Source organism: Clostridium sp. UBA5988 (assembly GCF_002435615.1).
In the GTDB taxonomy this organism is placed as follows: domain Bacteria; phylum Bacillota; class Clostridia; order Clostridiales; family Clostridiaceae; genus Clostridium_J; species Clostridium_J sulfidigenes.
The window spans coordinates 1-57,671 of sequence record NZ_DJBA01000032.1; the positions used below are offsets into that span (position 1 = coordinate 1).

A 57,671-nucleotide genomic window follows, 5' to 3' on the forward strand; every position below is an offset into this window, starting at 1 on the left:
CATTATCATAAATCGATCAGATAATAATATAAGTTTTTTTGAAAATTCTTGACATTGTATATTGAGTATATTAAAATATACTCAATAAAACTATGAAGAGAAGAGTAATCAAACTCAATTTTTTTACAGAGAGCTTTAGATGGTGAGAGAAAGCAAAAAACAGTTTGGTGAAAAAAGCCTCGGAGTTGTACACAGGATCTTTACTTCACTAGAGTTTATCTTAAAGTGAGGTTGCTTCTTAAAAAAGAAAGAAGTTTCCTTTAGGAAGAGAGATGGTGTAACGGGTGCTCCCGTTATAGAGCTAGGGTATAAGCTTAATATATTTTATTGTAAAGCCGTACTTGAAAAGGTTAATATGGTGACATATTAATAAACTGGGGTGGTACCACGAAGTTGAACTTACCAAACTCTCGTCCCCAAGACTAATGTCTTGGAGGTGAGAGTTTTTATTTTGCAAAAAATTTATTAATGGACGAAAGTAAAGTAATTTAATAATGAAATTAAGGTAAATAAGTCTAATTAAATACTATAATGAGGTGTTATTTAGCTTCATAAAAATTACGAGAAATTAAAGTTAAAAAGCAAAATTGAAAGGTGGTACTATTATATATGTACAATGATTATGTAGAATTAAATAACTTACAAGAAATAATGCAAGATGCCAATGAATTTAACGTTGAGAGAATAAAAAAATTAAATGAACTTTTAAGCAGAGGAATCAATCCTTATCCCTATACTTTTGAACCAAACACTACTTCAACCTATATAACAAAAAACTTTGATAATATAGATAGTGAAGAGAGATTTATTTTATCAGGAAGAATAATGCTTTTAAGAAGAATGGGTAAAGTAACATTTTTAAATTTAAGGGATCAAAATGGAAATATTCAAGTGTATATAAGTAAAAATGATCTTGGTGAAGATGCCTATGGAGTTATTAAACTTCTTGATGTAGGAGACATAATTGGTGTAGAAGGATTGGCTTTTAAAACAAAAACAGAGGAAATAACTATTAAAGCTCTAAATGTTACCGTGCTTTCAAAATCTATAAGACCTCTTCCAGAAAAATATCATGGAATTCAAGATATGGATTTAAGACAAAGACATAGATCCCTAGATATGATAATGAATGAAGATGTAAGAGATAGATTTGTAAATAGGGCTAAAGCTATGTATGCCATAAGAGAGTTTATGAATTCTAAAGGATTTATGGAAATGGAAACCCCTATTTTAGATACAAAATATGGTGGAGGAGAAGCTAAACCATTTATAACTAATGTAAATGCATTAGACTGTGAAGTATTTATGAATGTATCTCCAGAGTTATACTTAAAAAGATTGATGGTTGGAGGCATTGATAGAGTCTTTAGTATGGGACGTTCCTTTAGAAATGAAGGAATAGATAGAACTCACTATCCAGAATTTACATTGTTTGAATGTTACATGGCTTATGCTGACTATAATGATATGATGAGAATTATGGAAGATTTATATGACCACGTATTTACTAAAATCAAAGGAACAACTAAAGCTGTATATGACGGTGTTGAAATTGACTTTAAAGCCCCTTGGAAGAGAGAAACTATGTGTAATCTAGTTCTTAAAGATACAGGGATAGATGTGGAAAGATTAACTAAGGAAGAAATAATACCTCTAATTATAGAAAAAGGATTATTAGAAGCGGAGCAAAGGGATGGATTTAATATTGAAGAAGCAAATAAAGGAGACTTAATACTTACATTATTTGAGGCTTATTGCGAGGATAAATTAATAGAGCCAACCTTTGTAATAGATTTTCCATTAGATTCGTCTCCACTATGTAAAGTTCATAGAGAAAATCCAGAGTTAATAGAAAGATTTGAACCTTATGCCTTTGGAGTAGAACTTGGAAATGCATATTCAGAACTTAATAATCCATTAAGACAAAGAATTTTACTTCATGAGCAAGCAGCGAAATTAAGAGCAGGACTTGAAACTGCTAGCCCAATGGATGAAGAATTTGCAGTAGCTATAGATGTAGCTATGCCACCAGCAGGAGGTCTTGGAATAGGAATAGATAGAATGATGATGTTTCTAACAAACTCATCGTCTATAAGAGATGTAATTGCTTTTCCATTAGTAAAAAGATAATTAAAAGATAATATAAGAAGAGTTAGTTCAAATTTTACTTAGATTTAACCTTAATTTGCATGAAGATATGAAAAAAATTTATTAATATTAGATTGTAAATTGAATTGTTGGTAAAACTTAGTTTAATTATAGAGGTAGCTCTTCTTAATTTTGCATGTAAATTTTAATGAAATTTATTAATTATAAAGGGTAAAATGGGGAAGAATAAATTATAAGAGACTTTATTAAAAGCTGACAACATTTACAATAGCAAATTTATAGATATTTACTCAAATGCATCCAATAATAGGTTGCAAGGAGTAACTCTAAACATTAAAATTGACTTAAGTAAGTAGTGATTTAAGAAAATAATAACCACAATAAAGCTAGGGGGTAATATAGTGAAAAGAATTGCAGTATTGACTAGCGGTGGAGATTCACCAGCAATGAATGCAGCAATAAGAGCTGTAGTTAGGATTGGAATTGAAAATGAAGTCCAAGTATTTGGAGTACATAGAGGATTTAATGGGCTTATTAATGGGGAAATATTTGAGATGGATAGACACTCTGTTTCTGATATAATTCAAAGAGGTGGTACTATCCTAAGGACTGCTAGAAGTGAAGAGTTTAGAACACCTGAAGGGAGACAGAAGGCGCTTAATGTTATTAAAGTCCTTAAAATAGATGGAATTATAGTCATTGGTGGAGATGGATCCTTTAGAGGAGCTAAGGAATTAAGTGATTTAGGTATACCAACAGTTGGAATACCAGGTACTATAGATAATGATTTACCTTATACAGATTATACCGTTGGTTTTGATACAGCTTTAAATACAGCTATTGATGCCATAAATAAAATTAGAGATACATCTAGCTCCCATGAAAGAGTGAGTGTAATTGAAGTTATGGGAAGAAACTGTGGAGATTTAGCTTTATTTTCAGGTATTGCTGGTGGGGCAGAACAGGTAATAGTTCCAGAAAAAAAATTCACAATTGAAGATATATGTGAGAATATTTTCAAAGGAAAACGTAATGGTAAGCTTCATAATATTATAATCTTAGCTGAAGGTGTAGGTGGAGCACAGAAATTAGCTAAAAGCATAGAGGAAATAACGGGTATAGAGACTAGGGCAACGGTGCTTGGATATATACAAAGAGGCGGAAGTCCAAGTGCTTTTGATAGAATTTTAGCTTCAAGAATGGGTAGTAAAGCGGTAAAAGTGTTGTTAGAAGGAAAGACAGCAAGGCTTATTGGTATAAAGACAAATAAAATTATAGATATAGATATAAAAGAAGCTTTAGATTTAAAATCATGTTTTAATGAAGAGTTATATAAATTAAGTGTAGATTTGTCGAATTAATGGGTTATAGATATTGTAGAATTACAAATTTTTTAATATAATTTTATATAATGGTAAAGTTATCTAGGCAAAAGAATTTAAATCTATGAAATATAAAGGAGGATAACTATGAAGAAAACTAAAATTGTTTGTACAATGGGACCTACTACTGATGAAAAGGAAATTATAAAAAAGTTAATTGAAAATGGTATGAATGCTGCCAGATTAAATTTCTCTCATGGAAGTCATGAAGAACATAAGAGAAGAATAGATATGGTTAAGGAAGCAAGAGCTGAATTAGAAAAGCATATTGCTATATTACTTGATACAAAGGGACCAGAGATTAGAACTGGAAACTTTGAAAATGGAACTGTAGAACTTAAAGAAGGAACAACTTTTATCGTTCATTGTGGAGAGGATATTATAGGAGATGAGAGTAAATGTTCTATTACTTATAAAAACCTCTATAAAGATATAAAACCAGGAAACATACTTTTAATAAATGATGGATTAGTGGCATTAAAAGTATTATCTATAGAAGGTAAAGAAATAAAAACTCATGTTGAAAATACAGGAGTTATAGGAAATCACAAGGGAATGAATGTGCCAGGAGTTAAATTAAATCTTCCAGCATTAACAGAGAAAGATATAGCAGATTTAATGTTTGGTATAGAAAGTGAAGTAGATATAGTAGCTGCATCTTTTATAAGAAAAGGTACAGATGTTCTAGATATAAGACATCTTCTTGATAAGAATGGTGGAGATTATATTCAAGTATTTTCAAAGATTGAAAATAGAGAAGGCGTAGATAATATTGATGAAATTATAAGGTATTCTGATGGAATTATGGTAGCAAGAGGGGATTTAGGAGTGGAAATTCCTACTGAAGAGGTACCAGTAGTTCAGAAGATGATTATACAAAAATGTAATGAAGCTGGAAAGCCCGTAATTACTGCAACTCAAATGTTAGATTCTATGATTAGAAATCCAAGACCTACTAGAGCAGAAGCTTCAGATGTAGCTAATGCCATCTTTGATGGAACTGATGCTATAATGCTAAGTGGAGAGACTGCCAGTGGTAAATATCCAGTAGAAGTTGTAAAAACTATGTCTCAAATAGCTATGAAGGCAGAGGAATATATAAACTACGAGGAAAGTTTTAAGAAAAGAAGAAAGTTACATGTTGCTAATGTGCCTAATGCTATAAGTGTAGCTACATGTACAACAGCAATGGAGTTAAATGCATCAGCAATAATTACAGCGACTCAAAGTGGTCAAACTGCAAGACAAATCTCTAAATATAGACCGGAATGTGAAGTAATAGCTTGTACTCCTTACGAAAGGGTTGCAAGAAGTTTAGCACTAAATTGGGGTGTGTTCCCTGTAATAACTCCAAAATTAAAGGATACAGATGAATTAATAGATAAGACTTCAGAAATTGCATTAGCAGCTAATTATGTAGAGAAGGGTGATCTTGTAGTAATTGTTGCCGGAATACCAATGAACTACATAGGTAGTACAAATATGATGAAGGTTCATATTATAGGAGATGTACTTTTACAAGGTAAAGGAAGTAATTCTGGTACAGCTTTTGGAACAGTAATGCATGTAAATAATTCTAAGAAGTTTTTTAATTCTCTAGATGAAAAGCAAATTATTATAGTAGATAAATTAAGTAGAGATTTTTCAGATGTGCTTAATGAAGTTGGTGGAATAATAGTAGAAAGCGATGAGATGAGTTCTAGTGTATTACTAGAATGTGCATCAAGAAACATTCCTATTATATATAATGCACAAAACGCATCTTCAATTATAAAATCTGGATGTTTTATAACTATGGACTCAAAAGTAGGAATGGTATATAGCGGCAAAGCTAATATTAAGTAGTTTCATCCAAGGAATTATTTAAAAATTAAGATAATTATGGTATTTATGTAAAATTTATAAAAAATATTGAAATTATCTGAAATTTAATGTATAATTAATAATCCAATGGATAAGACTTAAAATATAACATTTTTGGCAACTGATTCATTATTGACACCCGCTAAGGGTGTCTTTAATTTTTTCGAGAGTTTTCATTTAGATATATTAGCATTAAGAAGTAGCTATAATTTTAGGCCTACCCCGTGCATAAAAAAAATATTTTTCCACATAATAGTATTATCTAATAACTTAAGATAATAATTAAGAATAGGAGTGCTATGAATGAGTGGAAATTTAGCATGTAATGCAACTAATTGTACACACAATAATTCTGGAATGTGCACCGCTAACAGTATTCATGTACAAGGAGCAAATGCTCACTCTAGTGAGTATACTCAGTGTGGAAGCTTCACAGAAATGGGAATAAAAAATTCTCTTTCCAATGTATATAATATGAATATTGGAGGAGAAGTTAAACAAAGCTTTAATAATTTCTCTGGAGGTACAGGACCAAGAATAGTATGTGATGCAATAAACTGTAGGTATAATATCAATAAGGATTGTGTTGCAAACTTTGTACACATTAATGGGGTAGGTGCAATAAGTAGTAATAGAACAGACTGTGAAACTTTTAAGATTTAATTCACTATAGTAAGGGTAACTTTAGCTAATTTTATTAATAATCTAAAGTTGCCCTTACTTTAATTTTATATTATGACTACTTATTATGGTTAATTGACTAGTTTTCTGATAAAATTAAAATTAATTAGAAGCTAATAAAGGGTGGTTTTATGAAAATACGTAAAGAGATAAGTAAGGTTAAAGTTATAGAAGAAGCTGAAAAAGAAGAGAGAGAAAGAGTGGAAGCTTCATTAGAAAAAGAAAGATTTCTAAAAGAGGATAGGGAAAGTGAAGAAAGAGAAGCAGAGATAGAAAATCTTATTTTAGAATTAAACAATAATCATGCAGATATAGAAATTGCAAAGAATAAGGATTATATAATTAAAATAGAAGGATATGGACATGAAGGAGAAGGGGTAGGTAAAATAAATAACTTTACTGTGTTTGTTAAAGGAGCCATAAAGGGTGAAACAGTAAAGATAAAGCTTATAAAAATAAGTAAAACCTATGGTATAGGTAAACTATTAGATGTAATTCTCTCATCTAAATATAGGACAGAACCCATATGCCCAATTTATAAGAGATGTGGAGGCTGTAATCTTCAACATATATCCTATGAAGAACAACTTAACTTTAAAACTCAAAGAGTAAAGGATGTTATGGAAAGAGTAGGAAAGATAGAAGGATTAAAGGTACATAATACTATGGGCATGGATTTCCCATATAACTATAGAAATAAGGTTCAGTTACCAGTTGGAAATAATGATGGAAATATAGTAGTAGGATTTTATGCACCAAGATCCCATGAAATAATAAATATGGATCACTGTTATATACAAAGTAAAATAGGTGATAAAGTTGTTAAGATCCTTAAGGAATGGATGAAAGAGAATAAAGTAACTCCTTATGACGAAAAAAATCATAGTGGTGTAGTTAGACATATAATGATTAGAGAGGGTTTTCAGACTAAGGAGGTAATGGTTGTAATAGTTACTAATGGAGAAAAGTTACCTAATATAAAACCACTTATAAAATCTCTTAGAGAAGAAATTTTAAATCTTAAATCTATAATTCAAAATGTAAATAAGGATAAAACAAATGTGATTTTAGGTAACAAATCTATTACTCTATGGGGAACAGATACAATATCGGATTATATAGGTGAATTTAGATTTAATATATCACCATTATCTTTCTTTCAAGTAAATCCTGTACAAACAGAAATGCTATATAAAAAAGCATTAGAATATGCAAGTCTTACAGGAGACGAGGTTGTATTTGACGCATATTGTGGTACAGGGACTATATCACTGTTCTTATCTAAAAAAGCTAAAATGGTATATGGAATTGAAATAATACCAGAAGCTATAGAAAATGCTAATGAAAACAAAGTAATTAATAATGTAAAAAATGTGGAATTTATAGTAGGAAAATCAGAAGAAGAAATTCCGAAACTAATTGAAGGCGGAATATACCCAGATGTAATTATGCTAGACCCTCCAAGAAAGGGTTGTGAGGAATCACTTCTACATGCCATAGCAGAAGTAAAACCTAAAAGGATTGTTTATGTATCCTGTGACCCTGCAACCTTAGCAAGGGATTTAAAGATTCTTGAAGAATTAAATTATAAAGCAGTGGAGCTACAGCCAGTAGACATGTTCCCTCAAGGACATCATACTGAGGCCGTTGTTAAGCTAGAGAGATAACTAATGAACACTAAAATCCTTGAAACCCGCATGAACAGAACAAATAGTTATATAGTTATATAGTTATATTGTTTAATAGCTAAATAGTTAACTAGTTATATAGTCATATATTTAAATAGTTAATTAGCTATAGTAAAATATCACAATAACAATTAAAGAAAGTTATACAAGAATCCATGTACAAACCAGTAAAGATTAAAAATAATAATCTTTACTGGTTTTTTATGTTGAAAAAATATTTAGGTTTTATGATTAATGTTGAAATGTGACAAATGAAATTCATTGATGAATCTTTGACAATTAGATAAAATTGTAGATAAGTATATTACTATTGATTTACATATAGTATAAAAATATACTTATAAGTAAAATATTATTTGAGGGGGAGTAACTATACAATGAAAAAAATAAATTTTCCATTACTTATTGGAAGTATAATTGTAATATTTTTATCAATTGTAGCTTTATACCCAGGATTTTTCGCGTCAAAGGATCCTCTTTTTGAAGAAACACCTAAGTATATAGAATACAAAGAGGATGGTAAATTGGTAGAAAAGTTTGCGTACAATCCAATGCCACCTAATAAAGATAATATTCTTGGAACAGATGATGCTGGAAGAGATGTATACTCAAGACTTGTATATGGAACTAGAAACACATTAAAATTGGCACTTCTTATAACTATATTTAGAATGATCTTAGCCCTTCCACTTGGATTAGCTGCAGGAATGGGTGTAAAGTTTGTTTCAAATATAATAAAAATATTTAATACATTTTTTACTGCAATACCTATGCTTTTATTTAGTTTTGTTATTTTGAATATAGGATACTTCAGAAATTTACAAATGGATAAGTCAATTTTTGCTTTTGCAATAGTACTTACCATTGTGGGATGGGCTAAATTAGCTGGAATAATTGAAGATTCCACTAGGATGGTTATGGAAGAAGATTTTATTGAAGGTGAGATAGCTATAGGGAAGACAAAACTACAGATAGCACGGCAAAATGTGTTACCTCACATATTACCAACTAGTATAAGCTTGTTTTTTAAAGAAATGGGTATGGCGTTGTTTTTAATTGCTCAGTTAGCAGTTCTTTATATTTTTGTTGGAGTAGCAAGACAAGTTAAGGCACTAGCCTTTAGAGCAAATTATCAAATGATTTTAGAGCCTGAATGGGGAGGTACTCTCTCAAGAATTGCAATAAACGTTAAAAAATATGAAACAACATATTGGATGACTCTTTATCCTATATTGGTTTTTAGTGTTGCAATAATTGGAATAAATCTTACAGGAGAGGGACTTAGAATAGAATTTCAAAAGAGGGAGTCTAGAGTTATTAGTTCTATTAGAAAGATTTCTTACCTAATATCACCAAAAATATTTATCTCACAGCTTAAAGATATTAAGAAGTACTATAAACCTGTAATTATCAAGAGTTTAATTATAATAGGTGTTATTGCATATATAGTAATACCTTGGCATCCAAGCCTTTATAAATTTGACATAAACCAAGCTAAACTACATGTTGAAGAACTTACCAGTGATAAATATAGAGGCAGGGTAGCTGGAACAGAAGGAGGCCATTTAGCAGGAGAATATATAATTAACACTTTAAAATCATATGGCTATGAAGTTAATACTTTAGAAATACCACTAACAACTACCATAAAAAGTTCAGAAACTAACACTGAAGAAACTATTCCTGAAATTCTGGCTCCTGTGGTAATTGAATCAGGATGGATAAAGGTTACAGATGACAATGGAGAAGAAAAGACCTACCAGTTGCATAAAGATTTTACAATTGCAACTGTAAGTAAAAACATATTTATGACTAAGAAAAAAGAAAAATTGCATTACAAGGGAGTTGCAGCAGACCTTGAAAATGCAAATAATATACCAGAAGGGACAGAGTTCTTTTCTATTAAGAGGGAATATAGTGGTTTAGAATTTGATTCTTTTGGTATCCAAAATCAAATAACAAATGAATTAGGAGAAAGTTTTAATTATGATATACAGTTTATATTAGGTGAAGGCTATAATACTAGCAATAATACCTACTTTTTTAATTCTACAGATATTATTCCTTTTGATGAATTAAGGGAAGTGTTAGAGAAGGGTTATAGAGAAGTTGAGATAAGCTTTGACTATCCCAAGATACCAAATTACAAGGGACGTAATATTACTGCATTTTTACCTGGTAAAGGCAAAACCTATGAAGAACCAGGTGAGTTAATAATTATAGGGGCAAGCTATGATGGTGTCTATAAAAATGGAACTGACAGTACCTATGCTATGACAGCAACTCCTACTGCAACAGCATTGGAGGTGGCAAGAATGTTATCTCTTACAGAAGAACCATTGAAAAAGTCAATCCAGTTTATATTTTGGGATAATGAGTATGACAAATTTAAATATTCAAAGGTTGATGGCTCATATCATTACAGTGTAATAGAAGGTATGCCTGTAAATATGGCAATGTCACATGGATATTATTATTTTGATATAAGCTATCCAGGATATAAAGAAGATAAAGATTTAAATCTTATAACCTTTCCAGCTCAAATAGCAGAGAATAGTAATTATCTAATGGGATTAGAGATAGAAAAACGATTTAAGCAATTAGATGTAAGATATCAAAGATTTCACGAAAATTATGCAACTACAAATGCTTTAATTAACATGAGATTAAATGCACTTTCAAGTGTTGGAATAGGGAATTCGTCAACAGATGGAGTTAATAGTGGTATTGATAGTATAAAAAATATAAATTATAGAAGAATGGAGAGTATTGGACAAATATTAGTAGATACCATGACAATGAATTCTTATATGATGGATTAGTAAGAAACCTTTGAAAGGAGAAAAACCATGATAGAAGTAATAAATCTAACTAAACAATTTTTAATAAAAGACAAAATTTTTGGTGTGAATAAAGGGGTTGTACATGCAGTAAATGGTGTTAACTTTAAAATAGAAAAGGGGGAGACTCTGGGTCTTGTTGGAGAGTCAGGAAGTGGTAAATCAACCATAGGGAGATTGATATTAAGGCTCTTAGAACCAAGCGAAGGAAAGATATTTTTAGAAGGAAGAGATATTAGTACCATTAGCAACAAAGAGTTCCGAAAGCTAAGAAAGAATTTACAAATAGTTTTTCAAAATCCCTATTCTGCATTAGATTATAAAATGACTATTGAAGATATTTTGATTCAACCACTTCAAATACACAAAATAGTTGAACCATTACAATACAAGAAAGAAGTAGGCAAATTACTTGAAATGGTAGGATTGTCAGCACAGGATGCTAAGAAATTACCTCATGAATTTAGTGGAGGTCAGAGACAAAGAATTGCAATAGCTAAAGCTTTAGCAACAAGACCTAAGTTTGTAGTATGTGATGAATCTGTATCAGCTTTAGATGTATCTGTTCAATCACAGATACTCAATCTTATTATGGATCTTCAAGAAGAGTTTGGTTTATCCTATTTATTTATATCCCATGATCTAAGTGTAATAAGGCATGTAAGCAACAAAGTAGCAGTAATGTATCTGGGGAAAATAGTAGAGAAAGGTAGTGTTGATGATATTTTTGATTCTCCAAAGCACCCATATACTGAGGCTTTAATGTCAGCTTCACCAGTACCTGAGCCTAGTAGAAATATTAATAGAATAAAGCTTCAAGGTGAAATACCTAGTGCAATGGATATACCATCAGGATGTGCATTTCACAATAGATGTCCTAAAAAAATGGCTAAATGTGAAACTATTGAGCCAGAACTTATAGAACTTGACAATGGAAGGTTAGTTTCTTGCCATTTGTTTAAAGATGGGAGGAGTAAAAATGAAAGCTGAAATATTAAAGGTGGTAACTAAAAAAGTTCTTATGAATATATTAATACTCCTTGTAATTGTATTCCTTGTTATAGCTGTAACAGGAATACCATTAGATTTTGATATAGTTTCATACAATGGAAAACACACACCTAATATGAAAATGGATGGAGTTATCCAAAACATAAGAAATAACTTTAAAATATTTTTGAGTGGTGAAGAATTTAATATTAAGGTTCAGGGAGAAACTATAGGACAACTATTAGCTAAAACAGCAACTAAAAGCTTATTTATATTATTTTTTGGAACTCTTTTAGCAGTTGTTATTGGAATTCCTAAAGGAATTATAGATAGTAGAAAGAAGGAGAGGAGTGGAACAATAAAATTACTGCAATCTCTAATACCTCTTTCAATCCCAGATATTTTAACAATAGTACTTGTACAGATGGGTGCTATATACTTATATAATAAGGGAATTTCATTATTGGGTTTAGGATCACTGCCAGCATTTGGAGATGAAGGATTTGTAAATGCAATTTACCCTATAATATCAATATCAATACTTCCAGCAGCATATATTGCAAGGATAACAGCTACTACAATAGAAGAAAATTTTGAAAAGCCATATATACTAGCAGCTAGGGGAAAGGGATGCTCTAGGGTTCAAATTATAAAAAACCACATGATGAAAAGCATAATTTATGGAGTATTATCTGGATTTCCAACAGTTATGGGGATAATGTTTTCAAGTCTTATTATAGTCGAAAGATTATTTTACTTTAGAGGAATGGGATTTTATATGATACTTTTTTATACAACAGATTTGATTCCACCATATGAAGGTGGAATAGCCTTTACTACATTTATTTTATTTCTGGCGATTTTTTATTATTTAATTTTTATGATTTTTAATGTGTTAAAAGATATTATATTGCCTAGGACAAAATTTCATTGAGGAGGGATAAGATGACATTACTTCAGGTTAAAAATTTAAAAACATATTTTTATTTGAATGGAAGGGAATATCCTGCAGTAGATGATATAAACTTTACCCTAGATGAAGGCAAAACAATGGCAATTATAGGTGAGTCTGGAAGTGGTAAAAGTGTGACTGCTTTATCTATCATGGGGTTAATTGATGCTCCAGGAAAAATAATTGGTGGAGAGATATATTATAAAGGAGAAAATTTGCTTAAAAAGAGTGAAAAGGCAATGAGACAAATAAGGGGAAATGAAATATCTATGATATATCAGGATCCAATGACTACATTAAATCCTATGAATAAGGTAGGAGAACAGATTGCAGAAGCTCTCATAATTCATAAAAAAGTTAGTAAGAAGGAAGCTCAAAAGGTTGTTATAGAGTTAATGAAAGCCGTTGGTATTACGGATGGAGAAGAAAGATATCATCAGCTTCCTAATCAGTTTAGTGGGGGAATGAGACAAAGACTTATGATAGCTATGGCAATAGCTTGTAAGCCTAAAATATTAATAGCAGATGAACCTACAACGGCTTTGGATGTTACAATTCAAGCAGAAATTTTAGATCTATTACGTAAACTTAATAGGGAATACAATATGTCCATAATATTAAATACCCATGACTTAGGGGTAGTAGCAGAGATGGCAGATGAAGTGGTAGTTATGTATTGTGGAAAAATCATGGAAATGGCACCTAATAAAGAATTATTTGAAAATCCTATAAATCCATATACTAAAAAGCTTATGGAGTGTATTCCCAGAATAGATGATAAAAAGAGGAGATTAGAAACAATTGAAGGATATGTGCCACATCTATCACAATTATCAAAGGGATGTAGATTTTCAGATCGTTGTCATGAAGCCTGTGATAAATGCAGAAATGAATTGCCAGATTTAAAAGAGGTTTTTAAAGGACATTGGTCTAGATGCTGGCTTCATGAAGATTAGTTTAGGGTGTTTTTAAATAAATCATCTAAAAAAATAACATTTTATATATAAGAAAATTCATGTAAATATAAATATGATTTGCTACCATAATTTTAGTGATGGTAGCAAATTGTTTTTTTATTTTAATATTGACCATTATATATTATTGGTTTATTATATGGGCATAATATATAATTTTGAGGCACGAAATATTAATTTTATTTAAAGGGATGATAATATGTTGTCAAAAGAAATGGATGAATTGATTAAGCAACGGCAAGGTCAAGTAAAGAAGGAAAATTCTCAGATTCCTTACGGTGTTGCATTGCTTTTAATTACATTAATAATGTGTGCTATACTTTGGAAAAGCAAGTATAATTATGCTGTATGTTTAGGTGTAGGTGTTATAATTGGTATTATTTTAAGATATTCGAGATTTTGTTTTACAGCAGCATTTAGAGATCCTTTTGTTAGTGGAAATACAAGAGGGTTAAGAGGGATGATACTAGCTATGATTGTAAGTACTGTAGGTTTTGCTGTAATTCAATCAGGATATATTCATAATAAAGGTATTGATTACAATTTGATTCCAGGAGCAGTTAGTTCAGTAGGTATTCATGTAATGATTGGTGCTTTTATATTTGGTATTGGAATGGTTTTAGCTGGAGGCTGTGCTTCAGGTGTATTGATGAGAATAGGAGAAGGACATGCTTTACACTGGGTTGTCCTTATAGGATTCATAATTGGAACCTTACTAGGAGCTAAGGACTATTCTTTTTGGTATGAGCATTTTATTAAGGATGCTAAGACCATTTACTTTTTAGAGCATTTTGATTTGAAAATTGTTGTTTTAGCGCAGATAGTTGTATTAATAATTTTATATAAATTAGCATTAAGGTATGAAAATAGACATTTGAAATAATTGTAATGGAGGAGCTTATATGACAGTAAGAAAGGTAGATTGTTTAAGTGAATTATGCCCTATTCCGTTGTTAAGGGCAATGCAGGAGCTTAAAACAATGGAGCCAGGAGATATTTTAATTCTTAATTGCGATCATAGTTGTGTGGCCATTGATATAGAGAAATGGGCATTAGAAAAGGAATATCCTATACAGCTTGTGGAATTAGGTAGAGGAGAGTGGGAAGTGTATATTCAAAAACCAAAAGGAAAATAGGGGAGAGATAAAATGAAGTCTGTAATAAAATGTCTTAAGAAACCTTGGCCTTATTGGGTAGGTGGAATTTTATTAGGAATAATGAATGTAATTTTACTAGGTCTAATTGGTATAAGCTGGCAAATAACTAGTGGGTTTTTATTATGGGGTATTGGCATACTACAATGGTTTGGATTAGATCCCTTTAAATGGGAGTATTTTAGTCATTTTCAATCTTACTACGGTCCTATAATTTCCAATGGAAACATATTTATTAATCAATATACAATTTTAAATATAGGTGTTATTTTAGGAGCTTTAGTTGCAACTTTATTAGCTTCCCAATTTAAATGGAAGAAAATAAAGAATAAAAAGCAGTTTATAATTGCTCTTTTAGGAGGAATTATGATGGGATATGGAACTAGACTTGCAGTTGGTTGTAACATTGGTGCTTTTTTCAGCGGAATACCATCATTTTCTTTACACGCTTGGGTTTTTGGTATTTTTGTAATGTTAGGTACATGGGTAGGAGTTAAGATTTTAGTTAAATTCTTTATATAAAAATGGAAAAGAGGACATGTGTCCTCTTTTATTAACAAAAACCTCTTTTATTAGAAATTATAAAATCTACAAACATTTGCTCGTGCTTTGTAAGTGTATATTTTTTTCTTGAAGCTATATAATAACTGAAAGAAATTTTCAAATCCTCTACTTCAACGATTTGAATAGACTGTTTTTTTAGTTCTTGAGCAACTGTTAATTTTGGTAAAAAAGAAAAACCTTTTCCCGAAAGAATAGAAGACTTAATAGATTCGGGAGAATTTAAATCGTAAATCACATTTAAATCTTCTACAGTTACATTTTTTTCTTTTAATGATTTTTCAATTACATATCTAGTTCCAGAATTTTGTTCTCGTAAAATTAGTGGAATATGTTTTAATTCTTCCATAGAAATTCTTTTAGGTGAATTATCACTATTTCCTACTAGCAAAAGCTCATCCGAAATAATAGGTTGAGTAGAAATATCATTTAACATTGGATCATGCTGAATGATTCCAATATTAATATCATGTTCTTGTAGTTTTTGAATAACTTCCCTTGAATTTATTACCTCCATACGAATGTCAACTTCTTCATGGAGATGTTTAAAGGTAAAAATACTACAAGGAAGAGCATATTCACCCACACTTTTGCAAGCACCAATCATTAACTTTGGTTGTTCTTGATGCAAGTTAATCAAATCTCTTTTAATATTTCCTTGAATAGAAAGTAAAGTATCTGCATAGTTAAATACTACTTTTCCTTCTTCTGTTAATTCTACACCTTTATTACTTCGATTTAAAAGATTTACACCTAATTCATTTTCTAAGCTCTTAAGCTGACCACTGAGACCAGGTTGGGTAAGGTGAAGAATTTGTGCTGCTTTTGAGATACTATTATATTTCACTGTTATATAAAATGATTCAAGATATTCAAGATTCATATAGTCACATCCTAAAAATAATTATACATATATTCTATTTTACTAGTATATTACACAGAAATAAATATATTTATTTTTATTAGGCATATTTTACAATTGGTTAAAGGGAAGTGTTATGGTATATAACATTTAGTTTCTATGGAAAAAGAATAATATGTAATAGAATTTTATTATAAAGATAATACGTCATGATGTAAACGAAAACACAACCACTTTGCACCAAATATTGTTAAAAAAATCACACTAAATTTTAAATTAAAAGTATAAGGAGGAAAAAAATGAAAAAGACTGAACAAATTTTAGGATTTATAGGAATTTTACTAGTATTACTTTTAGGAAAGACATTATTAAAAACTGACATGCTATTTTTTAGACTATTAGTGGGTGTGGGATTAGGTTATGCTTTAACTAGGGCCTACACAGGATTTGCAGGTAGTGTTAATCGTGCATTTAACACAGGATCAACAAAATTAATGAGGACACTAATGGTCTTGTTCTTTATCTCATCTTTATTGACTACTGCTTTTTTATTCAAGGCAGATCCAGCTAGTTACGATCTGTGGATAAACCCAATTAACCTTGGTCTTATATTAGGGGCAATACTATTTGGGTTTGGTATGTCATTTTCATCATGTTGTGCATCAGGAGTACTTACGGACTTAATAACAGGTCTTCCTAGAGCGTTTATTACATTAATCTTCTTTGGGTTAGGAGTATTTTTAGGATTCCCTATACAAAATACTGTAGGATGGGTTAAGAACTCTTGGTTTTCAACTCCAGTAGGTGAAAAGTTGGCAGGAGGTGTATTCCTACCAGATCTATTTAAATGGGATGGTCTTGAAGGATATCTTGGTGCCTTAGTATTAATGGCATTATTTTGCGGAGTAGTTGTGTTTATATCATACCGTTACGAGAGACGTCGTAAGCAAAATAATACTTATACTGGTCACTCAATGGAAAAGGTACAGGATGAAAGTGAAGTGTTAGACACTAAGAATTACAAGCTTTTAAGTGAAACAACATACAACAGATTATTTGTAAAACCTTGGACACTAGTGCAAGGGGCTGTAGTTATAGGTATATTATTTGCTTTGTTAATGGGAATTACTAAGGCTGGATGGGGTGCATCTACTCCTTATGGAATATGGTTTGGGAAATTCTTGATGATATTTGGAGTTTCACCAGAATCTTTGGCAGCCTTTACTCAAATGCCAGCAAAGGCGTATCTTATTCCATTCTTTGAACATGCTGTTTCAGTGCAAAACTTTGGAATACTCATTGGAACTAGCATATACTTGTTAACTGCTGGTAAGTTTAAGAAAACATTTATGTCAGAGATGCACATTACAGTAAGAGAAGTATTACTATATGCACTAGGCGGAATTACTATGGGATTAGGTACTAGACTTGCTAATGGATGTAATGTAGGGGCATTATATACTCCAATTGCAAATTTCTCACTTTCCGGTTGGATTTTCTTAATTTTCATGGTAGTTGGTGGTATTGTAGGAAATACACTAGCAAAAAGACTATTTAAACAACATTAAAAGGAGGAATCATTGTTATGGGTAAAAGGATTTTAATTATTGGAGGAGTTGCTGGAGGAGCTTCAGTTGCAGCAAGAGCACGTAGAATTGATGAAGAAGCAGAAATAATTATGTTTGAGAAGGGACCTCATGTATCTTTTTCTAACTGCGCTTTACCATTTCATTTAAGTGGCATGGTGGAAAATGGTGATGATTTAGTTTTAATGTGTCCAACACAGTTCAAAAATCAATATAATATTGAAGCTAGAGTTAATAGTGAAGTTATAAAAATTATAAGAGAAGATAAAAAAGTAGTAGTTAAGAACCTTCTTACAGGAGAAGAATATGAAGAGTCCTATGACAAATTAGTTTTATCTCCAGGAGCTAATCCAATATTGCCAAGAAGTATTGAAGGAGTAACAGGTTCCAATGTATTTACAGTAAGAAATGTAGTTGATATAAAGAAATTAAAGAATTATATTGATAGTAACAATATTAAGGATATTGCTGTTGTTGGCGGTGGTTTTATAGGAGTTGAAGTAGCAGAAAACCTATGTTTAGCAGATAAGAATGTAAGTCTTATAGAAGCACTTGATCAAATAATGAGTCCTTTTGATTATGATATGGCTCAAATACTTCACAAAGAAATGATGGATAAGGGAGTAAACCTTATATTAAGTGATGGAGTTAAGAAGATAGATGAAGACTTTGTAGAATTACAATCAGGTAAAAAGGTGGCTGCAAAAGTTGTAGTAATGGCAATTGGTGTTAGTCCGGAAACAGGATTAGCTAAGGATGCAGGACTTGAAATTGGAGTAACTGGAGGCATTAAAGTTGATCATAACTATTTGACCAATGATAAAGATATATATGCTGTAGGTGATGCTATAGAAGTATATAATCGCTTAACACATAAAACTTCAAGGCTGGCTTTAGCAGGACCAGCTCAAAGACAGGCTAGAGCAGCAGCTGATAATATGTATAATATTCATCACAATAATTATGGAGTTATAGGATCATCTGTAGTTCAAGTATTTGATCTAGGAGCAGCTTCTACAGGATTAAATGAAAAAGCTGCTAAAGCAGCAGGGATTTCTTATGATTTTGTATATATTATTCCAGGAGATAAAGTTGGATTAATGCCAGATAGTAATCCAATGCATTTCAAATTAATATATGAATATCCAACAGGAAGAATTCTTGGAGCACAGGCTATAGGAAAAGGAAATGTAGATAAGAGAATAGATGTAATTGCAACAATGATAACAATGGGTGGAACCTTAGAGAATTTAAAGGAATTAGAGTTATGTTATGCTCCTTTATTTGGAACAGCAAAAGATGTAGTTAATTTTGCAGCTTTAGTAGGACTAAATTTATTATATGGTAAGTTTAGACAAGTACCAGTAACAATAGTTAGGGAGTTAGTAGAAAAGGATGAATTTATTGTAGATGTAAGAGAGAAGCATGAATATGAACAAGGACATCTTAAGAATTCAGTAAATATTCCATTAAGTGAAATTAGAGAAAGAATGTCTGAAATTCCAAAGGATAAACCGGTATATTTACATTGTCGTTCAAGTCAAAGAAGTTATAATGCAGTAATGGCACTACAAAATAGTGGATATGATAATGTAATCAATATATCTGGTTCTTATCTAGGTATTTGTTGCTACGAATATTATCAAGATCAAGTAACAGGAAGAGCAAAGATAGTTACAGAATATAATTTTAATTAAGGATTGAATTTTATGAAGAAAAAGTTGAACAGAATAGACATATTAGCCTTAGCATTAGGATCTATTATTGGATGGGGTTCATTTACCTTGCCAGGTTCAAAGTTTCTCCATGAAAGTGGTATTATTAGCACGGCCATCGGTTTCATACTTGGTGGTCTTGCTATTGTTTTTATACAAAAGGGTTATCACATAATGATGGAGAAGCATAATGAAGATGGGGGAGAATTCTCTTATACTTACAATAACTTAGGAAAGGGAAATGGATTTATAGTAGGCTGGTCCTTGACATTGTGTTATATAAGTATGGTTCCACTTAATGCCACAGCCTTTGTATTGGTGCTTAAAAGATTATTTGGTTCAGCAGTGGATTTTATATATCTATATCAAGTAGCAGGTTATCCAGTATACTTGTCAGAGGTTATCATTGCCAGCTTGATAATTCTTGTATTTGCTTATATTAATATCAAAGGATTGAAATTGAGTTCCATGGTACAGAACATCTTAATTTTATTAATGGTGGTAAATGTAATTATAGTGTTTGCTTTCATGTTTATGAAGGTAGACCACAGCTTGATTAGGGATACCTATATTAATAACTATAAGTTTAATATTACTGAAGTAGTAAAAGTTTTTGCTATAGTACCCTTCTTGTTTGTTGGCTTTGATGTAATACCGCAAGTATCCACAGATTTGAATTTTGAAGCACCAAAAGCTACAAGAATGGCATTACTAGCAATATTTGCTGGAGTACTTTTTTATAACCTATTAAATATTACAACAGGTCTAGTTTATACTCCAGAGAAAGCTTTATTGGAGCAGTGGGCTTTAGGGTCTGCAGTACTTGATAATATGGGATATATAGGCTTTATTCTACTAATAATATCCCTAGCTGGTGCAGTAGCAGGGGGGATAAATGGGTTTATGTTAGGGAGTAGCAAGTTAATTGGAGCTTTGTCGAGATATAAACTTATCCCAGCAAAGTACAAAGAGAAAAATAAAAATGGTGTTTTCGAAAATGGAGTTAAATTTATAGCCGTAGTCAGTTTAATAGCGCCATGGTTTGGTAGAGAAGTTATTATTTATATTGTAGATATGTCATCCTTACTAGCTGCAGTAGCATATTTTTATGTATGTTATATTGGGTTTAAAAACTCAATAGGAGTTGACAAATATTTTTCAGCATTGGGGGCTTTTATAGGGCTAGTATTCATAGGATTATTGATAATACCAGGTTCTCCTGCAAGATTAAGTAGACCTTCTATGGTATTGGTGATTTTATGGGCAGTGTTAGGATATTTTTACTATAAGAAGTATTCAAAGACAATGAAATCAACGAGTAAGAATTTATAAATAGGAGATTGTTACTGTATAAATAAATTAATCTCTGAAACTTTGACGGATAAAATAACTATTTATATAGATAAACACTATAGTTTTTATACATTTGTAACACATAGTATTTAAATTCATAATATATAACAACATAATATGTTATTATATGGAGGAATAATAGTGAAGGAATTTTTAAGTGTTGAAGGAGTAGTTAAAAGTATAGAAGTGATGAAAACATCAGTAAATGACACATCGGCATGTACAATGATAATGTCAGTAAGAGGAAGAAGAGATGATGATTTTAACTTAGTAGTTAGCCGAGATACTTACTTTGTAGACCATGTTAATATAAGACCTGGCGATTATATAATTGGATTTTATGATGCATTAGCACCTGTTCCATTAATATTTCCACCACAGTATAGAGCTATTGTTATAGCCAGAAGATCAAGAAAAGAAAATGTCGTAGTGTCTCATTTCAATAGAAGATTAGTCAGTAGAGATGATTCACTTAGACTTAATATTAGTAATAGAACACAAATATTACTTGAAAATGGCCAGAGATTTTTGGGAAATATAGAAAATAGAAATCTTGTGGTTGTATATGGAATGAGTACCAAGAGTATACCTGCAATTACAACACCATCACAAATTATAGTTTTATGTGATAATTAGATATTTTATAAATAAGTTTGCCTAGTATGAATAATTATCATACTAGGCAAACTTATTCTTAAATTCAGCTATTTTATATAGGATAGCATAGTAGTGATTTTTAAATTAATTATGATATAATAATTATACTATTAAAGGAAAATAGATAAATTTATCCTATGATAGTAATTAGGTTTAATTAGGGTGGAAATTAGTAAAGTTGCATTAATTGATATTGTAATAATTAAACAAGTTTGTGTAAATTATTAATAAGTATATGAATAAAATATAGGATTTAGGGGGAAAAGATATGGAACAGGTTTTTATTGCCTTTGCATTAACGTTATTTGCAGGGCTATGTACAGGAATTGGAAGTGCTCTTGCGTTTTTTGCTAAAAAGACCAATACAAAGTTTTTATCAATTAGTTTAGGATTTTCTGCAGGAGTTATGATATATGTTTCTATGATAGAAATTTTTGTTGAAGCTAGGAATTTATTATCTGTTGAACTGGGATTTAAATTGGGTTCCTGGGTTACAGTAGGAGCTTTCTTTTTTGGTATGTTAATTATAGCTATTATTGACAAACTTATACCAAGTGGTGAAAATCCTCATGATATTTATAAAATTGAAGAATTAGAGGGAACGGAAAATGAAAATTTAAAAGATACATCAAAAGATAATAAGAAATTGCTTAGAATGGGATTACTTACAGCACTAGCAGTGGCTATTCATAACTTTCCAGAAGGATTGGCTACTTTTATTTCTGCATTACAAGAACCATCAATAGCCATACCTATAACAATTGCTATTGCTATTCATAATATTCCTGAGGGTATCGCAGTGTCAGTTCCAGTATTTTATGCTACAGGTAGTAGAAAGAAAGCCTTTCTATATTCTTTTCTATCTGGACTGTCAGAGCCTCTAGGTGCTATTATTGGTTATTTAGTGCTAATGCCATTTATTAACAATGTTACTCTTGGAATTATTTTTGCTATAGTTGCTGGTATTATGATATTCATTTCTCTTGATGAATTACTTCCATCGGCAAGAGAATATGGTGAACATCATTTATCTATCTATGGACTAGTAGCGGGAATGGCTGTAATGGCAATTAGCTTATTACTTTTCATTTAAGTAAAAGGATGGTGTTGTAAGTTGCTTGAAAAAAATAGAATTGGATATGCATGTACACCTGCATCTATTCCATATAAAACTTCAAGAAGCTTTTTATTAAAAAATTTTAGTGATGATATTTTTAATCAGTGTGTTAGAAGTAACATTGATGATTTGATGAATATATTAAAGTGGAATGTAGAAAATGCAATATATTTATTTAGGATAAGTTCAGATATAATTCCCTTTGGTAGTCACCCCATTAATAACCTAAAGTGGTGGGAGACCTATAATAAAGAACTTACAGAGTGTGGAGAATTTATAAAAAGTAATAATATTAGAGTTTCTATGCATCCTGGTCAATATACAGTTCTAAATTCTCCTAATGAGGAAGTAGTTGAGAAAAGTATTATGGATCTAGAGTATCATTGCAAATTTTTAGATAGTTTAGGTGTGGACTATTCTAACAAAATCATACTTCATGTTGGAGGGGTATATGGAGATAAACTTTCTGCCATGGAACGATTTAAGCATAATTTTAATAGACTATCAAACTCTTTGAAAAAAAGATTGGTAATTGAGAATGATGATAAGAGTTATACCATAGAAGATGTATTAAATATTTGTAATGATATTAAAATACCAGCAGTGTTTGATAATCTTCATCAACAGCTCAATCCTTGTTCTTTAGAGTGGAAGGATATTTTATACTCTGTTAAAAATACATGGAAGGTTGAAGATGGGCCAGTAAAATTCCATTATTCTGATAGAGATATAAGTAAAAAAGGAGGAGCTCATTCTAAGTTTGTTGTTACTAGTAATTTTTTAGATTATATGAAAAGTATTTCAGAAATTAATTCAGATGTTATGCTTGAAGTTAAGGATAAGGAAATATCAACAATCAAGTGTATTTGCACTCTTAATGAGGACTTACCAATTTCAATAAGGACAGAGCAATGGGCAAAGTATAAGTATTCTTTAATGGAAAAGGATTATTCTTATTATAAAAAATGTAGTAGCTTAGTAAATTCTCCTATACCAATGAGAGAAGTGTATATGTATATAGATCAGTGTCTAGAAAAGCCTTTTAGTAGAGGGAATTTCATTAACACAGCACAACATGTTTATGGATATATAAAAGATAAAGCAACATTAAAAGAAAAGAATAGGTTTAATGAACTTTTAAAAAGTCCAGACGAAAATAATATTAAGGTAAAAACTTTGTTAAAGAAACTAAGCGAAAAATATGGAGTGGATTACATTAATAATTCTTATTATTTTATATATTAGATTTAGTTCTAGGTATACATTTTATCCATGGTGATATAAAACAAATACTAAAATAATAAATTTATTGTTTTGAGTATATATTTCTTAAGGGGTGGGAGTGTAAGAATGGATAATTATACGGAATTAATTACAAAAGCATGGAATGAATTTGTGAAATACGGTATAGATAATAAAAAAGTTAAAAAAGATATAAGAGATTCATGGATAAGATGTAAAGAGTATAATGTAGACTATATGGATGGAAGAGGTGTTGAGGAATACAAAGCTCCTGTAGGAATTAAAGTTAAAGAGAATATAGAATTAGTTTCAGTAGCACATTCTATAATGGAGAATTTGTATAACACCATATCAGGTTCAGGCTTTGCTTTATTCCTTGCAGATAAAGATGGATATATACTAGATGTTATTGGTGATGATAGTATTTTAGAAAAAGCTAGGGACTTAAGATTTACAAAGGGAGCCTTATGGTCAGAAAAAGCAGTAGGAACTAATGCTATAGGAACTTGCTTATATCTAAATAAACCTATACAAACTATTGGCGCTGAGCATTATGGTATACAACAACATTCTTGGACGTGTTCATCAGCACCTATACATGATAGTGATGGGAAAATAATAGGGTGTATAAATATGTCTGGCATATGCAAGGATGCACATCTGCATACTTTAGGAATAGTTATTGCAGCAGCTGAATCCATAAAGAAACAGTTAGAACTTATATTATCCTATAATTTATTAAATATAACTTTTGATTCCATTGTAGAGGGAATGATAGTAATAGATGAAAAATTTAATATTAAGAGAGTGAATCATAGGGCAGAAAATATTTTAGCTATGAATCAAGATGAAATATTTGAAATAAATATAAAAGAAGCTTTAGGTAATTTAAATTTTGATTACATTATAGAAAATTATGAGGAAGCTTATAATAACATAGAATGTGACTTTAATATTAAGAATAAAAGAATAAAGTGTATATTAAATGTTGTACCTATGAATGTTAATAATAGGTCTATGGGAGTAGTTATAACTTTTAGAGAAAGTAAATCTGTACATAGGTTTGTAAATAAAGTGGTAGGATATAAGGCTAACTATAAGTTTGAAGACATTGTAACTAGTAACGATAAAATGATAAATATGATAAATTTTGCAAAAAGGGCTTCAAGGAGTGATTGCAATATATTAATAGAAGGACCTAGCGGCACGGGAAAAGAACTAGTAGCTCAATCTATACATAATTATAGTGAAAGAAGTAATGGCCCTTTTGTAGCTGTAAACTGTGCTTCAATTCCTAGAGATCTAATGGAAAGTGAATTTTTTGGTTATGATAAGGGCGCTTTTACTGGAGCTGCTAAAGAGGGACATCCAGGGAAATTTGAATTAGCAGATGGTGGAACAATTTTCTTAGATGAATTAGGAGAACTTCCTTTAGATATGCAATCGAAATTATTAAGAGTTTTAGATAACAATACCATAGTTAGAGTAGGCGGAAATTACGAAAAGAAATTAGATGTAAGAATAATAGGAGCAACTAATAAAGAGTTAAAAGAAGAGGTAAGTAAAAAAACTTTTAGAGAAGATTTGTATTACAGGTTAAATGTAATGAATATAAAAACCATCCCTTTGAAGGAAAGAAAGGAAGATATAGAGACACTAGCAAGACACTTTGTTAATAGTCTTAATTTTAAAAATAAAGCTAAATATAAACTAATAACAACAGATTATATAAATGAACTAAAAAAACATGATTGGCCTGGAAATGTAAGAGAACTTAGAAATGCTATAGAAAGAGATTATTATTCTAGTGAAAAGGATATAATTTGTGTACAATCTTTGGAAAAGTCACAAATGATAGAAGCTAATTTTAATAATGAGAAAGCAAGTGATGTAGATGAAATAGTACCTATAGATATTTTAGAAAGAGAAAGTATAGTAAAAGCTATTAACTCTTGCGGAGGTAACATATTAAAGTCTGCGGAAATGCTAGGAATAAGTAGAGCTACTATTTATAGAAAGATAAAAAAATATAACATAAAAAACCTATAAATTACTTTGTTTTTTTATTATCAATGATTAGAATCATATATGTATCAAAATGAGAATTAAATATAATAAATCTTAAAATGAGACACTGAGGTGTGTATCATTTTGAGATTTTTTTATTTACCATATAAATTAAATTTTTATATAGGATTTATAATAAATTTAATTAGAAATATAGAATGGTACTTAGTGTAGTCATTTACATAGCTATAAGTAAAATAGGAAAAATAATGTCTGAAAAAGTATTTTAAGTAATGATTTTGGCATAAGACTTGCATGATAAATATGTGAGAATATTAACAATATACTAGATTATTATTTTTTAGGAGGTATTTTTATTATGAAAGCAGCATTATGGTATGCTAAGAAAGATATTAGGGTTGAAGAGGTAGATGAACCAAAGGTTACTAAAGGAAATATAAAAATTAAAGTTAAATGGTGTGGAATATGTGGTTCAGATTTGCATGAATATTTAGGAGGACCTATTTTCATACCTGTTGGACAACCTCATCCTTTAAGTGGGAATATAGCACCAGTAGTTCTAGGGCATGAATTTTCAGGGGAAGTTGTAGAAGTAGGAGAAGGAGTAACAAAATTTGAAATAGGTGATAGAGTTATTGTAGAACCTATAGTAGCTTGTGGAGAATGTCCAGCATGTAGAGAAGGTAAATACAATCTGTGCTCTTCCTTAGGATTTCACGGACTTTGTGGTAGTGGTGGAGGACTTGCAGAATATACTGTATTTCCAGAAGAATATGTGCATAAAATGCCAGAGGGGATGACTTATGAACAAGGAGCTTTAGTAGAACCAATGGCGGTAGCACTTCATTCTATTAGAATTGCTAATTTTAAAACAGGAGATACTGCTATTGTACTTGGTTCAGGACCAATAGGACTTGCAACTATTGAATGCTTAAAAGCAGCAGGAGCAAAACTAGTAGTAGTGTTGCAAAGAAAATCAATAAGACAGGAATATGCAAAGAGGGCAGGAGCAGATGTTGTTCTTGATCCAAATGAAGTTGATATAGCTATGGAGGTTAAAAAACTTACTGGTGGAACAGGTGTAGATGTGGCCTTTGAAACTACAGGAGCAAAGATAGGCTTTGATATAGGCATAGATAGTCTAAAATATGAAGGAACTATGGTAATAACAAGTATTTGGGAAGATGAAATAAACTTTAACCCTAATGTATTAGTATTTTCTGAAAAGAAAATAGTAGGAACTTTAGCCTATAGACATGAGTTTCCAGCAACAATTGCGCAAATGAGCGATGGAAGAATTAAGGCAGAAGGATATATAACTAAGAAAATAGCACTTGAAGATATAGTTGAAGAAGGATTTGGAGCTTTGACAGGTCCTGAAAAGAAAAAACATGTGAAAATTCTTGTAACTCCAGATAAAGCTCTTTTAAATAAATAAGAAATCAGAGAAAATGTACAGATACAAAATGAGTATGGAATAAAATGGTGAAAGCCTAAGGAATTAAATTATCCTTAGGCCTTTAAATTTTTTTGTTTTAAGAAAGTTACTTATTGATGTTTGTTAATATCCAAGTTCATTCTCTTAAATAAAATATTGTTTTCAAGGTGAATATGTTGGAATAAATCACTCTCTAGTTCTTCAATAATTTTATAAGTTATAACATAGGTATTACAACCGTCATTAGGAACTTTGAAATCATTGGTAATTTTTCTAAGTTCCTTTAAAATATCTCCAGCACCTTCATGCTCCTCCTCGGTTTCATTAATTACTTCATTAATTTTTTGAAGTTGATTAACACTTGGATTTTTATCATATTCTTTAATTAATGGGAAAAGAATTTGTTCTTCTTTAAGCAAATGTTGCTCTAATTCAGTTTTAAGCATTGAAAAGAGCTTATGGACTCTGAATAGTACATTATGGTTTATACCATGAACTCTCATTATTTTTGTTGTTAACTCTCCTAATTCAGGAAGTACTCTCTTAGTATAGGCATGATGAGTATTTTCAATATGGTCAATTAATTCACTTGATGTCAATGCCCTAAAATCTATGAATACTTCTTTTGTATTATTACTTTCTTCAAAAATCTCATTTATTTTATTTAATATTAGATTTTCATCAAGATGTAATTCATAGAGTACCTCTTCAAGGGGTCTATTACCTCCACAGCAAAAATCGATTTTATATTGTTTGAAAATTTCACTAGCCTTAGGCATAATTGAAACAATTTCTCCTACGGTTTGAGAACTATTAAATTTATTCATATATATTCCTCCAATACAGTGTTATTTAAAGATTTCTTGTTTATAACTCTATAATATATTAGTTATATAAAATATTCTGTGACTGGAGTCATAGTTTTAAAACAAACTATCTAACTATTTTTATTTTTTAGTTCATTAAAGCATCTATATCTCGTATCAAAATCTGTTTATTTCCTATCATATCAATGATACCTTCATCTTGTAGTACGCTTAATTTCCTACTAACCGTTTCTCTAGCAGTACCTATATAATTAGCTATTCCTTCACGGCTTAATGGGAGCTCTACAATAACACCATTAGGATGTTTTTTACCATACCTTTCTGCAAAATCAAGAAGTAGTGAATTTATACGCCACTCTATGTTTTTAGTACCCATATTTTGCACTGAGCTCTCTATTTTATCCATTCGACTACATAATTCTTCTATGATTTTAATCCCTATTTTAGGATAATTAATTAAAAGTTTTTGAAAGTCATTTTTATTTATCATGCAAATATAGGTAGTTTCTAATGCTTCAACATTATAGGTAGATTGTTGATTATTTAAGAGATTTTTTTCACCAAAGAAGTCACCGTGATCAAATATATATAGAATCTGCTCTTTGCCTTCAATAGTATAACGAAATACTTTTACCTTACCTTTATCTATAATGATTAAATTTTCTAAATAGCTTTCTTCCATTATAATTAGCTCACCTTTTTCATATTGCTTTTTTACAATTAAGGTAGCTACTTTACCTAGTTCTTCAGAATTTAAACCAGAGAAAATTGGAACTCTTTCTACACATAATTTATGAAGACAATTATCGCAGTTACATTTTTTATATTCACTCATGAATAATCACATCCTTATTTTTAGTATTTAACAATACCTCCATAATATCTTCTATCATCTGGATTGTGATCTTTGTAAATTGAAAGATAATAGAAAAACCACTCAAGAGGGACAAAAAGTACAAAAGGTGATAGCATAGGATGAAGGTCTTCAGCTAATTCTTTATAATCAAAGACAATATAATCCTGATTTAATTTCTTAACAAAATTTATAGTTCTTTCAGTAGTATGTCTAGATTCATCTGTACCTAATAGAAAAATAAAAGGTACTCCTTCTTCAACAATTTCTAAAGGTCCATGGCGGAATTCACTACTATTTATACTTGCTCCATGAGTCCAAGCAAATTCCATCATTGTAATAACTCCTTCTTTATAGGCTAAAGGGGTTAGTGGACCTGCAGCCACAGTATATATTATATCCCAATTAGAAGCTTTTTCACCGAGGGTTCGTCCTTTAGATTCCCAACTTGTTACTAATTTTCCTAAAATGTTAGGAAGTTTTAATATGTCTTCTTGAATTTTAGTTATTTCAAGGCTTGGTGTAACTTTATTGATAAGTTCTAATGCAAAGGTATAAGTAATTAATAAGTGAATTTCCCAGATGCATTCAGCTTCATAGGCTACTAAATAGTCACCTACAGGAGCTAATAAGTTTCCTGAAGGATCACGAGTAACGCTGACAGTAAGGGCACCAGTAGCTTTAGCCTTTTTTAAAGCTTCTACTACTTCCTCAGTGTTTCCAGATTGAGATAGAGCAATCACTGCTGTTTTTTCATCTAAATTATAAGGTGTAGAATCTAAAAAGTCATAGCCACTATAAGCTTTAGAATTAATATTTGAGTATTTTTCAAATAGTATAGTAGCAGTTTCACAAGCACAAAGAGGTGAACCACAAGCTACAAAATAAACTTTGTTAATTCCCCTTTTATCCATTTCATTAACTATGTTTTTAATTTTAGGAACGTCCTTTTCTAATACTTTTTCAACTTCTGTAACCATATTTTCTGTAACAAGAAAATCTACAGTGGACTTATCAATATTTAACATATAAATACCTTCTTTCTATATTATTTATTAAAATGTACATTATAGTTACATTTATCTCCTCTTGTATAGGTTTTAGTAAATTCTATAACCCTTCCAGTATCATCATAGCTAGTACACTCAAATAACATTACCCAGGAAGGGGTATCTAGAGATAAAAGTTTACTATGCTTATCATCTAGTCGAACGATTTCCAAGGTTTCATCTGCAGTAACAAGATTTATATTATAAACCTCAAAGAGTTCATATATTGAAAAAAAGGATAGATTAATTTTATCTAAATTAGGTAGTATATATTTTGGAATATGAATATATTCTAGGGATATAGGTTCTTTGTTGGCATAACACAGTCTCTTTATAACATAAATATCATCATGTTCATTTATATTAAATTTTTTACTCAAAAGTTTTCCAGCAGATTTGGTAGTTTTATTTAGTATAGTGGTTTTTGAAGGTGTATTCTTATCCTTCATAGTTTTAGTAAAACCTCTTAAGGTATATAAGTCTCTTTCAATTTTAGAATTAAGAACAAATACACCCTTACCTTTAATACTCTTTAGTAATCCTTCACGGATAAGAATGGATATAGCATTACGTACTGTTAGACGGTTTATTCCATAGGTATTAGATAATTCATTTTCAGAGGGAATTGCTGTACCAATCTTAAATTCACCACTAATAATTTTATTTCTTAGGATATCCCTTAGTTGAGCATATAAAGGAGCGGAACCACTTAGTTGTTTTTTAAAATTATTATCAACCATTACCAAGCACCAAAATATTTTAAGGTTTTAGATGCAGTTTTAGCACCAAGAAGCATAGATTCATTTATGGAGCTTTTATTAAGAATACCCTTTAAAAAACCTGCTATGAAAGAGTCTCCAGCACCTAAAGTGTCAACTACCTTTGTTTCTATGATGTCTTGAAAAATAAATTCTTTACCATCGTAGGCAACACTGCCATTATTGCCAAGAGTTACAACTACTATTTTAGGTCCTTTACTATGAATATCCTTCATAAAGTTTTCTATATAGTCATCTCTTTTAGAATAAGAAAAGAATGCATAGTCTACATAATGGATGGTTTTATTAACAAGAGAGTCTTCTAATTTAGTAGCATAATCAAAAGAAATAGGAATATTTTTTTCTTTGATGTGGCAAAGGTAATTTTCAGTTTTACCCCAATAGGCTGTATGAAAAAGATCGTGATTACAAATGAAATCTAAATCTTCATTAGTAAGTTCAAATCTACTTAATACACCTTCATAGTAATCCCCCATGACTCTATCTCCATTTATTAAAGAAATCTCTGTTATAGCTGTAGCACCTTCTAATACTCGAACATGAGAAGTATCTACACCTTTAGAATTAATGGAATTAATCATTAATTCTCCATAGGTATCATTACCAACCACTCCAACATAGGAAGAGATTTCATTTAATTCTTTCATATATACTGCTACATTTACGGGATTTCCACCAGGATAACTTTTACCTAAGTTTAAATATACATCCATACAATTGTCACCTACAGCAGCTATTTTCAATATAATCAACTCCTATCTTGTTAATACACTTTTTAGTTTCACTCTATCTGCACGTATTACAGAGTAGAAAAATTCAACGGGAAAACCTTTTTTTTCTAGCACAGTACCCTTGAGGTAAAAAAGGGGAAAACCTTCTTCAACTTTTAAAAGTTCTGATTCTAAGGCCGTAGCATAGGTCATGGATATTTCTTCCCAACCACTCTTTAAATTTAGATTAAAATCCTTTTTTAAAACCTCATATAAAGAAGTTTTTTCAAAATCTTTTCTAATTAGCTCATGATAATACTTTGAAGATAGATAACTATTTTCTATAGCAAAGGGCACGGAGTCTACTGATCTTAATCTAATTAGTTCACATAAATTGTTATTAGAATTTTCCTTTAGGTTTTCATAGGCTAAAGTATTATCATTTAATAGCTTTAATGAAAGTAATTTGGTAGATAAATTTAAAGAATTTTCATCTATAAATTCGTGGAAAGAGTTTAGATTTTGTAAATTTTTTTCAAGTTTAGGCTCTGATAAAAAAGTTCCTGAGCCTTTCTTTTTATATAATTTACCATGATTAATTAATTGGTCTATAGCTTTTTTTAAGGTAGTTCTATTACAATCCCACATACTACAAAATTCTCTTTCGGAAGGAAGTTTGGTATTAGGTAATAAATTATGTTCAATAATATAACATTGAATTTTTTCCATAAGTTTTTCTCTATTGAGAAGGAGTGAATTATCCATAACATTATCCTTTCTATAAATTTCTATTCTCATATAAACAAGTTCACATAAAAACTATACCACTTACAATATAATATACTATTAAAATATTAAAAAGTAAATATTTACTTTTAAATACATAAAATAAAAAATAAAAGGCTATATGAAAATGAAATATTAATATTACTATTTCACTTTTATATAGTCCTTTAATTATATTTGAAGATATGTTGAATAGATAAATTTAATATAACTATTAAATCTTAATAATTATATTACTCAATACTATATTTCTTTTAAAAGCACTTCATTATAATCTAATCTTGGTCTTTGCTTAGGAGTTTGGTCAGGATATCCTATAGGTAATAAGGCCAAAACATCATATCTGTCTTCAAGATTTAGAAGTGCTTTAACTTTTTCTTTATCAAACATCATAACCCAACAGCTTCCGAGTCCTAAATCTGTAGCTCTAAGAGTGATATGATCAATAGCTATAGCTACATTTAAGTTTAGATAAGCTTTTAAGGAAGCAGTATCAATGCTTTGTTTCCCTTTATTATAATTTTCATCTGCATTATTTAGAGGGGTATCAACAAATGCTTCAGCTTCTTTAAGTTCCTTCATTCTTTCTCCAGTAGATGTGATAGAATTAGTATCAACACAACAAGCAATTATAGCTGGAGCAGCAGAAACAAAAGGTAAAGGCGTACAATCTTTTAGCTTAGTTCTTGCCTCCTCACTTTTTATTACTATATATCGTGCAGGTTGAAGATTTGTACCAGAAGGCGCCAATCTTCCAGCTTCAATTAATTGGTGAATGTACTCTTCAGGTACTTCATCAGGCTTAAATTTTCTTATACTTCTTCTGTTTTGTATTACTTCTAATAGTTCCATAGAAACACTCCTTTTATTTTAAGTAGATTGTAATAAACTTATTTATTTTATATACTAATTATATATTTGCGTAATTAGTTTTAATAGTATGCACTTTTGTGTAAGATACTATATAAAAGGAGAGTAATGTTGAAATGTCTGATACAAATAAAAATAAATATAAGTGTCCATTAGAATATACTCAAAAGTTAATTGGAGGAAAGTGGAAGCCTATTATTCTTTGGTATTTATCTACAAAAGGTATAATGAGGTATGGGGAATTAAAAAGAGCTCTAACAAATATATCACATAAAATGTTATCTCAACAGCTTAAGGAGTTGGAAGGAGATAAATTAATTCATAGAGAGGAATACCATCAGATTCCACCAAAAGTAGAATATTCTATTACTGATAAGGGAAGAACATTACTTCCATTATTGGAGCTTATGCATAAGTGGGCTGTAGAAAATATTGAAGAATGAAATCATATAGACAAATATAAATATTAATATGTATAGAAAGTATGCTTTTATATGAGCATGCTTTTTTATATAGATTAAGATTTTAGCAAATCAGGAACAGCTTAAAATTTAAAGTCTTGATATAATAAAGATACCCTAGGGAAAAGGTTGTGATAAAAGTGAACTACAGTAAGGATATTGATAGGTGTATTGAATTTATAGAAAATAATATCAAGGAAGCTATTGCTGTGAGTGAAGTTGCTGATTATGTGGGGTATTCTGTAAACCACTTTTGTAGAGTTTTTACTTTATGTAAAGGTATATCTATAATGGAGTACCTTAGAAAACGTAAGCTATCATTAGCAGCAATAGAACTATTTAAAGGAAAAAAAATTATTGATATTGCCCTTGAATATGGATTTGAAACGCCTAGTGGATTTTCAAAGTCCTTTCGGAAAGCTTTTGGATATAGTCCAACACAATATATAGCTAGAATGGATGGATACTTCAATAAGGGAATAACATTTAAAATTGGAGGTTATATTATGAAGCCTGTTATTGTTAAAAAGCCAGCTTTTAAGGTAGCTGGATATGGAATAAATACTAATATTGGAGGAACAAGTTATACAAAGGATATTGCATCCTTTTGGAGCAATTATGATGGAGAAAATTTAGAAACAAAGATGTATGAAATCTTAAATCCTCCTAATCATGGTGAAGTTGGTCTATGCGTTCCAACTGATAAAGGGGGAAATGTATGCTATCTTTTAGGAGTCATTGTTGAAGATTTCTCTAAAGTTACAGAGGATATGATTACAGTGGAAGTACCAGAGGCGGAGTATGCAGTATTTACAACTCCTCCAGTGGATGTTACTGTAGACCCTAACCAAGATAAGTTTTCAGAAGTGATTAAAGAAACTTGGAAATATATATTTGAAGAATGGTTTAAAGATAGTGGATATATCTATGACGAAGATAAATTAGATTTTGAATTTTATGATGAGCGTTGTCATTATCGAATAGATACGATTATGGAAATTTATGTTCCAGTAAAAAGGCTACTTGAAAATTAATTAAATATTAAAGTACAGGCTAAACTTTTAGTAAAAATTAGAAAATAATTTTGAACTAGACTCTATGGAAAATAATAAATATAAAACTTGATAAATTAGAGAGCATTGCCATATAAAGAGCATGCTCTCTAATTTTATGTACTTGTTAATAATATTAAATTAATTTTTAGCCTAGAGTAAAGGGAAATAATTATAGTAATGTTGTAAACTTATATTTATTTTAAAGTTGACAATTTATAAATTCTTAATTATAATCAACACCATAAAGTAAATATTTTAAGGAGAGAATTATGAAAACTACCAAGAATACGAGAAATTTGATTTTAGTAGCTATGTTTGCAGCCTTAACTGCTATTGGTGCATTTATTAAAATACCAATACCTTATGTGCCTTTTACTCTTCAATACTTATTTTGTGCTTTAGCAGGAGTTATCTTAGGCTCTAAACTCGGCGCACTATCCCAAATAATTTATGTTATGGTTGGACTTGCAGGTGTACCAGTATTTACTGAAGGGGGAGGGCTAAGCTATGTATTTAAACCTACCTTTGGATATCTTATAGGATTTATAGTGGCAGCTTATGTCATAGGAAAGATAAGAGAAAAGATTAAGGAATTAAGTTTTATTAAAGCTATGGGGATGCTTTTAGCTGGACTATTTTTTATTTATTTATTTGGAGTTATATATCTTTATATTAGTTATAACTTATATCTAGGACAACCTATGTCACTATATTTTGCATTTTTTAATGGCTTTGTACTATGCATATCTGGAGATTTAATTTTAACAGCCTTTGCAGCTTATGTAGCAATAAAAATAGTACCTATATTCAAAAGATTTGGATACATTTAATAAAAGTGAAAGAAGGCTTGAAGTATGAAAAGTTTTATTAAGGATTTAGAGATAAGAATTTTATCAGGTGAATACATAAATTTTCAAGAAGCAATGACATTAACAGAACTTAGAAATAATGAGGAGATTGAACAATTATGTCTTAGTGCTAATAATATAAGAAAAACATTTTGTGGTAATAAGGTGGATCTTTGCTCTATTATGAATGCAAAATCAGGTAGATGTTCTGAAGATTGTAAATTCTGTGCTCAATCTGTTCATTATAATACTAATGCAGAAGTCTATGATTTAGTATCAAAGGAAGCAGCATTAAAGATAGCAAAGGAAAATGAATCTGAGGGAGTAAATAGATTCTCTTTAGTTACTAGTGGTAGGGGTATTACAAGTAGTGATTTTGAGAAAGTTTTAGATATATATGAAAAACTTAATAGAGAACTAAAGATTGAGTTATGTGCATCTTTAGGAATACTTGAGTATGATAAGCTACTTAAGTTAAAGGACAGAGGAATAACTATGTATCATCACAACTTAGAAACAAGTAGGGAATTTTATAAGGAAATATGTACAACTCATAGTTATGAAGAAAGAATAGATACCATAAAAGCTGCACAGAAGGCTAGTATACCTGTATGTTCAGGAGGAATTATTGGACTTGGTGAAAGTTGGGTTGATAGAATTAATCTTGCTTTTCAATTGAAAGAATTAAAGATTATGTCTATTCCGGTGAATGTACTTAATCCTGTAAAAGGTACGCCTCTTGAAGATTCTAAAAATTTAAGTCAAGAGAATATTTTAAAGACCATTGCTATCTTTAGGTTTATAAACCCTAAAGCTTTAATCAGATTAGCTGGTGGTAGAAATCTCATTAGGGATTTGGGGAAGGAATGCTTTAACTCAGGTGCAAATGCTACTATTACTGGAAATTATTTAACCACTTCTGGTAATAAAATATGTGATGATAAGAAGATGATAAGTGAACTAAAGCTGGAGGTTAGAAGTGATGGCTAAGGGGATATTTATAGTTGGAACGGATACAGATGTAGGAAAAACTGTTGTAACTGCAGGACTACTTCATGTCCTTAGAAGTAAAGGGCACAGAGCAACATATTTTAAGGGAGCTTTAAGTGGGGCTATAGAAGAAGGTGATAAACTAATACCTGGAGATGCTGACTTAGTAAGCCAGGTTAGTGGATTAAAGGAACCCTATGAAAATATAACTCCATATATATTTAAGACAGCGATATCTCCACATTTAGCTGCCCAAATAGAAGATAATCCTATAGATCTAAATATTATAAAGGCTAAATTTGAGAAGTTAAAAGAAAAATATGATTTTATAATTGTAGAAGGTAGTGGTGGTATAATATGCCCTCTAATTAATGGGGATGAAGAAATATATACACTAGGTGACCTTATTAAAGATTTAAATATGAGTACTGTGGTTGTAGCTAGAGGTGGAGTGGGAACAATAAATCATTCAGTACTCACTGTGAAATATATGGAGTCCGTGGGAATCAAAGTAAAAGGAATTATTATAAATAATTATGATGATAATTATATAACTAAAGACAATATTAAGGTTATTGAAAAACTTACTGGAATTTCTATTGTAGGTAAATTTAAAACTATAGATAACTTGGATAAAGGTAATATAGATAATATAAGAACCACTGCATCAAGGATTTTTAATGATAAAACTATTATAGAATGGATGGAAGAATTATAGTAAAGGTTAGGTGTTTATATGAAGGATTATGTAAAAAGAGATTTAGAATATATATGGCATCCTTGTGCACAGATGAAGGATTACGAAGAGCTTAATCCTATAGTTATTGAAAGAGGAGAAGGGGTTTGGCTTTATGATATTCATGGAAACAAGTATTTAGATTGTATATCATCTTGGTGGACAAATACCCTAGGTCATAGTAATAAAAGAATAAATAAAGCCATAAAGAATCAAATTGATGAAATAGAACATGTTATCTTTGCTAATTTTTCAAATAAACCGGCTATTGACTTAGCAGAAAAGTTAGTAACCATAACACCGGAAGGATTAAATAAAGTATTTTATTCAGATAATGGATCTTCTGCAGTGGAAATAGCTTTAAAGATGAGCTTTCACTATAATATGCAAAGAAATAAAACTAAAAAGAAGAAATTTGTAGCTTTAAGTGATGCCTATCATGGAGAAACTTTAGGTGCTCTATCTGTGTGTGATATTGATACCTTTAATATGATATATAAACCCTTACTTTTAGATACTCTTAGGATTGATGGACCAGATTGTTATAGGTGTAAATATGGTTGTGCTAGAGATAAATGTAGTGCTGAATGCTTTGAAGCTATGGAAAAATGTTTAGTTAAAAATCATGAAGAGATAAGTGCTGTAATAGTTGAGCCAATGGTTCAAGGTGCAGCAGGAATGAAAATTTATTCGCCTATTTATCTTAAAAAGCTTCGTAATCTTTGTGATAAGTATGATGTACATTTGATAGTAGACGAAATTGCCATGGGATTTGGAAGAACAGGAGAGATGTTTGCATGCAATCATGCAGATATAAGTCCAGATTTTATGTGCCTTTCAAAGGGTATTTCTGCAGGATATATGCCAATGTCTGTAGTTATGACTACTAATGAAATATATAATTGTTTTTATGGTGATTACTCAGAAAGAAAATCTTTTTTACATAGTCATACCTATGCAGGAAATGCTATGGCTTGTGCTATTGCTTTAGAAAACCTAAAAATATTTGAAGAAGAAAATATAATAGAAAATAATAAAGTCAAGGGAAGATTAATAGAAAAACTTACAATAGAAAGAGCAAAGGATTGTAGACAGATAGGAGAAGTAAGAAGTATAGGCATGATAACTGCTATTGAAATAGTAAAGGATAGAGATACCAAGGAGAGATATTCTTGGCAAAGTAGAGTAGGTTATGGGATTTATAAAATAGCATTGCAGAAAGGGTTACTATTAAGAGCTATAGGTGATGTACTTTATTTCATACCACCTTATGTAATAAGTAAAGATGAAATAGAGTTTATGATAGATACTTGCTTTGAAAGTATAGAAGAATATTTTAAGTACAATTTTAAAATAGAATAACAGTAAAATAAATATGTAAATATAAAACTAGTATTATATATATATATTTAACAAGTTAAATAGTTAAATAGTTAAATAGTTGTTCTGTTCATGCGGGTTTCAGAGATATTTATAGGCATATAAAAAATACAAAGAGTATGGGGGCATTAGGGGCATACTCTTTGTATTTTTCTGTACTTTACGATGTTTTTATCTTTAGTTTATTTAATTTATGTTTTTATCTTTAGTTTGTTTAAATTATATTTTTATCTTTAGTTATATAAGTAATATATATAAAAACTATTATTAGTTTTTATTTGATTTTTAATTACCCTTTTTTCCTGGATTTTCAGGTTTATTAGGTGTTTTTTCTTTAGATTTCTCAGGTTTGTTAGGTATTTTTTCTTTAGGTTTTTCAGCATTGTTGCTATTTTTTTTCTCAGTTACTTCAGATTTTTTATTAGCTTTATTCTCAGCTTTATTCTCAGTCTTTTCAAGCTTGTTAGTAGCTTTTTCTATTTTATTCTGAGATTTTTGGCTAGCTCTTTCCTGTGTAGCTTTAGTATCATTGGTATTTTCAGTTTCTTTAGTTAGGGCTTTATCAGTTTTTATTTCATCTGCCACTTCTGTACTATCTGTAGTTGATTCTTCATTAGATTCATCTTCATCAGAAGTTTCAGTTTGTTCTATTTTAGCTTTCTTATTTTCCTTGATAGCACTCATAATTTCTTTAACAGGTTTGTTTAACCACTCTTCAAGAATAATGCTTTCTGGATTTGAAGAACTATTTTGTAGTTTTTCAACTAAATTTAGTTTACCAGGTGTTACACCCAGTTCTTTGGCTTTTTGTACTCGTTCAAATCCAACACTTATAGTTTCAAGGGTAATATCTTCACCTATTTCTTCAATTTCAGTTTCTAAACTTTCTTGTAGTTTTTCAGCAAGTTCATCTGATTTTTCTTGATCTTCACCAGAAGTTGCAATAATAATTCCACCATCAATGTCATTATCAATGCTATTATCAAAATAACCATCTTCACTAATTTGATTAACTGTTTCAGCAACTGCATCTTCAATTTTTTGATTTTCAAGCTTGTCCAATTCAAGTTCATTAAGAATCTCCTGACCATCATCATTAACTGCAGTTATACTAATTACCTTGTCAAAACGATTTAAAGAATATTCAATAGAAGGATTTACATCTAAACTCACATAGGAGTAAGGTGTTTTATAGGCCCATAGTGTTATGCCTCCTACAATTGCAATCATAGCTGTTAAAGCAGAACACATTACCAATTTATTTATATTTTTCAAATTGTTATTTTTCATCTCAATCACCTGCCCAACGATATAATTTTTATCTTTTACTTTTGATATGCAGCCATCTTCAGAAAGGACTGCAGCATAGCCAGCCTTGATTTCTACAACAACAGATTTCATTTATTAATCTCCTCTCTGATGTACCTGAAATAGTAAGCTAGATTTGGATACTCTCCGGATAGTATCTCTACTGCTGCTATTATATATTTTCGGTGACGTTCTAATATTTTTCGGGGTACATTTAAATTTTTTTCAATTATTTTTAATGGTAGTTGTTTTGAACTTTGTAATTCATTAATTAATATTGGGTTATTGAGTAAATATACTACAACTTTTGCACAGGACGATTTTGTCTTTTTAGCTTTAGGTGAACATGTAGATAAATCTAAAAATGAAAAGCCATAATAGAAAAATACTTCATTTGCAGCTTCAATCTCAAATTTTAGTGTATAATTTTCTTGGTGAATTATCTTTTCTGCTACAGCAAGTCCAAGTGCAATATCTTTATCACTTTCATTTTCATCTAACTGACAATTAAATATGGCAGGATTTACGGATAATTCTAAGTTATATTTCTTCTGAAGCCTAAGATAATCAATAAGACGCCTACGAATTATAAGCTCGGCAAAACTGAGAAAATTTCCTTTAACTAATTCGTAGCCTTTAATTGCTTGTACAAATGCCTGAAGTGAAACAGACCATTCATCATCACTTTTAGTTATGTATTTTCGGGTTATTTTTGATGTGCATTTCAAAATAAACAATTCATTTTGCTCAATGAAACTATTTAACAGATCCTGATTATTAGCAGCATCTATAGCCATATAATCTATTTCTCTCAACATGGCACCTCCTTATTCTTATTATTTTATCATCTAAAAATTATTAGGTAAACCTTTAGAACTATAAATTGCTAAAGTAAATTTCTGAATTTTAAAATAGATTTTTTAAAAACTTTAAGATATAATATATTTAGGAAAACGAAATATATTATATCTTAAAGGTGGAATATTATGAAGCAAATATTTAAGTATTTAAAACCTTATAGAGTAAACATGCTTATAGGATTTTCAATAAAGTTTACTGGAACTATTGTAGAACTTGCAATTCCATGGATTTTGTCTTATATGATTGATGAAATTATTCCATTAAGGCAGGTATCTCTAATTTTAACTTGGGGTGGAATTATGCTTTTATGTGCCATTTGTGCAGTAACTTTTAATATATTGGCTAACAGAATGGCTTCAAAGGTGGCAAGAGATACCACAGAGCGAGTTAGAAATGATCTATTCTCTAAAATGATATGTCTTTCAGATAGACAAGTGGATGCTTTTACACTGCCTTCTTTAATTTCTAGAGCTACCACAGATACTTATAATATCCATCAAATGGTGGGAATGATGCAAAGACTAGGTATTAGAGCTCCAATAATGCTTATTGGTGGAATAATTATAACATTGACATTAGATCCATTATTAACTTTAGTAATGATTTCAGTAATGCCTATTATTTTTATCACTATTATGTACATATCAAAAGTAGGTATCCCTATGTATTCAATTGTTCAGAAAAAAGTAGATGATTTTGTACGTGTAGTTCGTGAAGATGTTACAGGAATTCGAGTAATTAAGGCTTTATCAAAGGAAGAACATGAAAAGGAAAGATTTAATGCTCGCAATGAAGCTACAGTAATTCAAGAAAAGAAGAGTGGTATGGTTATGGCTGTACTAAATCCAGTAATGAACCTTTGTTTAAATGTGGGGACAGTATTTGTTATTTTGGCTGGAGCTTACAGGGTAAATAGTGGAGCTATTAAACCAGGAGCAATAATTGCATTTTTAACATATGTAACTTTAATATTAAATTCCCTTCTATTTATTTCCAGAGTGTTTACTAATTACTCCAAAGCAAGTGCTTCCGCAAAGCGTATCACTGAAATACTAAATGAGAAAGAAGAATTACCAATTAGGAATATACCAAGTATAGATACAGATTATGCTATTGAATTTAGAAATGTCTCCTTTTCTTATAATCATAAAGAAGAAAATTTGAGTAATATAACCTTTGGAGTTAAAAAAGGCGAAACTCTAGGTATTATAGGAGCTACAGGCGCAGGTAAATCTACTTTAATTAAAATATTAATGAGATTTTATGATGTAGATCAGGGTTCTATTTATATAAATGGACAAGATATTAGATCTATTAATATGAAAAAATTAAGAGAAAAGTTTGGAGTGGTATTTCAAAACGATTTTATAACCACGGATACAATTTATGAAAATATTAAGTTTGGAAGAAATTTAGAGAATAGTGATATAATATCAGCAGCAGATTATGCTAAGGCAACTGAGTTTATTGAAGGCAAGGCAGAAGGCTTTAATACCAAAGTTGCAGTAAGAGGTGCAGATTTAAGTGGTGGACAAAAACAAAGAATGCTTATAGCCAGAGCCATAGCAGCACACCCAGAAATATTAATTTTAGATGATTCTTCTAGTGCTTTAGATTATAAGACAGACGCTGTACTAAGAAAAAATCTTACAGAACATTTTAAAGATACTACAACTATAATGATTGCTCAAAGAATTAGTTCGATTTTTAATGCGGACCACATCTGTGTATTAGAAGATGGTTATGTTGTAGGGTATGGAACTCATGAAGAACTTATTGAAAGTTGTGATGTATACAAAGAAATTCATAAGTCTCAGATGGGAGAGTAAGTTATGGAAATCAAAGTAAAAAGGAGGACATTTATAATATATGAAGGATAGAAAAAAGAATACATTAAAAAGAGTAATGTCCTATTTATTTGAATATAAGATATTAATTATCATAGCAATTATATTATCCATAGGCTCTAACGTATTTGCCTTGATTGGTCCAATGTTATCAGGTTATGCTATAGATAATATTAATGTTGGAAGAGGGGCAGTGAATTTTTCTAAGATATATTATTACTGTGGACTTATGATTGGATTTTATATTTTATCTTCTATATTAGCTTATATTTTATCAGTACTTATGCTAGAAATTAGCAAGAGAATATCCTATAGACTAAGAAAAGATTTATTTGATAGATTATTATCTCTTCCAGTGGGATATTTTGATACCCATGCAACAGGAGATATCATAAGTAAAATTTCCTATGATGTGGATACTTTAAATTCTACCTTAACATCTGATTTAGTGAGCATTTGCTCAAGTATAATTACTGTGATTATATCCTTTGGTTCTATGGTTATGATATCTGAAAAGTTAGTTTTAGTATTTGTATTTACAGTTCCAATGTCTATTATACTTACTAAAAGAATAACTAGGGTAACAAGACCAATGTTTCGTAATCGTTCAAGAAAATTAGGGGAACTTAATGGAATGGTAGAGGAGTTTGTATCAGGTCAAAAGACTTTAAAGGCTTATCATCAAGAAGAAAATACAAAGAAAAAATTCGCAAGTAAAAATGAAGAAGCAGTAAATGCTTATTATCGTGCTGATTACTATGGTTCTATGGTTGGGCCTTCAGTTAACTTTATGAATAATTTATCACTAACTCTTATCAGTATTTTTGGAGCTATTATGTACCTTTTTGGACAAATGACTTTAGGAAACATATCTTCCTTTGTACTGTATTCTAGAAAATTTTCAGGACCTATTAATGAAGCGGCTAATATCATGGGAGAATTTCAATCGTCCCTTTCTGCTGCTGAAAGAATTTTTCAATTAATGGATGAGCTATCAGAGGTAGGAGATAAAGCAGGAGCCAAAGAGCTTGTGGATATGGAAGGAAATGTGAAGGTAGAGAATATTTCCTTTGGATATAATAAGAATAAGATTATTCTTAAGAATCTTAGTATGAATGTACCTGCTGGAAGTATGATTGCTATAGTAGGCCCTACAGGAGCAGGAAAAACTACTTTAATTAATCTTCTCATGAGATTCTATGATGTTAATGAAGGGGAGATTAAGGTAGATGAAAATTTAATATCACAGGTTACACGTAAGAGTTTAAGAAAAGCTTATGCTATGGTACTTCAAGATACATGGCTATTTGAAGGAAGTATATTTGAAAATATTGCTTATGGTAATGAAAATGCAACCATGGAAGAGGTTGTAGAAGCAGCTAAGGCAGCTAAAATTCATTCATATATAAAAAGACTTCCTAAGGGCTACGATACAGTAATTACTGATGATGGAGCTAATGTATCTAAAGGACAAAAACAACTGCTAACCATAGCAAGGGCTATGCTTTTGGATGCAAAGATGCTTATTTTAGATGAAGCAACTTCTAATGTTGATACTAGAACGGAAGTTCAAATTCAAAAGGCTATGAGAAATTTAATGAAGGATAAAACCTGCTTTGTAATTGCACATAGACTTTCTACCATAAGGAATGCAGATCATATTCTAGTAGTTAATAATGGGAATATAGTTGAACAAGGAAATCATGTGGAGTTATTAAAACAAAAGGGTTTTTATAGTCAATTATATAATTCTCAGTTTGAATAATTAATAAAAAAGGCTATCTTCAAATAATTAACTAATACTATAAAAATAAATTCTATTTATATGAAAAATCTATTGACATAGATATTCATAGTCATTATAATGATATGTAATAAAATATTTAATATAATACTTATCAAGAGAGGTGGAGGGATAGGCCCTATGAAACCCAGCAACCAATGTGTTCATCTACATATATGGTGCTAAATCCTACAGTATGAGCTGAAAGATAAGAAGACGATTGTTACAACCTCTTTCAGTGAAAGAGGTTTTTTGTTTTCAAATTGTTTTTAGAAATTATACTATTTAAAATTTAATAATGAAACTCTTATCAAGAGAGGTGGAGGGATAGGCCCTATGAAACCTCGGCAACCTTCAGACCCATTTGTCTGAAAAGGTGCCAATTCCTACTCTAATTTTACAAATTTAGAGAAAGATGAGAGGGAGATATAACATGGGTACCCTTGTATGTAAATCCCCTTTCATCTAGATTATTTAAATTTAGATGAAAGGGGATTTTATGTTTTCTAATAAAATATTTTAAGGAGAGATTAAAATGGGAGAAAGAAAATTAAAATTTGATACGTTACAAGTTCATGGAGGTCAGGAAATAGATAGTGCAACAGGCTCTAGAGCAGTTCCCATATACCAGACTACATCCTATGCTTTTAATAGCGTTGAGCATGGAGCTAATCTATTTGCTTTAAAGGAAGAAGGAAATATTTACACAAGAATAATGAATCCAACAACGGATGTTTTTGAGAAAAGAGTGGCAGCTTTAGAAGGGGGTGTGGGTGCTCTTGCAGTTGCATCTGGTTCTGCTGCAATCACATACGCAATAATTAACATAGCAGGAGCAGGAGATGAAATAGTTGCAGCTAGCACTTTATATGGAGGCACATACAATCTTTTATCTACAACTCTTACTAAGTTAGGTATTAAAACCGTATTTGTAAATCCAGATATCATAGAAGATTTTAGAAAGTCTATAAATAATAAAACTAAGGCTATTTATTTGGAAACTATAGGAAATCCAGGGATAAATCTTATTGATATTGAAGAGGTAGCCAATATTGCTCATGAGCACAATATACCACTAATTGTAGATAATACATTTGGGACACCATACCTTATACGTCCAATAGAACATGGAGCTGATATTGTAGTTCATTCTGCAACAAAGTTTATAGGGGGACATGGAACTTCAATAGGTGGAATAATTGTAGATTCTGGAAAATTCCAATGGTTGAATAACCCGAGGTTCCCAGAGTTTAACAAACCAGATTCTAGTTATAACGGTATAGTATATGCAAAAGATATAGGAGCAGCAGCTTATATTGTAAAAGCTAGAGTACAACTTTTAAGAGATACAGGAGCATCCTTAAGTCCTTTTAACTCATTTTTATTTTTACAAGGACTGGAGACTCTTTCATTGAGAGTAGAAAGACATGTGTCAAATGCTAAAAAGATTGCGGAGTTTTTACAACAACATCCACTTGTATCATGGGTAAATTATCCTAGCTTAGAAGGTAATAAATACTATGCTCTTTCACAAAAGTATTTTCCAAAGGGTGTTGGTTCCATATTTACATTTGGCATAAAAGGTGGAGTAAATGAAGGCGTAAGATTTATTGAATCACTTAGCATATTTTCTCATCTTGCTAATGTTGCAGATGCAAAATCTCTTGTAATACACCCAGCAAGTACTACTCATGCTCAATTAAATGAAAAGGAACAATTAAATGCCGGAGTTACATCAGATATGATAAGACTTTCTATTGGAATAGAAGATGTGGATGACCTTATAGAAGATATAGATCAAGCTCTTAAAAAAGCAGTTTTAAAGGAATGGTGATGGAATGTCCTTAATAATAGATAAAAATCTTTTATCAGTAAATAAGTTAATTGAACATGGAATTCAAATTGAAGATGCTTCTCACAGTTACAATTCAGATGTGATACGTATTCTAATTGTAAATTTAATGCCTAAAAAGTGTGAAACAGAATTTCAGTTTTTAAGTATATTTGGCAATATGAATACAAGTATAAAGGTAGATTTCTTGTATATGGAAACCCATACACCACTAAATACAGATAGAACCTATTTAGAGAGAAATTATAAAACCCTAAATCAGATAGCAAATAGTAATTATGACGGGGCTATTATTACGGGAGCTCCCTTAGAATTTTTAGATTTTAATGATATCGAATACTGGAAGGAACTACAGAGAGTAATTGATTTTTTAAATAAAAAAGTTAAGTCTACTTTATATATATGTTGGGCAACAATAGCTGGTTTATACCACAATTTTGGAATAAATAAATGTGTAACAACAGAAAAGATTTTTGGAGTCTTTCCTCATGTAATTGTAAATAAAAAGGAGCCTCTATTAAAAGAGCTTAATGATGGATTTATAGTTCCTCATTCAAGATATGGGAGAGTTAGAAAACAAGATATAGAAAAAATAAAAGAATTAGAAGTCCTATGTGAATCAGAAGAATCAGGTATCTATATAGTAAGCACAAGAGATAAAAAACAAATCTATATTACAGGACATCCTGAGTATGAGAGCTGTACTTTAAAAAAGGAATATGAAAGAGATATAAAAAGTGGATTTAATATAAGCGTACCTAAAAATTATTTTCCAAGTGATGATTCTAGCCAAGAAATTAACTTAGATTGGAGTAGTAATTCACAGCGTTTATTCTCAAATTGGGTAAGAGAATATTTAGTAAAAAGTTAAAATATGCAACTAATTATATTAAAAGAGGAGTGATATTTTTATGAATATAGGATTATTAGGATTTGGAACTGTAGGCACAGGAGTTTATGAAATTATATATAAAAGAAAAAGGATTTTTAGAACATTAGTAGGTGATGAACTATCTATAAGTAAAATTCTTATTAAAGATATAAATAAGGATAGGAGTATAAAGGAGTGTAAAAATAAACTAACAGATAATCCTTATTTTATTTTAGATGATCCAGATATAGATATAGTCATAGAAGCTATAGGAGGAATAAAAGAAGCTTATGAATATATAAAATATGCTTTAACAAAAGGGAAACATGTTATAACTGCAAATAAGGCGGTGGTTGCAAGGCATATGAAGGAACTTATAGATTTAGCAAATAAAAATAAAAGAGCATTTTTATATGAAGCTAGTGTGGCAGGTGGTGTTCCTATTGTTAAACCTTTAAAACAACAAGTAACCTTAAATGATATTAAAGAGATAAATAGTATATTAAACGGTACTTCTAACTTTATATTAAGTAAGATGATTAAAGAAAACCTAGACTTTTCACAGGCGCTGGACATTGCTCAAAAGTTAGGTTATGCGGAAGCGGATCCAACGGATGATATTGACGGATATGATGTTAGAAGAAAATTAGCAATTTTATCTACCATAGCCTTTAAAAGAGAGATAAAAGAAGAAGATATTTACTGTAGAGGCATTAGAACTATTAAGGCAGTAGATATAAAGGCAATAAAGGAATTAGGATATACGGTAAAACTATTAGCAAAGGCTTTATTTAATGAAAATAACTATTATTTATCTGTAGAGCCCAATATTTTGCCTAAGGATTCATTTTATGCAAAGGTAGAAGATGCTAATAATTTAGTGTCTATTACTGGGAATGATATAGGAGAGCTGAAATTTTATGGTGCAGGTGCGGGTAAACTACCTACAGCAAATGCTGTGGTAAGTGATGTTCTTGATATTATATATAATAATTATGGAAGTTGTGGAATAAATCAGGAAGAAGATAGATTATGCAATAATACAGATTTAGTTAAAGATATATATTATATAAGAATAAGTCCTAAATATGGATTAAATGAGAAGGTATTAAACCTTATTAAAGAAGAAAAAATAGTTGATAAAATGATAAAAACTGGTGAAAATATTATATTTACCTCTAAAGATATAGATTCTGTAAAAATAAGTAAATTTATTAGTAACATTAAAAACTCCATTAATGATGAGTTTTATGCTGTTATTAGATAACAAATATTGTATTATTCTAAGAGGGGGTATAGTAAATGCATATAAAAGAGTTATTTAAGGAAAAAGAAGTAGTTTTTTCTTTTGAAATATTTCCACCTAAACCTACATCACCAATAGAGACTATATACGATACTTTAGAGGGATTACAAGGTTTGAATCCTGACTATATTAGTATTACCTATGGAGCTGGTGGAAGTGTTAATAATAATAGAACATGTGAGTTATCATCTTTAGTTAAAAATAAATATGGTATAGAGGCATTAGCACATTTAACGTGTATAGGTTCTACTAAAAGTGAAATAAATGGAATTTTAGAAAATTTAAATGAAAATGGAGTCGAAAATATATTAGCTTTGAGGGGAGATGTTCTTGAAGGAAATCCCTCAATAGGAGAGTTTAATAATTCTCAAGAACTAATAAACCACATAAAGGAAACCAAGGAATTTGGAATAGCAGCAGCTTGCTATCCTGAAGGTCATATTGAAAGTAGAGATATAGATAGGGAAATTGAAATATTAAAGTTAAAGGAGAATGCAGGAGCAGAATATTTAATTTCCCAGCTATTCTTTGATAATAATTATTTCTATAAATTTTTAAATTCTGTAGAAAAAAGTAGTATAGAGGTACCTATTCAAGCAGGTATTATGCCAGTAACCAATAAAAAACAAATTGAAAGGATAGTTTCTCTTTGTGGAGCTAATCTACCCTCCAAGTTCATAAAAATAATAAATAGATATGAGCATGATAAGGATGCACTGAGAGATGCAGGAATAGCATATGCATTAGAACAAATAGTGGATTTAGTTTCTACTGGTGTAAGGGGAATACATCTTTATACAATGAACAATCCATATATAGCTAAAAGAATTACTAATAGCATTGGCTCAATACTAAATTCTATAAATAAAAGACAAGTAATTTAATATATAATTAATGAATAAGGGAGGTGGAGTTTGCCCATGAATAAATTTCTACAAAATAAACATGAGGTTTTAAGATATTTAGGATATAAAAATCAAGTTTTAGATAAAGTTACTAATGATTTAATTGATGAATCAATGGATGAAATGAGAAGTTTAATTAAAGCTAGATATGTATATAAATTCTTTAACATTAGGAAAGAGAAGGATAGAATATGTATTTTAAATAGCAATTTTAGTATAGCAGGAGACGATATTAGAAAGCACTTAGATAAATCAGAAGTCTGTATCTTAATGGCTGCAACTCTAGGAAATAGTGTAGATGAAAAAATAAGATATTATGAAAAGATAAGCATGACTAAGGCATTAATACTAGATGCTTGTGCTACAACAGCTATAGAAGAACTATGTGATAGAATATGTGAAGAGGTGGAGGAAGTTGTACAAAATGAAAACAATACACTAACATCTAGGTATAGTCCTGGATATGGAGACTTACCCATAGATATACAAAAAAAATTTCTCACTATGCTCAGTGCAGAAAAATCTATAGGGCTTACTGCATCCTCTAATAGTATTTTAATACCAAGAAAATCTGTTACAGCCATAGTAGGGGTTGTTAAAAGAGAGAATAATAGCATAAAAAAGATAAGCTGTTTACAGTGTAATAAATATTCTAATTGTATGTTTAGAAAAGGGGATGATAGATGTGGGAATTAAAGAAAAATTGAAAGAAGGAATTTTAATTTTTGATGGTGCTATGGGTACTATGTTGCAAAGTAGTGGATTAAAGTTAGGTGAATTACCAGAAGTATTAAATATTACTGATTCAAAAATAATAATTGAAATACACAAAGCTTATATTGAAGCTGGTGCAAATGTTATTACTACCAACACCTTTGGAGCCAACGAAATTAAGTTTGAAAATAGTAACTTTAGTGTAGAGAAAATAATTCATTCAGCAGTAGAAAATGCAAAAATAGCTACTAAGAATAAACAAGCATATATAGCTTTAGATATAGGTCCCATTGGTGAACTATTAGAGCCCATAGGGACTTTAACCTTTGATGAAGCTTATAGTATTTTTAAAAGGCAGATTATTCAAGGGGTAAAAAGTGGTGTTGATTTAATATTAATAGAAACCATGACAGACTTATACGAAGCAAAGGCCGCAGTATTAGCAGCTAAGGAAAATTCAGATTTGCCAGTATTTTGTACAATGAGCTTTGAGTCAGACAAGAGGACTTTCACAGGGTGCAATGCCACATCTATGGTAATGGTACTAGAAGGGTTAGGCGTAGACGCTCTTGGAGTTAACTGTTCTTTAGGACCTAAAGAAATAGAACCTATAATAGACGAAATATTAAACATATCTAAAGTGCCTGTAATGGTCCAACCTAATGCAGGATTACCTAATATTATAAAGGGTGATACGATATTTAATATTTTGCCAGAAGAATTTGCAGTTTACGGAGCAAAGTTTAAAGAAAAAGGTGTAAAAGTAATAGGAGGATGCTGTGGTACAACAGATAGACATATAGAAAGTCTAGTAAAAGCTTTAAAGAAAGTAGAAATAAAAGAAAAGAAATATAGTCCTTTAAGTGGTATATGCACTCCTACTAAAGCAGTAATTATTGATCAGGTCAAAGTAATAGGAGAAAGGATAAATCCTACAGGTAAAAAATTATTTAAGGAAGCATTAAGAAATGGAGATATAGATTATATTCTAAGGGAGGCTATAGCTCAAGTTGATGCAGGAGCCCATATTCTAGATGTTAATGTTGGTCTTCCAGAAATAAATGAAGAAGAAATAATGGTTAAGGTTATTAAAGAAATACAATCCATATTGGACGTACCTCTTCAGATAGATTCTACAAATGCTAAAGCTATAGAAATGGGATTAAGATATTATAATGGTAAGGCTATAGTTAATTCAGTAAATGGAGAAAATAAAGTTTTAGAAAATATCTTACCTATAGTAAAAAAATATGGAGCTGCTGTAGTGGGACTTACTTTAGATGAAAGAGGAATACCTTCAAGTGGGGAAGAAAGATTTAGAATAGCTGAAAAAATAGTAAAAACAGCAGAAAGTTATGGTATAGATAAAAAAGACATATATATAGATTGCTTAACATTAACAGCTGCTGCCCAACAGAAAGATGTTAAGGAAACTTTAAAAGCACTTTCCTTAGTAAAAGAGAAGTTAAATGTAAAGACTGTACTTGGAGTATCCAATGTATCTTTTGGATTACCTAATAGGGAAATTCTAAATAAAACATTTTTAGCAGCAAGTTTATTTGCGGGTTTGGATTTACCTATAATAAATCCCTTAAATAAAGAAATCATGGACACAATAGTAGCCTCTAAAGTTTTATGGGATGAAGATAAGGGAGCAAAGGAATATTTAAAATATAATGAAAATATATCTAAAGAACAAATATCTATAAAAAAAGATGTGAACAATATTCAAGATGATTTATTTAAAATAATATTAAAAGGTATTAAAGAAGAAGCTAAAATAGCTACAGTGAAGTTATTAGAAAATAAACAACCATTAGAAATTGTAAATGAATATATAATTCCTGCCTTAGATATTGTAGGGGAAAAATATGAAGATGGAAATATATTTCTTCCACAACTAATTCAATCTGCAGAAACAGTAAAAGAATCCTTCAAGGTTATAAAAGATAAGTTAAGCAAGGGAACTGATACTGAGATTTCAAAAGGAAAGATAGTATTAGCCACTGTAAAAGGTGATATACATGATATAGGAAAAAATATAGTAAAGGTACTTCTGGAAAATTATAATTATGAGATTATCGATTTAGGAAAAGATGTTTCTAAGGAGAAAATAGTAGAAGCTGTTATTAAAAATAATATTAAGCTAATAGGACTTAGCGCCCTAATGACTACTACAGTTAAAAATATGGAAGAAACCATATTTGAACTAAAAAGGACTAAGCCAGATTGTGTAGTTATGGTGGGTGGAGCGGTACTTAATGAGGAATATGCAAATATGATTAAAGCAGATTTTTATGCTAAAGATGCAAAGGAATCTGTGACTATAGCTAGAAAAGTATTGGGTTAGTATAAGTTAAATCCTATCTTTAAATTTAAGATGTAGTGTAATGTGATATACCAAGACATTATGAGAAATTAACAAAAAACATAAAACTTTTAAAAAATTATTTGACTTTTTTTATTTAAGTGCATATAATAAAATATAATAATTTAAATATACAAATACATTGAAGAAGGAAAGTAATATTTAATGAAGATTCAGAGAGAATATCCATTAGCTGAAAGGATATTTATTGGAATTATATATGAAGTGCCCTTTGGAGTACGATACCGAATTAAGTAGGCTATCGCGGTTTTAACCGTTATATTAATAGAGTATGATAGTACTTGAAGAGTGGGGTTATTTTTTTACCAAATAGAGTGGAACCGCGGATATTATCCGTCTCTAAGTTTATCTTAGAGGCGTTTTTTTTATCTCTAAAATAGCTTAAATATAGTATGAAGTTAATTATTTAGATTAAAATAAGTATATTGTTGATTTATACTTTTACAATTGAAAATTTTATGGAGGAAATTTATTATGAACTTTTTAAAATCGCTTAAATATGATATAGACTCAGTTTTTCCAAGAGATCCTGCAGCTAGAAGTAGGATTGAGATATTTTTATTATATCCTCACATAAAGTCTCTTATATTTTATAGAATATCTAATTTTTTATATAGAAAAAAATTATTCTTTTTAGCAAGATTTATTTCAAATATCAGTAGATTTATTACAGGTATAGAAATACATCCAGGAGCTAAAATAGGAAGAGGTTTATTTATTGATCATGGAATGGGGGTGGTAATTGGTGAAACAGCAGAAATTAAAGATAATGTAACTATGTATCATGGAGTTACACTTGGTGTAACGGGTAATGAAAAGGGAAAACGGCATCCAACTATAGGAGAGGATGTAATTATTGGAGCTGGTGCTAAGGTTCTAGGAAATATATATATTGGTAGAGGAACCAAAATAGGAGCTAACTCAGTAGTACTACAATCTACAGAAGAAAATTCAACTGTAGTAGGAATAGCTGCAAAACCTTTAAATAAAAAATAATATTAAATTTTAATAAAATATAGGGAGGAATTATTCATGAAAAAGATTTATAGGAGTTTAACAGAATTAATAGGAAATACACCACTATTAGAGCTTTCAAATTATAATAAAAAGCACAATTTAAAAGCAACTATAGTTGCAAAATTAGAATATTTTAACCCAGCAGGAAGTGTAAAGGATAGAATTGCAAAGGCAATGATTGATGATGCAGAGGCTAGAGGAATTTTAAATGAAGATTCCGTTATTATTGAACCAACTAGTGGAAATACTGGTATAGGGCTTGCTTCAGTGGCATCAGCAAGAGGATATAAAATAAAATTAGTGATGCCAGAAACTATGAGTATTGAAAGAAGAAACTTGATGAAGGCTTATGGAGCTGAGATTGTGTTAACAGAAGGTGCTAAAGGGATGAAGGGAGCAATAGCTAAGGCTGAAGAGTTAGCTGGTGAAATTCCAAATTCATTTATTCCCGGACAATTTGTAAATCAAGCTAATCCAGCAATTCATAAAGCAACTACAGGACCAGAAATTTGGGAAGATACTGATGGTGAAGTAGATATTTTTGTAGCTGGAGTTGGAACAGGAGGAACTATAACTGGAACGGGTGAATTCTTAAAGTCAAAAAATTCAAAGGTGTCAGTTGTAGCAGTAGAACCAGAAGATTCACCTGTGTTATCAGAGGGTAAAGCAGGACCTCATAAAATTCAAGGAATAGGTGCTGGATTTATTCCAGAGACTTTAAATAAAGAAGTTTATGATGAAATCGTAAAAGTATCTAATGATGATGCTTTTGATACAATTAAGGAACTAACAAAGACTGAAGGATTGATAGTTGGAATATCTTCAGGAGCTGCATTAAAAGCAGCTACAGAATTAGCTCTTAAGCCAGAAAATGAAGGGAAAACTATAGTTGTTTTACTACCGGATACTGGAGAAAGATATTTATCAATTCCAAATTTTATATAGAGTATAACTAGTTAAGGAGAAGGGGTAAAGTTATACCCTTCTTTTTGTTAATTGAAATTTAAATAATTCATATTGTATTGAAATAATATTTAATATAACATTATATATAGAAATAAATGATAATAGTTAAATTAAATGTTAGGGGCGAGGTCTAGTGGCAGATAAAAATGGAGATGAATATGTAGTTTTATCCTTAAACCAATTAATAATAGATAATGAGGGGAAAACGGGGATCCCCTTTGAGGTACTGAGAAAGGTCTTTGGGTTTTCCATAAATGTAAAGGGACCTCATATTTATATAAAAAGTGCCTCAGATAAATTTGAAATTGCTACAGATAAATATAATAGGAAAGAGGGATCTACAGATAATTTTTTAGAAGACTTTAAATTTTTAAAGGAGAAATTTTCTTTTAAAGAATATTACCAGGGCTCTCTAATATATAGCTCAGACTTAAGGGGACTTAAGCACTATGATGTATTAATTACAGAAAATTCAACTTGGTGTAATATAACCCTAAGAGGAGACTATGTGAATTATTGTGATTTCTCAAGTAATAAAAATATAATAGCTCCACTTATGAAATTTTACTTTCCTAAGGATTATGATAAAATTCTTAAGGATATTTTAGAAAAGGAAAATGCAAGATACATATGTGATGAAAGAGATGTACTTATAAGAAAAGATTTTGATGATAATACCAAAGAAATCGTATTTTCTCAGTTAGGTGGAAGTTTGTAAAATAAAAATAGATTTTTAATTGACTAGTGAAACTCATATTATAGAAGGGGATTAAGATGAATAATTTATTACATCCAGTAAATGAGAATAAGTTTAAAGAAATAGTTAATATAAGATTTAACAACATTAATGAAGGATTTAATAATTATAAGAGTGCAATGTTAAAAAGCAAAACTTTAGAGGAAGCTGAAGAAAATATAATTAAATTTATGGAGGAAGTTATAATATTAAATGGTGAGGATAACTCCTTTGTAGATTTATATTTTTCTACTTTAGAAAAAGAAGATAAAGAAAGACTAATAGGGTTATTGGAAGAAAAAGATAAAGAAATAATGGAAAGTATTAAGGACACTTTACAGGAAGACACAATTTATTTTAGGTTAACTAAAGACATAATACCATTTATAACTAGATTAAGTACTAGAGAAGTTCTATTCTGTACTATATATTTCACAAAATACCCATTTACTATATGGGGTAACTATAATAAAAAATTCCCATGTTTTTATAAGGCAGATAAAGTATTGGATTTATATAATAATATCGCGAAGGAATGGGATGTTGAAATTATTGTTTAATAATAGCTATTATTGACTAATTTATGAGTTAGTAATACTATAAGTATATAGCTATAAGGAAAATTACAGTTATAATATAGGGTATATATGGAGGAATTCAACATGAAAAAATTTATTTGCAAAGTATGTGGATACATATATGAAGGTGAAAAATTACCAAGTGATTTTGTTTGTCCAGTCTGTGGCGTGGGATCAGAGATGTTTGAAGAATTGAAGGAAAGTAATTTATTTAGTAAATTTAAAGTACTTAATAAGGTGAAAGAAAACGATGTAGTTACATCTTTTTATTTAGCTTCTGCAGATAAAAAAGTTTTAAAAACACATAAAGCTGGACAATTTATTTCTATAAAACCAATAACTGAAGGGGATAAATCTAGTGAGGTTAGACAATATTCCTTATCTATGAAGCCAGGAGAAGATTTTTATAGAATAAGTGTTAAGAGAGAAGATAAAGGATTAATTTCCAGATATCTTCATGACAATATAAATGTAAATGATGAAGTAGAAATAACAGAACCATTAGGTGAATTTATATTAAAGGATAACAATAAACCCTTAGTGCTTATAAGTGGTGGAATTGGAATAACGCCTATGATGTCTATGCTTTATAAGGCTATAGAAGAAGGACGAAAGGTAAAATTTATTCAAGCAGTTATAAATTCAAATGTTCATACTTTTAAAAATGAGCTAAGGGATTTAGCTAAAAAATATGATAATGTAGACGTAGAATTTTTCTATAGTAAGCCATTAGACAATGATAAACTTGGAGAAGATTATCAATTTGAAGGATATTTAACTAAGGAATGGATTGAAAAAAATCTATCAAAGGATGAAGAATTTTATTTCTGCGGACCTTTAGGATTTATGAAAATGATATATGATGCTTTAAAGGCAATGGGAGTGTCAGAGGATTATATAAATTATGAAATGTTTGGTCCATCTGCTGACTTATCAAAAATGTAGTTTACAGGGATATTTCAAAGTATATTTGAAGTATCCCTGTATTTTTTTATATTCTCATAAATAGTTATGAATATTTTAAGTTTTAAAGCAAAGAATAGCAATATTAATAATTATAGAGGTGAAATTTATGAAAAAGTTATTGTATATAACTGTAAACTCTAAACCAGAAGAGTTATCTGCTAGTAAAACAGTAGGTAGAACATTTGTAAATAAATTTTTAGAAAATCATAAGGATTTTACTTTAGAAGAATTAGACCTTTATCAGTGTCACATACCTAGACTTGAGTATGAATACTTTGAAAAAAGAAATTGCATGATTAAGGAAGAAGATTTTAGTAAATTGAATGAAAAACAACAAGAAGAAGTTCATAAAATTGTAAAACTTGTGGATCAATTCAAAGAAGCTGACTTATATGTAATAGCAGCGCCGATGTGGAGTCTTTCCTTTCCAGCTCCATTAAAGGAATATATTGATTGTATAGTTATGGATGGAAAAACTATAAAAATATCAGAAAACAAAATGGAAGGACTATTAAATGACAAACCAAGGGCTATGGTATATATCCAATCATCAGGTGCACCTATTCCATGGATGTTAAGGTCTATTTTTAATAAAGGACTTGATTATGTAAGAGATATAATGAAGTATATAGGAATTAAGAAGTTTGAGGAACTATTGGTGGATGGAACAGGTTTTACTGAAGAAGAAAGAAGAGAAGCTATAGAAGATGCTAACAAAGAAGTAAATAAACTTATAGAAGAAATTTGGGAAAAATGATTAATATATTACAAAAACTGTTAATATTCTACATATTAATAGTTTTTTTGCGTATACATAGGATGTTTTTTTTACTAAAGTGTTTATTATAATTCCGTTGATACGATTATAATTGTGTAACCTTTAATAAACAAATAAATTATATATTTTTATTAATAAGATTACCATTTAATTTTAATATAGTTATATATTATAGAATATTGAAGAAGTTTAAAATTAGACTAAGAAAGGAGATGGATATGAAATATATGCTTGTAGGAAAAAATATATAAAAAGTAA

General features: G+C 30.1%; 50 protein-coding genes, 2 riboswitches and 2 other annotated features. Of the genes, 40 read left to right on the forward strand and 10 right to left on the reverse strand.

Annotated features, from left to right (window positions below; all coding sequences use genetic code 11):
* Window positions 1-83: 83 nt before the first annotated feature.
* Window positions 84-421: a binding site (T-box leader), on the forward strand.
* 188 nt (window positions 422-609) lie between these two features.
* From lysS to B3J31_RS08600, 12 genes are all read left to right on the forward strand, one after another.
* Window positions 610-2,130 carry a lysine--tRNA ligase gene (lysS, locus tag B3J31_RS08545; protein ID WP_150841610.1) on the forward strand — a complete coding sequence of 507 codons (1,521 nt, stop codon included), beginning with the start codon at window positions 610-612 and terminating at the stop codon, window positions 2,128-2,130.
* A gap of 380 nt (window positions 2,131-2,510) precedes the next feature.
* A complete protein-coding gene (pfkA, locus tag B3J31_RS08550) occupies window positions 2,511-3,470 on the forward strand; it encodes a 6-phosphofructokinase (RefSeq protein ID WP_150841609.1) in 960 nt (319 codons plus the stop codon).
* Between the two features lie 108 nt (window positions 3,471-3,578).
* Complete coding sequence (pyk, locus tag B3J31_RS08555) at window positions 3,579-5,336, forward strand: pyruvate kinase (protein WP_150841608.1); 1,758 nt, start codon at window positions 3,579-3,581, stop codon at window positions 5,334-5,336.
* Between the two features lie 321 nt (window positions 5,337-5,657).
* Complete coding sequence (locus B3J31_RS08560; RefSeq protein WP_035132134.1) at window positions 5,658-6,017, forward strand: DUF1540 domain-containing protein; 360 nt, start codon at window positions 5,658-5,660, stop codon at window positions 6,015-6,017.
* Window positions 6,018-6,166: 149 nt separating this feature from the next.
* Window positions 6,167-7,702 carry a 23S rRNA (uracil(1939)-C(5))-methyltransferase RlmD gene (gene rlmD, locus B3J31_RS08565; protein WP_346873873.1) on the forward strand — a complete coding sequence of 512 codons (1,536 nt, stop codon included), beginning with the start codon at window positions 6,167-6,169 and terminating at the stop codon, window positions 7,700-7,702.
* 398 nt (window positions 7,703-8,100) lie between these two features.
* Window positions 8,101-10,545, forward strand: a complete 2,445-nt coding sequence (locus B3J31_RS08570; protein WP_346873874.1) for an ABC transporter permease subunit — start codon at window positions 8,101-8,103, stop codon at window positions 10,543-10,545.
* A gap of 27 nt (window positions 10,546-10,572) precedes the next feature.
* The gene (locus B3J31_RS08575; protein ID WP_346867122.1) at window positions 10,573-11,553 is read left to right on the forward strand and encodes an oligopeptide/dipeptide ABC transporter ATP-binding protein; all 981 of its coding nucleotides are present in this window, start codon (window positions 10,573-10,575) and stop codon (window positions 11,551-11,553) included.
* Window positions 11,543-12,487, forward strand: a complete 945-nt coding sequence (locus B3J31_RS08580; protein WP_346873875.1) for an ABC transporter permease subunit — start codon at window positions 11,543-11,545, stop codon at window positions 12,485-12,487. The genes B3J31_RS08575 and B3J31_RS08580 overlap by 11 nt, the downstream gene beginning before the upstream one ends.
* Before the next feature lie 11 nt (window positions 12,488-12,498).
* Window positions 12,499-13,461 (forward strand): oligopeptide/dipeptide ABC transporter ATP-binding protein, encoded by a 963-nt coding sequence (locus tag B3J31_RS08585; RefSeq protein ID WP_150841603.1) that lies wholly within the window; start codon window positions 12,499-12,501, stop codon window positions 13,459-13,461.
* A 220-nt stretch (window positions 13,462-13,681) separates the two neighbouring features.
* On the forward strand, window positions 13,682-14,362 hold the full coding sequence (locus tag B3J31_RS08590) for a YeeE/YedE thiosulfate transporter family protein (RefSeq protein ID WP_346867139.1): 681 nt from the start codon (window positions 13,682-13,684) through the stop codon (window positions 14,360-14,362).
* 19 nt (window positions 14,363-14,381) lie between these two features.
* Complete coding sequence (locus tag B3J31_RS08595; RefSeq protein WP_035132122.1) at window positions 14,382-14,615, forward strand: sulfurtransferase TusA family protein; 234 nt, start codon at window positions 14,382-14,384, stop codon at window positions 14,613-14,615.
* A gap of 12 nt (window positions 14,616-14,627) precedes the next feature.
* Window positions 14,628-15,155, forward strand: a complete 528-nt coding sequence (locus tag B3J31_RS08600) for a YeeE/YedE thiosulfate transporter family protein (protein WP_346867120.1) — start codon at window positions 14,628-14,630, stop codon at window positions 15,153-15,155.
* 31 nt (window positions 15,156-15,186) lie between these two features.
* Here the strand turns inward: B3J31_RS08600 and B3J31_RS08605 are convergent, their stop codons facing one another.
* On the reverse strand, window positions 15,187-16,077 hold the full coding sequence (locus B3J31_RS08605) for a LysR family transcriptional regulator (RefSeq protein WP_346873876.1): 891 nt from the start codon (window positions 16,075-16,077) through the stop codon (window positions 15,187-15,189).
* 278 nt (window positions 16,078-16,355) lie between these two features.
* On the opposite strand from B3J31_RS08605, the gene B3J31_RS08610 reads away from it, so the two are divergent.
* The 8 genes from B3J31_RS08610 to B3J31_RS08645 all read left to right on the forward strand — a co-directional run bounded on the left by B3J31_RS08610 (window position 16,356) and on the right by B3J31_RS08645 (window position 27,192).
* Window positions 16,356-17,624, forward strand: a complete 1,269-nt coding sequence (locus B3J31_RS08610) for a YeeE/YedE family protein (protein ID WP_346873877.1) — start codon at window positions 16,356-16,358, stop codon at window positions 17,622-17,624.
* 17 nt (window positions 17,625-17,641) lie between these two features.
* Window positions 17,642-19,339, forward strand: coding sequence for an FAD-dependent oxidoreductase (locus tag B3J31_RS08615; RefSeq protein ID WP_346873878.1), 1,698 nt, complete (start codon window positions 17,642-17,644; stop codon window positions 19,337-19,339).
* Window positions 19,340-19,351: 12 nt separating this feature from the next.
* Window positions 19,352-20,689 (forward strand): APC family permease, encoded by a 1,338-nt coding sequence (locus tag B3J31_RS08620; RefSeq protein ID WP_346873879.1) that lies wholly within the window; start codon window positions 19,352-19,354, stop codon window positions 20,687-20,689.
* A 162-nt stretch (window positions 20,690-20,851) separates the two neighbouring features.
* On the forward strand, window positions 20,852-21,346 hold the full coding sequence (locus tag B3J31_RS08625; protein WP_150841598.1) for a hypothetical protein: 495 nt from the start codon (window positions 20,852-20,854) through the stop codon (window positions 21,344-21,346).
* 289 nt (window positions 21,347-21,635) lie between these two features.
* Entirely contained in the window at window positions 21,636-22,460 is an 825-nt protein-coding gene (gene zupT / locus B3J31_RS08630; protein WP_150841597.1) for a zinc transporter ZupT, read from the forward strand.
* A gap of 21 nt (window positions 22,461-22,481) precedes the next feature.
* Window positions 22,482-23,729, forward strand: coding sequence for a UV DNA damage repair endonuclease UvsE (gene uvsE / locus B3J31_RS08635; RefSeq protein ID WP_346873880.1), 1,248 nt, complete (start codon window positions 22,482-22,484; stop codon window positions 23,727-23,729).
* Between the two features lie 105 nt (window positions 23,730-23,834).
* Entirely contained in the window at window positions 23,835-25,775 is a 1,941-nt protein-coding gene (locus tag B3J31_RS08640; protein WP_346873881.1) for a sigma-54-dependent Fis family transcriptional regulator, read from the forward strand.
* Window positions 25,776-26,112: 337 nt separating this feature from the next.
* Window positions 26,113-27,192, forward strand: a complete 1,080-nt coding sequence (locus B3J31_RS08645) for an alcohol dehydrogenase catalytic domain-containing protein (RefSeq protein WP_150841594.1) — start codon at window positions 26,113-26,115, stop codon at window positions 27,190-27,192.
* 110 nt (window positions 27,193-27,302) lie between these two features.
* Here B3J31_RS08645 and ric read toward each other — a convergent pair whose 3' ends face one another.
* The 7 genes from ric to B3J31_RS08680 all read right to left on the reverse strand — a co-directional run bounded on the left by ric (window position 27,303) and on the right by B3J31_RS08680 (window position 33,048).
* A complete protein-coding gene (ric, locus tag B3J31_RS08650) occupies window positions 27,303-28,019 on the reverse strand; it encodes an iron-sulfur cluster repair di-iron protein (RefSeq protein WP_346866895.1) in 717 nt (238 codons plus the stop codon).
* 127 nt (window positions 28,020-28,146) lie between these two features.
* On the reverse strand, window positions 28,147-28,854 hold the full coding sequence (locus tag B3J31_RS08655) for a cyclic nucleotide-binding domain-containing protein (RefSeq protein WP_150841592.1): 708 nt from the start codon (window positions 28,852-28,854) through the stop codon (window positions 28,147-28,149).
* A 20-nt stretch (window positions 28,855-28,874) separates the two neighbouring features.
* Window positions 28,875-29,900, reverse strand: a complete 1,026-nt coding sequence (frlB, locus tag B3J31_RS08660) for a fructoselysine 6-phosphate deglycase (RefSeq protein ID WP_150841591.1) — start codon at window positions 29,898-29,900, stop codon at window positions 28,875-28,877.
* A gap of 20 nt (window positions 29,901-29,920) precedes the next feature.
* Window positions 29,921-30,661, reverse strand: a complete 741-nt coding sequence (locus B3J31_RS08665; RefSeq protein WP_346866896.1) for a GntR family transcriptional regulator — start codon at window positions 30,659-30,661, stop codon at window positions 29,921-29,923.
* Window positions 30,661-31,443, reverse strand: coding sequence for a fructoselysine 6-kinase (gene frlD, locus B3J31_RS08670; protein WP_150841589.1), 783 nt, complete (start codon window positions 31,441-31,443; stop codon window positions 30,661-30,663). Before frlD ends, B3J31_RS08665 begins: the two co-directional genes overlap by 1 nt.
* 12 nt (window positions 31,444-31,455) lie before the next feature.
* Entirely contained in the window at window positions 31,456-32,175 is a 720-nt protein-coding gene (locus tag B3J31_RS08675) for a GntR family transcriptional regulator (RefSeq protein ID WP_346873882.1), read from the reverse strand.
* Window positions 32,176-32,439: 264 nt separating this feature from the next.
* The gene (locus tag B3J31_RS08680; protein ID WP_150841587.1) at window positions 32,440-33,048 is read right to left on the reverse strand and encodes a nitroreductase family protein; all 609 of its coding nucleotides are present in this window, start codon (window positions 33,046-33,048) and stop codon (window positions 32,440-32,442) included.
* A 134-nt stretch (window positions 33,049-33,182) separates the two neighbouring features.
* Between B3J31_RS08680 and B3J31_RS08685 the strand changes: the two genes are divergently transcribed.
* The 6 genes from B3J31_RS08685 (at window position 33,183) to bioA (ending at window position 38,518) form a co-directional block, all read left to right on the forward strand.
* Window positions 33,183-33,509, forward strand: coding sequence for a winged helix-turn-helix transcriptional regulator (locus B3J31_RS08685; RefSeq protein WP_150841586.1), 327 nt, complete (start codon window positions 33,183-33,185; stop codon window positions 33,507-33,509).
* A 158-nt stretch (window positions 33,510-33,667) separates the two neighbouring features.
* Window positions 33,668-34,561 (forward strand): AraC family transcriptional regulator, encoded by an 894-nt coding sequence (locus B3J31_RS08690; RefSeq protein WP_346866898.1) that lies wholly within the window; start codon window positions 33,668-33,670, stop codon window positions 34,559-34,561.
* 290 nt (window positions 34,562-34,851) lie between these two features.
* Window positions 34,852-35,412 carry a biotin transporter BioY gene (locus B3J31_RS08695; RefSeq protein ID WP_150841584.1) on the forward strand — a complete coding sequence of 187 codons (561 nt, stop codon included), beginning with the start codon at window positions 34,852-34,854 and terminating at the stop codon, window positions 35,410-35,412.
* Between the two features lie 24 nt (window positions 35,413-35,436).
* On the forward strand, window positions 35,437-36,420 hold the full coding sequence (bioB, locus tag B3J31_RS08700; RefSeq protein WP_346866899.1) for a biotin synthase BioB: 984 nt from the start codon (window positions 35,437-35,439) through the stop codon (window positions 36,418-36,420).
* Window positions 36,413-37,138 carry a dethiobiotin synthase gene (gene bioD / locus B3J31_RS08705; RefSeq protein ID WP_346866900.1) on the forward strand — a complete coding sequence of 242 codons (726 nt, stop codon included), beginning with the start codon at window positions 36,413-36,415 and terminating at the stop codon, window positions 37,136-37,138. Before bioB ends, bioD begins: the two co-directional genes overlap by 8 nt.
* A gap of 18 nt (window positions 37,139-37,156) precedes the next feature.
* The gene (gene bioA / locus B3J31_RS08710) at window positions 37,157-38,518 is read left to right on the forward strand and encodes an adenosylmethionine--8-amino-7-oxononanoate transaminase (RefSeq protein WP_346866901.1); all 1,362 of its coding nucleotides are present in this window, start codon (window positions 37,157-37,159) and stop codon (window positions 38,516-38,518) included.
* A 303-nt stretch (window positions 38,519-38,821) separates the two neighbouring features.
* Here bioA and B3J31_RS08715 read toward each other — a convergent pair whose 3' ends face one another.
* Both B3J31_RS08715 and B3J31_RS08720 read right to left on the reverse strand, forming a co-directional pair.
* Window positions 38,822-39,937, reverse strand: a complete 1,116-nt coding sequence (locus tag B3J31_RS08715; protein WP_346866902.1) for an anti-sigma-I factor RsgI family protein — start codon at window positions 39,935-39,937, stop codon at window positions 38,822-38,824.
* Window positions 39,934-40,659, reverse strand: a complete 726-nt coding sequence (locus B3J31_RS08720; protein WP_346866903.1) for a hypothetical protein — start codon at window positions 40,657-40,659, stop codon at window positions 39,934-39,936. Before B3J31_RS08720 ends, B3J31_RS08715 begins: the two co-directional genes overlap by 4 nt.
* 171 nt (window positions 40,660-40,830) lie before the next feature.
* On the opposite strand from B3J31_RS08720, the gene B3J31_RS08725 reads away from it, so the two are divergent.
* From B3J31_RS08725 to B3J31_RS08790, 14 genes are all read left to right on the forward strand, one after another.
* Window positions 40,831-42,534, forward strand: a complete 1,704-nt coding sequence (locus tag B3J31_RS08725) for an ABC transporter ATP-binding protein (protein WP_346873883.1) — start codon at window positions 40,831-40,833, stop codon at window positions 42,532-42,534.
* A 40-nt stretch (window positions 42,535-42,574) separates the two neighbouring features.
* The gene (locus tag B3J31_RS08730; RefSeq protein ID WP_346873884.1) at window positions 42,575-44,317 is read left to right on the forward strand and encodes an ABC transporter ATP-binding protein; all 1,743 of its coding nucleotides are present in this window, start codon (window positions 42,575-42,577) and stop codon (window positions 44,315-44,317) included.
* A 127-nt stretch (window positions 44,318-44,444) separates the two neighbouring features.
* Window positions 44,445-44,550, forward strand: a riboswitch (SAM riboswitch).
* A gap of 89 nt (window positions 44,551-44,639) precedes the next feature.
* Window positions 44,640-44,757: riboswitch (SAM riboswitch) on the forward strand.
* Window positions 44,758-44,870: 113 nt separating this feature from the next.
* Window positions 44,871-46,169: an O-acetylhomoserine aminocarboxypropyltransferase/cysteine synthase family protein gene (locus B3J31_RS08735; protein WP_346873885.1), complete on the forward strand. Its 1,299-nt coding sequence runs from the start codon at window positions 44,871-44,873 to the stop codon at window positions 46,167-46,169.
* A 4-nt stretch (window positions 46,170-46,173) separates the two neighbouring features.
* Window positions 46,174-47,058 (forward strand): homoserine O-succinyltransferase, encoded by an 885-nt coding sequence (locus B3J31_RS08740; protein WP_346873886.1) that lies wholly within the window; start codon window positions 46,174-46,176, stop codon window positions 47,056-47,058.
* Window positions 47,059-47,098: 40 nt separating this feature from the next.
* Window positions 47,099-48,325 carry a homoserine dehydrogenase gene (locus B3J31_RS08745; RefSeq protein WP_346873887.1) on the forward strand — a complete coding sequence of 409 codons (1,227 nt, stop codon included), beginning with the start codon at window positions 47,099-47,101 and terminating at the stop codon, window positions 48,323-48,325.
* Window positions 48,326-48,360: 35 nt separating this feature from the next.
* Window positions 48,361-49,248 carry a methylenetetrahydrofolate reductase [NAD(P)H] gene (gene metF, locus B3J31_RS08750; protein WP_150841781.1) on the forward strand — a complete coding sequence of 296 codons (888 nt, stop codon included), beginning with the start codon at window positions 48,361-48,363 and terminating at the stop codon, window positions 49,246-49,248.
* 36 nt (window positions 49,249-49,284) lie between these two features.
* Complete coding sequence (locus B3J31_RS08755) at window positions 49,285-49,965, forward strand: methionine synthase (protein WP_346873888.1); 681 nt, start codon at window positions 49,285-49,287, stop codon at window positions 49,963-49,965.
* Window positions 49,955-52,333, forward strand: coding sequence for a homocysteine S-methyltransferase family protein (locus B3J31_RS08760; RefSeq protein WP_346873889.1), 2,379 nt, complete (start codon window positions 49,955-49,957; stop codon window positions 52,331-52,333). The genes B3J31_RS08755 and B3J31_RS08760 overlap by 11 nt, the downstream gene beginning before the upstream one ends.
* 151 nt (window positions 52,334-52,484) lie before the next feature.
* Window positions 52,485-52,716 (forward strand) — a binding site (T-box leader).
* 130 nt (window positions 52,717-52,846) lie between these two features.
* Entirely contained in the window at window positions 52,847-53,368 is a 522-nt protein-coding gene (epsC, locus tag B3J31_RS08765) for a serine O-acetyltransferase EpsC (protein WP_346873890.1), read from the forward strand.
* Window positions 53,369-53,404: 36 nt separating this feature from the next.
* The gene (gene cysK, locus B3J31_RS08770) at window positions 53,405-54,334 is read left to right on the forward strand and encodes a cysteine synthase A (RefSeq protein WP_346873891.1); all 930 of its coding nucleotides are present in this window, start codon (window positions 53,405-53,407) and stop codon (window positions 54,332-54,334) included.
* 154 nt (window positions 54,335-54,488) lie between these two features.
* Entirely contained in the window at window positions 54,489-55,073 is a 585-nt protein-coding gene (locus B3J31_RS08775) for a hypothetical protein (protein ID WP_150841786.1), read from the forward strand.
* Window positions 55,074-55,129: 56 nt separating this feature from the next.
* Window positions 55,130-55,651, forward strand: coding sequence for a hypothetical protein (locus B3J31_RS08780; protein WP_150841787.1), 522 nt, complete (start codon window positions 55,130-55,132; stop codon window positions 55,649-55,651).
* A gap of 102 nt (window positions 55,652-55,753) precedes the next feature.
* Entirely contained in the window at window positions 55,754-56,614 is an 861-nt protein-coding gene (locus tag B3J31_RS08785; protein ID WP_167402731.1) for a rubredoxin-like domain-containing protein, read from the forward strand.
* A 127-nt stretch (window positions 56,615-56,741) separates the two neighbouring features.
* Window positions 56,742-57,392, forward strand: a complete 651-nt coding sequence (locus B3J31_RS08790) for an FMN-dependent NADH-azoreductase (RefSeq protein ID WP_346866912.1) — start codon at window positions 56,742-56,744, stop codon at window positions 57,390-57,392.
* The last annotated feature ends 279 nt before the right edge of the window (window positions 57,393-57,671 follow it).

Bases quoted from the DNA above. Each gene is read 5' to 3' on its own strand.
- B3J31_RS08640 (WP_346873881.1), top strand. From the start codon at position 23,835: ATGGATAATTATACGGAATTAATTACAAAAGCATGGAATGAATTTGTG.
- frlB (WP_150841591.1), bottom strand. From the start codon at position 29,900: ATGTTAAATATTGATAAGTCCACTGTAGATTTTCTTGTTACAGAAAAT.
- B3J31_RS08615 (WP_346873878.1), top strand. From the start codon at position 17,642: ATGGGTAAAAGGATTTTAATTATTGGAGGAGTTGCTGGAGGAGCTTCA.
- pyk (WP_150841608.1), top strand. From the start codon at position 3,579: ATGAAGAAAACTAAAATTGTTTGTACAATGGGACCTACTACTGATGAA.
- B3J31_RS08575 (WP_346867122.1), top strand. From the start codon at position 10,573: ATGATAGAAGTAATAAATCTAACTAAACAATTTTTAATAAAAGACAAA.
- B3J31_RS08620 (WP_346873879.1), top strand. From the start codon at position 19,352: ATGAAGAAAAAGTTGAACAGAATAGACATATTAGCCTTAGCATTAGGA.
- B3J31_RS08745 (WP_346873887.1), top strand. From the start codon at position 47,099: ATGAATATAGGATTATTAGGATTTGGAACTGTAGGCACAGGAGTTTAT.
- B3J31_RS08680 (WP_150841587.1), bottom strand. From the start codon at position 33,048: ATGGAACTATTAGAAGTAATACAAAACAGAAGAAGTATAAGAAAATTT.
- rlmD (WP_346873873.1), top strand. From the start codon at position 6,167: ATGAAAATACGTAAAGAGATAAGTAAGGTTAAAGTTATAGAAGAAGCT.
- metF (WP_150841781.1), top strand. From the start codon at position 48,361: ATGCATATAAAAGAGTTATTTAAGGAAAAAGAAGTAGTTTTTTCTTTT.
- B3J31_RS08605 (WP_346873876.1), bottom strand. From the start codon at position 16,077: ATGAATCTTGAATATCTTGAATCATTTTATATAACAGTGAAATATAAT.
- B3J31_RS08725 (WP_346873883.1), top strand. From the start codon at position 40,831: ATGAAGCAAATATTTAAGTATTTAAAACCTTATAGAGTAAACATGCTT.
- B3J31_RS08755 (WP_346873888.1), top strand. From the start codon at position 49,285: ATGAATAAATTTCTACAAAATAAACATGAGGTTTTAAGATATTTAGGA.
- ric (WP_346866895.1), bottom strand. From the start codon at position 28,019: ATGAATAAATTTAATAGTTCTCAAACCGTAGGAGAAATTGTTTCAATT.
- epsC (WP_346873890.1), top strand. From the start codon at position 52,847: ATGAACTTTTTAAAATCGCTTAAATATGATATAGACTCAGTTTTTCCA.
- B3J31_RS08595 (WP_035132122.1), top strand. From the start codon at position 14,382: ATGACAGTAAGAAAGGTAGATTGTTTAAGTGAATTATGCCCTATTCCG.
- B3J31_RS08580 (WP_346873875.1), top strand. From the start codon at position 11,543: ATGAAAGCTGAAATATTAAAGGTGGTAACTAAAAAAGTTCTTATGAAT.
- bioB (WP_346866899.1), top strand. From the start codon at position 35,437: ATGAAAAGTTTTATTAAGGATTTAGAGATAAGAATTTTATCAGGTGAA.
- B3J31_RS08740 (WP_346873886.1), top strand. From the start codon at position 46,174: ATGTCCTTAATAATAGATAAAAATCTTTTATCAGTAAATAAGTTAATT.
- B3J31_RS08560 (WP_035132134.1), top strand. From the start codon at position 5,658: ATGAGTGGAAATTTAGCATGTAATGCAACTAATTGTACACACAATAAT.
- B3J31_RS08695 (WP_150841584.1), top strand. From the start codon at position 34,852: ATGAAAACTACCAAGAATACGAGAAATTTGATTTTAGTAGCTATGTTT.
- bioD (WP_346866900.1), top strand. From the start codon at position 36,413: ATGGCTAAGGGGATATTTATAGTTGGAACGGATACAGATGTAGGAAAA.
- B3J31_RS08715 (WP_346866902.1), bottom strand. From the start codon at position 39,937: ATGAAATCTGTTGTTGTAGAAATCAAGGCTGGCTATGCTGCAGTCCTT.
- B3J31_RS08730 (WP_346873884.1), top strand. From the start codon at position 42,575: ATGAAGGATAGAAAAAAGAATACATTAAAAAGAGTAATGTCCTATTTA.
- B3J31_RS08655 (WP_150841592.1), bottom strand. From the start codon at position 28,854: ATGAGTGAATATAAAAAATGTAACTGCGATAATTGTCTTCATAAATTA.
- B3J31_RS08610 (WP_346873877.1), top strand. From the start codon at position 16,356: ATGAAAAAGACTGAACAAATTTTAGGATTTATAGGAATTTTACTAGTA.
- B3J31_RS08570 (WP_346873874.1), top strand. From the start codon at position 8,101: ATGAAAAAAATAAATTTTCCATTACTTATTGGAAGTATAATTGTAATA.
- B3J31_RS08600 (WP_346867120.1), top strand. From the start codon at position 14,628: ATGAAGTCTGTAATAAAATGTCTTAAGAAACCTTGGCCTTATTGGGTA.
- B3J31_RS08685 (WP_150841586.1), top strand. From the start codon at position 33,183: ATGTCTGATACAAATAAAAATAAATATAAGTGTCCATTAGAATATACT.
- B3J31_RS08665 (WP_346866896.1), bottom strand. From the start codon at position 30,661: ATGGTTGATAATAATTTTAAAAAACAACTAAGTGGTTCCGCTCCTTTA.
- B3J31_RS08585 (WP_150841603.1), top strand. From the start codon at position 12,499: ATGACATTACTTCAGGTTAAAAATTTAAAAACATATTTTTATTTGAAT.
- B3J31_RS08735 (WP_346873885.1), top strand. From the start codon at position 44,871: ATGGGAGAAAGAAAATTAAAATTTGATACGTTACAAGTTCATGGAGGT.
- B3J31_RS08785 (WP_167402731.1), top strand. From the start codon at position 55,754: ATGAAAAAATTTATTTGCAAAGTATGTGGATACATATATGAAGGTGAA.
- B3J31_RS08675 (WP_346873882.1), bottom strand. From the start codon at position 32,175: ATGGATAATTCACTCCTTCTCAATAGAGAAAAACTTATGGAAAAAATT.
- bioA (WP_346866901.1), top strand. From the start codon at position 37,157: ATGAAGGATTATGTAAAAAGAGATTTAGAATATATATGGCATCCTTGT.
- lysS (WP_150841610.1), top strand. From the start codon at position 610: ATGTACAATGATTATGTAGAATTAAATAACTTACAAGAAATAATGCAA.
- B3J31_RS08790 (WP_346866912.1), top strand. From the start codon at position 56,742: ATGAAAAAGTTATTGTATATAACTGTAAACTCTAAACCAGAAGAGTTA.
- cysK (WP_346873891.1), top strand. From the start codon at position 53,405: ATGAAAAAGATTTATAGGAGTTTAACAGAATTAATAGGAAATACACCA.
- B3J31_RS08780 (WP_150841787.1), top strand. From the start codon at position 55,130: ATGAATAATTTATTACATCCAGTAAATGAGAATAAGTTTAAAGAAATA.
- zupT (WP_150841597.1), top strand. From the start codon at position 21,636: ATGGAACAGGTTTTTATTGCCTTTGCATTAACGTTATTTGCAGGGCTA.
- B3J31_RS08645 (WP_150841594.1), top strand. From the start codon at position 26,113: ATGAAAGCAGCATTATGGTATGCTAAGAAAGATATTAGGGTTGAAGAG.